Source organism: Alloalcanivorax balearicus MACL04, assembly GCF_025532145.1.
In the GTDB taxonomy this organism is placed as follows: domain Bacteria; phylum Pseudomonadota; class Gammaproteobacteria; order Pseudomonadales; family Alcanivoracaceae; genus Alloalcanivorax; species Alloalcanivorax balearicus.
Window position 1 is genome coordinate 1 of the sequence record NZ_ARXS01000030.1, and the last position, 56285, is coordinate 56285.

At 62.1% G+C, this 56285-nt stretch carries 51 protein-coding genes; 21 read left to right on the forward strand and 30 right to left on the reverse strand.

From position 1 onward, the window contains the following. Nucleotides 1–219: 219 nt before the first annotated feature. On the reverse strand, nucleotides 220–1653 hold the full coding sequence (hldE, locus tag MA04_RS18575; RefSeq protein WP_163123124.1) for a bifunctional D-glycero-beta-D-manno-heptose-7-phosphate kinase/D-glycero-beta-D-manno-heptose 1-phosphate adenylyltransferase HldE: 1434 nt from the start codon (nucleotides 1651–1653) through the stop codon (nucleotides 220–222). 245 nt (nucleotides 1654–1898) lie between these two features. Between hldE and MA04_RS18580 the strand changes: the two genes are divergently transcribed. From MA04_RS18580 to MA04_RS18600, 5 genes are all read left to right on the forward strand, one after another. After that, complete coding sequence (locus tag MA04_RS18580; RefSeq protein WP_262462104.1) at nucleotides 1899–3086, forward strand: hypothetical protein; 1188 nt, start codon at nucleotides 1899–1901, stop codon at nucleotides 3084–3086. A 7-nt stretch (nucleotides 3087–3093) separates the two neighbouring features. After that, nucleotides 3094–4008, forward strand: a complete 915-nt coding sequence (gene lpxL, locus MA04_RS18585) for an LpxL/LpxP family Kdo(2)-lipid IV(A) lauroyl/palmitoleoyl acyltransferase (RefSeq protein WP_262462106.1) — start codon at nucleotides 3094–3096, stop codon at nucleotides 4006–4008. A 16-nt stretch (nucleotides 4009–4024) separates the two neighbouring features. Beyond that, a complete protein-coding gene (locus MA04_RS18590) occupies nucleotides 4025–4771 on the forward strand; it encodes a glycosyltransferase family 32 protein (protein WP_262462108.1) in 747 nt (248 codons plus the stop codon). Beyond that, nucleotides 4768–5670 (forward strand): glycosyltransferase, encoded by a 903-nt coding sequence (locus MA04_RS18595; RefSeq protein ID WP_262462110.1) that lies wholly within the window; start codon nucleotides 4768–4770, stop codon nucleotides 5668–5670. Before MA04_RS18590 ends, MA04_RS18595 begins: the two co-directional genes overlap by 4 nt. 74 nt (nucleotides 5671–5744) lie before the next feature. After that, on the forward strand, nucleotides 5745–6938 hold the full coding sequence (locus MA04_RS18600) for an O-antigen ligase family protein (RefSeq protein WP_262462112.1): 1194 nt from the start codon (nucleotides 5745–5747) through the stop codon (nucleotides 6936–6938). Between the two features lie 1232 nt (nucleotides 6939–8170). Here the strand turns inward: MA04_RS18600 and MA04_RS18605 are convergent. The 9 genes from MA04_RS18605 to MA04_RS18645 all read right to left on the reverse strand — a co-directional run bounded on the left by MA04_RS18605 (nucleotide 8171) and on the right by MA04_RS18645 (nucleotide 19695). Next, nucleotides 8171–9082 carry a glycosyltransferase family 2 protein gene (locus MA04_RS18605; RefSeq protein ID WP_262462114.1) on the reverse strand — a complete coding sequence of 304 codons (912 nt, stop codon included), beginning with the start codon at nucleotides 9080–9082 and terminating at the stop codon, nucleotides 8171–8173. Between the two features lie 2 nt (nucleotides 9083–9084). After that, a complete protein-coding gene (gene rfaP / locus MA04_RS18610) occupies nucleotides 9085–9930 on the reverse strand; it encodes a lipopolysaccharide core heptose(I) kinase RfaP (RefSeq protein WP_262462116.1) in 846 nt (281 codons plus the stop codon). Beyond that, complete coding sequence (locus MA04_RS18615; RefSeq protein ID WP_262462118.1) at nucleotides 9927–11006, reverse strand: glycosyltransferase family 4 protein; 1080 nt, start codon at nucleotides 11004–11006, stop codon at nucleotides 9927–9929. Before MA04_RS18615 ends, rfaP begins: the two co-directional genes overlap by 4 nt. Then, nucleotides 11003–12034 (reverse strand): lipopolysaccharide heptosyltransferase I, encoded by a 1032-nt coding sequence (waaC, locus tag MA04_RS18620; protein WP_262462120.1) that lies wholly within the window; start codon nucleotides 12032–12034, stop codon nucleotides 11003–11005. Before waaC ends, MA04_RS18615 begins: the two co-directional genes overlap by 4 nt. Nucleotides 12035–12125: 91 nt before the next feature. Continuing rightward, the gene (locus MA04_RS18625) at nucleotides 12126–12899 is read right to left on the reverse strand and encodes a lipopolysaccharide kinase InaA family protein (protein ID WP_262462123.1); all 774 of its coding nucleotides are present in this window, start codon (nucleotides 12897–12899) and stop codon (nucleotides 12126–12128) included. 2 nt (nucleotides 12900–12901) lie between these two features. Further along, entirely contained in the window at nucleotides 12902–13945 is a 1044-nt protein-coding gene (waaF, locus tag MA04_RS18630) for a lipopolysaccharide heptosyltransferase II (RefSeq protein ID WP_262462125.1), read from the reverse strand. A 27-nt stretch (nucleotides 13946–13972) separates the two neighbouring features. After that, nucleotides 13973–14896, reverse strand: coding sequence for a branched-chain amino acid transaminase (locus MA04_RS18635; RefSeq protein ID WP_022997182.1), 924 nt, complete (start codon nucleotides 14894–14896; stop codon nucleotides 13973–13975). 54 nt (nucleotides 14897–14950) lie between these two features. After that, nucleotides 14951–17818, reverse strand: coding sequence for a bifunctional [glutamate--ammonia ligase]-adenylyl-L-tyrosine phosphorylase/[glutamate--ammonia-ligase] adenylyltransferase (glnE, locus tag MA04_RS18640; protein WP_163123102.1), 2868 nt, complete (start codon nucleotides 17816–17818; stop codon nucleotides 14951–14953). 140 nt (nucleotides 17819–17958) lie between these two features. Then, nucleotides 17959–19695 carry a GspE/PulE family protein gene (locus MA04_RS18645; RefSeq protein ID WP_394356165.1) on the reverse strand — a complete coding sequence of 579 codons (1737 nt, stop codon included), beginning with the start codon at nucleotides 19693–19695 and terminating at the stop codon, nucleotides 17959–17961. A gap of 209 nt (nucleotides 19696–19904) precedes the next feature. Here MA04_RS18645 and MA04_RS18650 point away from each other — a divergent pair, with 209 nt between their 5' ends. The 11 genes from MA04_RS18650 (at nucleotide 19905) to tatC (ending at nucleotide 28902) form a co-directional block, all read left to right on the forward strand. Continuing rightward, nucleotides 19905–20585, forward strand: a complete 681-nt coding sequence (locus MA04_RS18650; RefSeq protein ID WP_014993006.1) for a TIGR00153 family protein — start codon at nucleotides 19905–19907, stop codon at nucleotides 20583–20585. A gap of 27 nt (nucleotides 20586–20612) precedes the next feature. Further along, nucleotides 20613–21881 (forward strand): inorganic phosphate transporter, encoded by a 1269-nt coding sequence (locus MA04_RS18655; RefSeq protein ID WP_262462130.1) that lies wholly within the window; start codon nucleotides 20613–20615, stop codon nucleotides 21879–21881. 168 nt (nucleotides 21882–22049) lie between these two features. Then, the gene (gene argA, locus MA04_RS18660; protein ID WP_163123091.1) at nucleotides 22050–23360 is read left to right on the forward strand and encodes an amino-acid N-acetyltransferase; all 1311 of its coding nucleotides are present in this window, start codon (nucleotides 22050–22052) and stop codon (nucleotides 23358–23360) included. Nucleotides 23361–23362: 2 nt separating this feature from the next. Then, nucleotides 23363–24103, forward strand: a complete 741-nt coding sequence (locus MA04_RS18665) for an FFLEELY motif protein (protein WP_163123088.1) — start codon at nucleotides 23363–23365, stop codon at nucleotides 24101–24103. Beyond that, on the forward strand, nucleotides 24100–24858 hold the full coding sequence (gene ubiE, locus MA04_RS18670; RefSeq protein WP_262462132.1) for a bifunctional demethylmenaquinone methyltransferase/2-methoxy-6-polyprenyl-1,4-benzoquinol methylase UbiE: 759 nt from the start codon (nucleotides 24100–24102) through the stop codon (nucleotides 24856–24858). The genes MA04_RS18665 and ubiE overlap by 4 nt, the downstream gene beginning before the upstream one ends. After that, nucleotides 24858–25487 carry a ubiquinone biosynthesis accessory factor UbiJ gene (locus MA04_RS18675; protein ID WP_262462134.1) on the forward strand — a complete coding sequence of 210 codons (630 nt, stop codon included), beginning with the start codon at nucleotides 24858–24860 and terminating at the stop codon, nucleotides 25485–25487. Before ubiE ends, MA04_RS18675 begins: the two co-directional genes overlap by 1 nt. Then, complete coding sequence (locus tag MA04_RS18680; protein ID WP_262462136.1) at nucleotides 25487–27103, forward strand: AarF/UbiB family protein; 1617 nt, start codon at nucleotides 25487–25489, stop codon at nucleotides 27101–27103. Before MA04_RS18675 ends, MA04_RS18680 begins: the two co-directional genes overlap by 1 nt. Nucleotides 27104–27153: 50 nt before the next feature. After that, nucleotides 27154–27483, forward strand: coding sequence for a phosphoribosyl-ATP diphosphatase (locus MA04_RS18685; protein WP_022997172.1), 330 nt, complete (start codon nucleotides 27154–27156; stop codon nucleotides 27481–27483). A 2-nt stretch (nucleotides 27484–27485) separates the two neighbouring features. Then, a complete protein-coding gene (gene tatA / locus MA04_RS18690) occupies nucleotides 27486–27713 on the forward strand; it encodes a Sec-independent protein translocase subunit TatA (RefSeq protein WP_163123076.1) in 228 nt (75 codons plus the stop codon). A gap of 21 nt (nucleotides 27714–27734) precedes the next feature. Beyond that, nucleotides 27735–28130, forward strand: coding sequence for a Sec-independent protein translocase protein TatB (tatB, locus tag MA04_RS18695; protein ID WP_262462139.1), 396 nt, complete (start codon nucleotides 27735–27737; stop codon nucleotides 28128–28130). After that, on the forward strand, nucleotides 28123–28902 hold the full coding sequence (tatC, locus tag MA04_RS18700; protein ID WP_262462141.1) for a twin-arginine translocase subunit TatC: 780 nt from the start codon (nucleotides 28123–28125) through the stop codon (nucleotides 28900–28902). Before tatB ends, tatC begins: the two co-directional genes overlap by 8 nt. On the opposite strand, the gene MA04_RS18705 is transcribed toward tatC, so the two are convergent. From MA04_RS18705 to MA04_RS18775, 15 genes are all read right to left on the reverse strand, one after another. After that, the gene (locus MA04_RS18705) at nucleotides 28903–29739 is read right to left on the reverse strand and encodes an alpha/beta hydrolase (RefSeq protein WP_262462142.1); all 837 of its coding nucleotides are present in this window, start codon (nucleotides 29737–29739) and stop codon (nucleotides 28903–28905) included. Then, the gene (locus MA04_RS18710) at nucleotides 29724–31568 is read right to left on the reverse strand and encodes an Lnb N-terminal periplasmic domain-containing protein (RefSeq protein ID WP_262462144.1); all 1845 of its coding nucleotides are present in this window, start codon (nucleotides 31566–31568) and stop codon (nucleotides 29724–29726) included. Before MA04_RS18710 ends, MA04_RS18705 begins: the two co-directional genes overlap by 16 nt. Nucleotides 31569–31639: 71 nt before the next feature. Continuing rightward, entirely contained in the window at nucleotides 31640–32119 is a 480-nt protein-coding gene (locus MA04_RS18715) for a DUF3015 domain-containing protein (RefSeq protein ID WP_163123059.1), read from the reverse strand. Between the two features lie 162 nt (nucleotides 32120–32281). Further along, nucleotides 32282–32719: a D-aminoacyl-tRNA deacylase gene (dtd, locus tag MA04_RS18720; RefSeq protein WP_041716778.1), complete on the reverse strand. Its 438-nt coding sequence runs from the start codon at nucleotides 32717–32719 to the stop codon at nucleotides 32282–32284. Further along, nucleotides 32716–33660, reverse strand: coding sequence for a prolyl aminopeptidase (gene pip, locus MA04_RS18725; RefSeq protein ID WP_262462146.1), 945 nt, complete (start codon nucleotides 33658–33660; stop codon nucleotides 32716–32718). Before pip ends, dtd begins: the two co-directional genes overlap by 4 nt. A gap of 144 nt (nucleotides 33661–33804) precedes the next feature. Beyond that, nucleotides 33805–35229 (reverse strand): nitrogen regulation protein NR(I), encoded by a 1425-nt coding sequence (gene glnG / locus MA04_RS18730; RefSeq protein WP_262462147.1) that lies wholly within the window; start codon nucleotides 35227–35229, stop codon nucleotides 33805–33807. A gap of 41 nt (nucleotides 35230–35270) precedes the next feature. Beyond that, the gene (gene glnL, locus MA04_RS18735) at nucleotides 35271–36356 is read right to left on the reverse strand and encodes a nitrogen regulation protein NR(II) (RefSeq protein ID WP_394356163.1); all 1086 of its coding nucleotides are present in this window, start codon (nucleotides 36354–36356) and stop codon (nucleotides 35271–35273) included. A 185-nt stretch (nucleotides 36357–36541) separates the two neighbouring features. Then, the gene (locus tag MA04_RS18740; RefSeq protein ID WP_262462149.1) at nucleotides 36542–37252 is read right to left on the reverse strand and encodes a DUF4124 domain-containing protein; all 711 of its coding nucleotides are present in this window, start codon (nucleotides 37250–37252) and stop codon (nucleotides 36542–36544) included. 522 nt (nucleotides 37253–37774) lie between these two features. Beyond that, nucleotides 37775–39181, reverse strand: coding sequence for a glutamate--ammonia ligase (gene glnA, locus MA04_RS18745; RefSeq protein WP_262462150.1), 1407 nt, complete (start codon nucleotides 39179–39181; stop codon nucleotides 37775–37777). Nucleotides 39182–39404: 223 nt separating this feature from the next. Continuing rightward, nucleotides 39405–39647, reverse strand: coding sequence for a sulfurtransferase TusA family protein (locus MA04_RS18750; RefSeq protein ID WP_262462151.1), 243 nt, complete (start codon nucleotides 39645–39647; stop codon nucleotides 39405–39407). A gap of 2 nt (nucleotides 39648–39649) precedes the next feature. Then, entirely contained in the window at nucleotides 39650–40735 is a 1086-nt protein-coding gene (locus MA04_RS18755; RefSeq protein ID WP_262462152.1) for a tRNA (5-methylaminomethyl-2-thiouridylate)-methyltransferase, read from the reverse strand. A gap of 81 nt (nucleotides 40736–40816) precedes the next feature. Continuing rightward, entirely contained in the window at nucleotides 40817–42667 is a 1851-nt protein-coding gene (locus tag MA04_RS18760) for a sulfatase-like hydrolase/transferase (protein ID WP_262462153.1), read from the reverse strand. A gap of 130 nt (nucleotides 42668–42797) precedes the next feature. Next, entirely contained in the window at nucleotides 42798–43796 is a 999-nt protein-coding gene (locus MA04_RS18765) for an alpha-L-glutamate ligase-like protein (protein ID WP_262462154.1), read from the reverse strand. Continuing rightward, nucleotides 43797–45338, reverse strand: coding sequence for an inactive transglutaminase family protein (locus MA04_RS18770; protein ID WP_262462156.1), 1542 nt, complete (start codon nucleotides 45336–45338; stop codon nucleotides 43797–43799). A 9-nt stretch (nucleotides 45339–45347) separates the two neighbouring features. Next, the gene (locus MA04_RS18775; protein WP_262462157.1) at nucleotides 45348–45893 is read right to left on the reverse strand and encodes an ATP-dependent zinc protease family protein; all 546 of its coding nucleotides are present in this window, start codon (nucleotides 45891–45893) and stop codon (nucleotides 45348–45350) included. Nucleotides 45894–46356: 463 nt separating this feature from the next. Here MA04_RS18775 and typA point away from each other — a divergent pair, with 463 nt between their 5' ends. The 3 genes from typA (at nucleotide 46357) to trmL (ending at nucleotide 49858) form a co-directional block, all read left to right on the forward strand. Continuing rightward, on the forward strand, nucleotides 46357–48165 hold the full coding sequence (typA, locus tag MA04_RS18780) for a translational GTPase TypA (protein ID WP_163123038.1): 1809 nt from the start codon (nucleotides 46357–46359) through the stop codon (nucleotides 48163–48165). A 200-nt stretch (nucleotides 48166–48365) separates the two neighbouring features. Next, entirely contained in the window at nucleotides 48366–49280 is a 915-nt protein-coding gene (locus MA04_RS18785; RefSeq protein ID WP_262462159.1) for a peptidoglycan-binding domain-containing protein, read from the forward strand. Between the two features lie 113 nt (nucleotides 49281–49393). Further along, nucleotides 49394–49858 carry a tRNA (uridine(34)/cytosine(34)/5-carboxymethylaminomethyluridine(34)-2'-O)-methyltransferase TrmL gene (gene trmL / locus MA04_RS18790; RefSeq protein ID WP_262462161.1) on the forward strand — a complete coding sequence of 155 codons (465 nt, stop codon included), beginning with the start codon at nucleotides 49394–49396 and terminating at the stop codon, nucleotides 49856–49858. A 121-nt stretch (nucleotides 49859–49979) separates the two neighbouring features. On the opposite strand, the gene secB is transcribed toward trmL, so the two are convergent. The 3 genes from secB to MA04_RS18805 form a co-directional block, all read right to left on the reverse strand. Beyond that, nucleotides 49980–50447, reverse strand: coding sequence for a protein-export chaperone SecB (secB, locus tag MA04_RS18795; RefSeq protein WP_262462170.1), 468 nt, complete (start codon nucleotides 50445–50447; stop codon nucleotides 49980–49982). Between the two features lie 91 nt (nucleotides 50448–50538). Further along, nucleotides 50539–50793 carry a glutaredoxin 3 gene (gene grxC, locus MA04_RS18800; protein ID WP_262462163.1) on the reverse strand — a complete coding sequence of 85 codons (255 nt, stop codon included), beginning with the start codon at nucleotides 50791–50793 and terminating at the stop codon, nucleotides 50539–50541. A 16-nt stretch (nucleotides 50794–50809) separates the two neighbouring features. Continuing rightward, complete coding sequence (locus MA04_RS18805) at nucleotides 50810–51226, reverse strand: rhodanese-like domain-containing protein (protein ID WP_014992976.1); 417 nt, start codon at nucleotides 51224–51226, stop codon at nucleotides 50810–50812. A 74-nt stretch (nucleotides 51227–51300) separates the two neighbouring features. Here MA04_RS18805 and MA04_RS18810 point away from each other — a divergent pair, with 74 nt between their 5' ends. Continuing rightward, complete coding sequence (locus MA04_RS18810) at nucleotides 51301–52485, forward strand: murein hydrolase activator EnvC family protein (protein ID WP_262462165.1); 1185 nt, start codon at nucleotides 51301–51303, stop codon at nucleotides 52483–52485. Between the two features lie 51 nt (nucleotides 52486–52536). Beyond that, nucleotides 52537–53829, forward strand: coding sequence for a S41 family peptidase (locus MA04_RS18815; RefSeq protein ID WP_262462166.1), 1293 nt, complete (start codon nucleotides 52537–52539; stop codon nucleotides 53827–53829). A gap of 12 nt (nucleotides 53830–53841) precedes the next feature. On the opposite strand, the gene MA04_RS18820 is transcribed toward MA04_RS18815, so the two are convergent. Together MA04_RS18820 and moaCB are read right to left on the reverse strand one after the other, a co-directional pair. Next, nucleotides 53842–55077, reverse strand: a complete 1236-nt coding sequence (locus MA04_RS18820) for a molybdopterin molybdotransferase MoeA (RefSeq protein ID WP_262462168.1) — start codon at nucleotides 55075–55077, stop codon at nucleotides 53842–53844. A gap of 157 nt (nucleotides 55078–55234) precedes the next feature. Then, entirely contained in the window at nucleotides 55235–56164 is a 930-nt protein-coding gene (moaCB, locus tag MA04_RS18825) for a bifunctional molybdenum cofactor biosynthesis protein MoaC/MoaB (RefSeq protein ID WP_163123026.1), read from the reverse strand. Nucleotides 56165–56285: the final 121 nt, after the last annotated feature.

Consider the following 56285-nt stretch of genomic DNA (forward strand, 5'->3'; position numbering starts at 1 on the left):
AGGTGTCTACTTTTTTGGGGCCGGTCCATCAAAGGCATTGCGATACCGCAAAGGCCATTTGCGTATTCGCACCCCCTGTTTTCTGGAGGATTGTTTGTCTATAAAAACCACAAAGCCACACTCACACGCCGGGCGCGGCCAAGGCCCTTTCAGCACAAGCCTACCCGGCCCCGCGCGCTTTTAACTATTCACTTTTAACTATTCACTTTTAACTGTTCCCTATTCACTGTTCTTCCGGATTTTTTGCACGATGTGCGTGGTGGAAATGTCCTCGACGAAGTCCAGCACTTCCACTTTGCCGCCGTAGGCTTTGACGATGTCAGCGCCGACCACCTGATCGACGGCGTAGTCGCCCCCCTTGACCAGCACATCGGGCTTCACCTTTTCCAATAGCGGTTCAGGGGTGTCGGTATCGAAGGCCACCACATAGTCCACCGCTTCCAGCGCCGCCAGTACCGCCATGCGCCGCTCCAGTGGATTGATGGGGCGGCCGGGGCCTTTGAGGCGGGTGATCGAGGCGTCGCTGTTGACCGCCAGCACCAGACGGTCGCCCAGACGGCGGGCGGAATCCAGGTAACCCACGTGACCGGCATGGATGATGTCGAAGCAGCCGTTGGTGAAGACGATTTTTTCTCCCTGGGCACGGGCGTCCTCGATCGCCACCAGCAATTGCTCCTCGGTCATCACGCCCCGGCCAAGACCGCCGGTCTGGTGCACCGCCCGGCGCAATTCCGGTGCCGACACCACCGCGGTGCCCAGTTTGCCCACCACGATACCGGCGGCAATGTTGGCCAGCGCCACCGCCTCTTCCATGGGACTGCCGGCGGCCAGCGCCACCGCCAGGGTGGAAATCACCGTGTCACCGGCACCGGTAACGTCGAACACTTCCCGGGCACGGGCCGGCAGGTGCAATTCCGGCTTGCCGGCGCGGATCAGCGTCATGCCTTTTTCGCTGCGTGTCACCAACAGCGCTTCCAGGTCCAGACTGGACAGCAGTTCCTGCCCTTTGGCGACCAGGGTTTTCTCGTCCGGCACAGGCCCGACCACCGCTTCCAGCTCCGCCAGATTGGGCGTCAGCAGAGTGGCCCCTCGATAGCGTTCAAAGTCCGTGCCTTTAGGGTCCACCAGTACCGGCACGCCGGCTTGGCGCGCCAGCGCGATCAGTCCCTGACAATCCCGCAGCGCGCCCTTGGCGTAATCGGAGAGCACCAGAGCGCCGCAGTCACGCAGGCCCTGCTCCACCTCGGCGGCGAACGGAGCCGGATCCTCGCCCTGAAACGATTCCTCGAAATCCAGTCTCAGCAATTGCTGTTGACGGCTCACTACCCGCAGCTTGGTGATGGTGGGCAGTCCCGGGATCTTCTGGAAGCGGCTGGTGACCTCGGCCGCGCCGAGCCTCTCCTCAAGCAGACGGGCGGCTTCATCATCACCGGTGACCCCCACCAGAGAGGCCTTGGCGCCCAGCGCGGCCATGTTCAGGGCCACGTTGGCGGCACCACCGGGACGATCCTCGATGTCCGTGACCCGCACCACCGGCACCGGCGCTTCCGGCGAGATGCGCCCGGTGGGCCCATGCCAGTAGCGATCCAGCATGACATCACCGGCCACCAGCACCCGGGCCTGGCCGAAAGGGGGAATTTGCGGGTTGTGCATCACCGTCTCCTCGACGCCACCCTGCGGATGGCGACACAAGCCAATATTTGCCGCGCAGTGTAGCATAGGACACTGTCGGCACTGTCGCCTCCGGCGTCGCCGCCGGTCGCCTACCGGGCTGTGGTTTTTCCCCGGCGCGCTCAGTACACTTCCGACTCGCCAGTGAAGGCGGACAACATGCACGCACGGGCTTTACAGGTTCTTCCTCGACGGGGGACCGGGAGCGATCAACGGGATAAGCATCTATGACGGCATTGCGCCCTAACGTACTGGAAGGCCGGGGACTGCGGCTTTGGTTGACGGTTTCCTTCGCGGTGATGTTCACCGGACCCTTTCTGTTTCATTCCCGGGTCGCCCTTCTCAACGTGGTGGACGTACTGTTCTTTCTGCCGTCACTGACCCTGTTGACCCGAGCCGTGGTCAGCGGCGATCGCCGCTTGCTGCTGTCCCCCTGGCTGGTACCGCTGTACGCCCTGCTCGGCTGGTTGCTGCTGACCATGGCCTGGGCGGATAACGCCAATACCTCCCGCACCGTGCGCGGCGTGGTGGAGATCATCACCCTGGTGGGGATCCTGCGCTGGCTGCATCTGTACTATCGCCACACACTCAAACAGGCGCTGACCAACGCCGCCCTCACCTCCACCGTGCTGCTGGTGGTGATCATGATCAGCTACTACACTACCCAACCCCTGGGCAGTCCCCTGTTTGGTGAGTCAGTACGTTTGATATTCGATCTGCCGCAACCCGGCCCGCTGCTGACCACCATGGCCCTGGTCACGCCCTGTTTCATTCTGCTGGCTCAAGCGGTGGAAGAAGGCATCAACGCCAAAGGCGGACGGCGCGCCGCCGGCGCCCTGGTGGGATTCGGCTTCCTGGTGCTGGTGCAATGGCATACCGGCGTCATGTTGCTGGTGGCGGCGCTGAGCTGGGTACTGCTGCGCGCGGAACAACGGATACTCGGCATGCTTGCCGCGGCGGTGGCGCTGTACCTGTCCCTGGACTTCGAGGTGCTCGGCAACATGAGCCAGTACTTTACTCATCCCTTGTTTGGCAACGGCCTCAGCCAGGAAACCGGTGAATCACTGCTGGTGGGCGTGGACGAGGCGCTGCGGATCATTCCACACCCGGACAATGTCCTGCTGGCGGTAATCCACTCCTCCGGGCTGGTGGGTCTGATTCTATTCATCGCCGCCTGGGCGGTGCCCGCCTGGCGCCTGCCGGACGGTGAACAGAACCTGCGCGAAGGGGCCATCTTCCTGATCGCCGCGGTACCGGGCCTGCTCGCCATGCTGGCGGTGGGCGCCTATCTGCTGGTGCCGTTCCACCCCAGTTGGATGAGCCTGTGGATGCCACTGGCTCTGATGCTGGCCAGCCTCAGTACCCGTGACACCATCCGCCCGCCAGTGCGGCACCCGCAACCCCAGCCGCAGTAACCGCACCATGGCTAAACGTCGACAACGCCCCACGGATCCCCGCGACCCGCGCCTTTGGCCCACACGTGTGGGTCTGGCTCTGTTCTGGCTGATCGGCCAGTTGCCCTGGGACCTGCTGCTGGCGCTGGGGCGCGGCATCGGGCATTTGGGTTGGTGGCTGGCCAGGAAGCGGCGGCATATCGCCCTGACCAATCTGCGTCTGTGCTTTCCCGAACTCTCCGACACCGAGCGGGAAGTGCTGGCCCGGAAAGTGATGGTCAGCACCGGCGAGGCCTTGATGGAGATGGCAGGCAGCTTCCACAACCGCCGCATCGACCTGGGCCAGCGGCTCTCGGTCACCGGCCTGGAGCACCTGGAAGCCGCTCGAGAGCGCGGCCAGGGAGTCCTGCTGCTGGGCATGCACTTCAATTCCATCGACGTCGGCAGCCGCCTGCTCGGCAAATTCTTTACCTTCAGTGTGGTGTATCGCCCCAACGACAACCCCTTGCTGGATCACCTGATCACCGAAGGCCGCGGCACCTGGCTCAAACACTCAGTGGACCGCCGTGACTTGCGGCAAACAGTACGGCTGCTGCGCCAGGGCGAAGTGGTGTGGTATGCCCCGGACCAGGACTACGGCACCGAACACGCCGTGTACGTGCCGTTTTTCGGTGTGCCCGCGGCCACCATCACCTCCACCAGCCGTATCGCCCGTATGGGCAAAGCGGCGGTGATTCCCTGCGCCCATTACCGCCTGCCCGGCGGGCGCTATAAGATCGAATTCGGTGAACCGCTAACCGACTTCCCCAGCGGCAATGACGAAGCCGACACCGCTCTGATCAACCGCACCATCGAGCACTACGTGCGCAAGCATCCCGAGCAGTATTTGTGGGTGCATAAGCGCTTCAAGCATCAGCCCGAGGGGCGGCGTTCGCCGTACTGAGTGGGGGAATCGGACCATGAGCCATCCAGATCAAGATATCATTCCCCGGGTCTTGCACTTCGTTTGGGTCGGTGACGAAAACAAACGCCCGGACAACTGCATCGAGACTTGGCGTGAACTGCACCCGGACTTTGAAATTCGAGTCTGGGGTAACGCAGAGCGGGACAATCTGGATTGGCGATTGAAACGGCACATGGTGGAAATGGCTGAGACCGGGCAGCTCTATGGCGTCGCGGATCTGATGCGCTGGGAGATCCTTGAGCGGCATGGCGGTTTCGCTCTGGATTGCGATTCCATTTGTCTACGGCGCCTTCCGAACTGGCTGTTCCAGTGTGAGGCGTTCACTTGCTGGGAAAACGAACTGGAAAGTCCCGGCCTCGCCGCCAACGGCTATGTGGCCTGCGCGCCCGGCAATCCGCTCCTTCAATATTTGGTGGCACGGCTGGAAAACAGTCCTCATCTGGCCTGGCGCCCACGCAAATGGTACCAACGCAAACGCAAACGCTTTTCCGCCTGGAAAACCACAGGCCCGCTGGCATGGACCAATGCCATCCGTGATTTGGAATACACCAACCTGACCATTTTGCCGAGTCACTTTTTCTGCCCTCGACACCCTTCCGGGCGCATTTATCGAGGCCCCGGCCCAGTGTATTGCGACCAGCTCTTCGGCAGTACCGGCGAATCCATTTACGAGACTCTCCACCAAAGCACGCCGGAGGCATTGCGTCAGTGGGTTCGCCAACAACGGGATAAGAACCAATGACCTCCTCTCGTTCCGATCTGCTGGTTCTCACCCATGACTATCGCAGCATTCCGATTCCGGAGGCCCTGGAAGCGCTGCGCGATCATGCCGGCGCAACGATCGTGGCGCTGAATCGGCGACAGGTTGGATGGTTACCCTGGAGCCTGCGCCGCCTGCGTGCCCACCGATACCGCAAGGTTCTGCTGGATCTGCCGTTCAAACATGTTCATGGCGCCGGTTCTTGCCTGAGCAAGCTCAACAACCTCCATATCTACGAAGAAGACGCTTGCCAGGATGGTCTGCCACGCTCCAAATGGTACGGACGATTTGCCGACTTCTACCGCCAGGTGGCACCGCGCCAGGTCATCGTGACCGGCCATATCACCGCCCAACGCTTGCAACAAAAGGACGTGCCGGCGGTCTTCGTCCCCAAGGGATACGCCGCGCGCAACACGGGTTTGCTCGATCTGGAACGGGACGTTGAAGTGGGCTTTATCGGGCGTGTGCGCTCCGAGGTGTACCGCGAACGAGCAGAGCTTCTGGAGGCCGCCGAAACTAGTCTGGGTTGCCGCTTGCTAAGAACGGAAAACGACGATGAGTATCGGCGCACTTTGAACCGCATTCGTTTCTTTTTCAGCGCCGACAAAGGACTGGGCGAGTACATGGCGAAGAACTTCGAAGCCATGGCCTGCGGCTGCATTCTGGTCGCCTACCGGCAAGGCGAAGGCGAGGAGCACGCACTAGGACTGCATGATGGGGGAAATTGTCTTCTCTATGAATCTTTGGACGAAGCCGCGGACAAACTTGAACGGATCCGCCAGGATCCCGCTGCCCTGAGCACTCTGCAGGCCCGCTCGCTCGCACTCATTAAGCAATTCTCCCATTACGAAATGGGTAAACGGATCGCCGCACACTTATGACCACTCAGCCTTCCTTTCGTCTTAGCGGCTCCGCCGCCCATCTCATGGTAGCCTGGCTGACCCTGTCTTTTTTCATGTTTTCCGGCGCCGTGCTTTTGACACCTTCGCTGGGCACTCTGGGCCATGCACTGAAACCGGTGTTTTTTCTACCCGCATTGATTCTTTTGGTTCGCTATTATCGGCGTACACCAAGCGACCTCTTCGATGGCCTCAACCTGGCATTACTGGCGTTTTTCTTTCTCGGACTGATATCACTATTCTGGGTCTCGGAACCCAGATGGACGCGAATGACGCACGCCATGCTGCAAATTGCCTTACTCTTCCTCTCCTGCAGGGTTCTTGGTCAACATTACCGACCGCTATTGGCTCAGGCGCTGGTTCTGTCCGCCATGCTGACAGCTGTTGTCGCCGGCGTGGTCATGGTGCTGTTTTACCGGGCCAATCCGCTGATGCTGCCACTTTATGAGGTCCGCACAGGGCTGGAAGGCCTGATTCCCAACACCAATCAGCTCATCGCCACCATGACGATGATGGCCCCGACCTTTATTCTCGCTGGCGCTCTGGTGGCGGAACAACGATCAGGAAGGCGGATACTGCTTACCCTGGGTTTGGCGATCTGTGCGCTGTTCCTGGTTGCTCTGCAAAGGCGAACCGGTTTGGTGGCCTTGATCGGCGGTGGCGTGGCCTTGATTCTACTCACCCGTAGCAAACGCATCATGCTGGCCCTGGTAGCAGTAATTATCGCCACCAGCTATTTCATCATCACCGATGCCAATCACTATATCAGTCGCGGGGACTCGGAAAGAATCGCGGTATGGTTGTCCTATCTGGAGCTCGCCGGCCATCACCCCTGGTTCGGACATGGCCTGAGTGACAACATCCCCACCATCACTCCGGAGCAGTCCCCTATTCTGCCCTATGCGGTCTTTCACCCGCACAACATCTTGTTATCTCTGTTCTATTATCTTGGAGCAGCGGGTCTGGTGGTGTTCGCGGTTTTTTTCATCATACTCTTGCGTCGGCTGCTGATTAGTCGGGCGGTATTCGAACACAAGAATCTGGTTTTTCTCGCCCCTCTGGCGCCGGGGCTGATCACGCTGATGTTCGATGGAGAAAAAGTGATTACGCCTTTTTGGCCGAACTGGAACTGCTTTTGGATTCCCCTGGCTCTGGCGGCGGCGACATTGGCGCGAACTGCTTCCAGTTCGCCCGAAAGCGACGCATCTCACGCTGCCCCTTGCGGCGAGAACGGCGCTGCCAACGACTGAATCCGGCACCGTCCAGGTCGATCCAGTGAATATGCTCCGAGGCATCCACCAAAACGTTCTGCGCTTTGGTATCACCATGCCAGAACCCAGCGGCATGAAGTCTTTCCAGCCAGCACTCGGCTTGCGGCGCGATACGATGCGCCCGGGGCGGATCCCGCTCCATCAGGTGACTCAACGCCACGCCTTCCACACGAGGAAAGGCAATCACCGCCTGGGCATCGCGACGCCTTAGCAGCATGACGGGACGCGGCGTCGGTATGCCCAACAACGCCCAAGTCCAGCCCATCAGCCAGGACACATCGGCTCTGCCACGAAACCAACGCTGTTTCAGACGTGCCTTCCAACTGGTATCGCGGTAGTGCTTGATCACCCAATGTTCATCGCCATGAACACTGATACGGCTGCCCTTTTTTATTAATGGCAGAGAATCCGGCGCCACCAACGCTCTGGCCAGCGCCGTTTTTTCTTCCTCTGGCAAAGCACGTTGCACAAGCCAGTCACCATGCTCGTCGCTATGGCTGGCAATAGCCGACGATGCCCGGCGCCATTTCCTCAGAGCACTGGCGATCCGCCGCCCGGAATGGCGATGTACCCGGGCTTTCAAGCCGGCTGACGGCAGCCCTCGTTCACTCAAAGCACCCGCCACCCGATTCAGCAAAGTGTCACGCAAATCCAAGGGGGCCTGGGCACAAAACAGCGCCAGGTTATCGAGGATAGCTCCCGGCCGGCGCCAACCTTCAGGCAGGGTGTCAATATCACCCGCATCAAGAATCAGCGCTTGCCGGCCGTCAAACAGAAAGTTATCCAAATGCAAATCGCGCTGGCGCCAACCGGCTTGATACAACCCAAATACGCTGTCCAGCAGAGCCGGCATCACCTGGTCTTCCTGGTGACGAAGGGCGGCACCCGCAGGCTCACCTTCACACCATCGGGTCAACGCCACCGTGCCATCGTTCAACTGGTACAGCCCCAGAGGCTGAGGGGAGGGCAGACCAGCGGCGAGGAGCGCCTTTTGCCGCTCCTGCTCCGACTCCGCCTTATCAGCGTCCAGCAGGAAAAACAGTTTGGCGAACACCGTATCTCCACGCCAGCGGGCCCTCACTGCTAGACGTCGCCCCGGCAAATGACGAAGGACCTGGTCCACTCGCAGAGCCTCGTCACCAATCATCAAGGTGAACTTCATCAGTTCACCCCACTGATATCCGGATAGCTCAGCCAGCGTCAATATGGATTCAGGATGCATTGCGCATCCTCTTGAACAAACAGGAGACAAAACGCCGGACATAACGAGGTGTCAGCGCCTGACGTGGATCGGCACACAGCGCGATCAAGAAAAAGCGCCTTACCAAATCCGGATATCCACCCTTCTCCGCCAGCTTCAGTAACGACAACGCCCGCCTTGCCCGATACGCCCGGCGGTATTCGCCAGCCCAGAGAGGCAAACCGTTCCCTTCGAAAATATAGCGCTCCAAAGACATCCCGACTTTCATCGCGGCATCCACATCATTGCGCATACTGCCTGCGTGCTTATGAATCACCACCAGCGGTTCCGGCGTCACTGCCACATCGTAATTGGCCAAAATATGTGCAAACACCGGGATGTCCTCAGTATGACGAAGGGTCGATTCATAGGTGACAGTGGTGAAGAGATCGCGATGCATGGCACAGGCGCCATTGGAAATCCCTATCTTCTTACTCAGATAATCCCGAAAATTCGCCTCCCTTGTCGTACTCACCCGAGGTGCGGAAACCCGCTCCCGAACTCCTGTGGTATCTGTCTCGTGGGCGCCGATGATCAGACGGGCCGAAGGGTGGGTTTCGATCGCGTTCTGCAATGCTTGCAGGGCGCCTGGGCACATTTCGTCATCAGCATCCAGAAAGATCAGCCAATCGGTGCCAGCCTCATCGACGCCCCGATTACGCACTGCTGCCAGCCCCTTGTTTTGCTGATGAAAGCATCGCAAGCCCGCTCCAGACGCCTCTTGCAGCCCTGCCATTACCTTGGCTGTATTGTCGGTGGACCCATCGTCAATCACCAGCACTTCAAAATGCGCATAGTCCTGGGCCATCACCGACTTCACCGCCCTTTCCAGGCAATGGCCGTAGTTGTAGGCCGGAATGACCACCGAAAACGCCGCGCTCATGGTCAGATGTCCTTTCCCGGATGCTCGGCGAACGGCAACGGAAACGCTGGTGTTTTTTCGAAGTAGCGCTGATAGATGCGCTCGCCCTCGCGGCGACTGGCATCCAGTAGCGGCGTCTTGTCGCTGAGCGCTTCCCGTAACGGCATGTCGGTGTAGATCCGTACGAAGCGCAGCACATCGCGCCGGGTCAGAAAAAAGCGGGCGGTGGAGAAATACAAGCCGCCCAGATCCTTGACCCGCCAGCGACGCGGCACCCGCCCGCGCACCTGGGAGCGGTGCAGGTCAATCAGATACAGCGGCGCGGTGGCATCGTGCGCGGCGGCGGCATCCCTGGGCATCAGGAAATGCCCCAGGTAGAAATCACGATGGTTCACACCGGCATCGTGCATGCGTTTGGCAATCTCCGCCACACGCCGGATCAGCGCCCATTTAAAAGCCGCCGGCGGCGGGTTGTCGCGCCAGGTTTCGCCGAGCTCTTCCAGGCTCACGGTGTCCAGCAATTCCTCGGTGACCAGGAAACTTTGCCGTGATGCCGGGTTAAGGCCGCGCTCGCCATAGCCGACGACGGTGAGCGTATCCAGCCCGGCTTCCGCCACCCGGCGAATGGCGCGCACTTCCGACATAGCGCCAAGGATCGGCAGTTTGGCCTGGGTCAGATTCTTGAGGATTTCACCCCAGCCGATGCCCCCATGGTACTTGAGAAAATAATGCCCGCGCCCGGTCTGGAAACGCAGTGTGCGGCGCCCCTCCCGTTCCCGGAACACCTCCCCCTGTTGGCGGGCGGCCTGCTCGAACGGGTCTTCGCCGCGCCAGGCCTCGGCCAGATCGTCACGCAGATACAGCGTCATGAAGACTTCCTTGGATGGCGTTCGATGGCGTCCACCGCGTGACGCACCAGATGGTAGATATCCGCGCTCTCGGCGAACGCCCTGCCACGCTGACGCCATTGGTCCCGTGACGTGGCCATCAGTGCCTTAACATCGGTGGCCGAGGGTTCGGCGCTGACCTTGCCCATGTTCGCCCGCTCGATATAGGGCGCGTAGCCGCAAACCGGGGTGGTCAGCACCGGCAAGCCGGCCACCGCCGCTTCCAGCAATACCGTGCCGGTATTCTCCGCATAGGCGGGATGGACCAGCAGGTCCGCGCTCCACAGCCACTCCGCCACGTTATCCTGACCGCCCATGAAGTGCACACGGTCCCGCACCCCCAGACGGCGGGCACGGCGCAGGTAAGGCGCCGGGTTATCATCTCCCACCACATACAAAGGGATCCGCTCCGGCAAATCCGGCAGCAACGCGATGGCGCGATCCAATCCCTTGGTGCGAAAACCGGAACCGACGAACAGCAACATCGGCGTGTCCCCGGCCAGCCCCAGCCCGGCTCGCAGGCGTTGGCGGCAAGAGGCATAGTCTTCCGGCAGAATGCGGTCACGGCGGATGCCCGGCGGCAAATCCACGAAGCGCTCGCCGGCGGTGCCGTAGTGGCGTTGGTACAAGGCTCGCTGAGGCGGAGAAATAGAAAGGATCCGTGTGCCGACGTCCGCCCCGAACACCGCGGCTTCCTTGGCCAGTTTGTCGCGGTAGCGGGAAAGCCAGCGCCGCGCGCCCCGATAACGGGCCGCCAGGCAGCCATCGGCGGCGTAATACCAATCCAGTCCCGGCATTTTGTTGAAACCCACCACGCTGTCGAAGCCTTCCAGTCGGTCCCGCACCTGCCGGGCGAAGCGATCGTCGCGAACATGGTTCATGCCGTCGTGCACCGGCAAGGTTTCCACCGCCAGCCCCGGTTCCGGCTCACCGTGCCAAGCGCGGGTGAACACTGTGACCTCCTGGCCCCGGGACTGTGCCTCCCGGGCGATGGCGAGCATGTCCCGCTGCAGGCCCCCATAGGGGAAATATTCAAACAACAGGAAGGCCAGCTTCATGGATCCGTGACCTCCAGCAGCCGCTGCCACACCCACTGCGGTTTGAGACTGCTGAAGCAGGGTGGCTCCACCCCTTTGCCGAGGCTGCCCCGATAGGTGCATTTCTCTTGCACACAGGGCGCGCAGGGGAATTCCGCGCCCAGGGACTGGGCGCGGCTGCCCCAGACACCGGTCAGCCGCGGGTCGGTGGGGCCGTACAGCGCTACTCCGGGCATGCCGGTGGCGGCGGCCAGGTGAGCCAGTCCAGTGTCGACGGCAATGAAAGCATCCCAGCCGAGGAATCGTTCGGTGAGCGCCTCCAATGACAGACGCGGCAGCACTCGCGCGCCGGGCACGCCGCGAACCAGCCGTTCCGCCCGGCGTTTCTCGGCTTCATCGCCCCAGGGCAGGTGCACACGGTGTCCGGCCTCATCGGCCCATTCGACCAGTTCGCGCCAGAACGCTTCGGGGTAGTGCTTGGTGGGCCAGGTGGTGCCGTGGCAAAACACCAGATTCGCTCCCGGAGTCAGTAGAGAGCGCGGCTCCTGTTGCCTGTGCAAACCGTAATCCGGGGCGCTGTCCGGTGTGGTGTAGCCGAACACGCGGGCGAACAATTCCCGCACCCGGCTGACCGCGTGTCCGCCACGGGGAATGGGTAAAGGATGATCCAATACACGCGCCGACAAGGCCTCCCGGGCGGAGGTGCGATCAAGGCCGTACTTGGGCCCTCGCGCCAGCCGTGTCAGGAAAGCGCTCTTGATCAGTCCCTGGGCATCGATTACCGCATCGTATTCGGTAGCCTGAAGGCGTGCTCTGAAACCGCCCCATTCACCGCTGCGGCGAGCCCTCAAAGGGTGGCGGCGCCAGCGGCGCAAGGCACAGGGCAACACCTGCTCCACCGCCGGGTGCCGACCCGCCAGATCCGCAAAGGCTTCTTCCACCACCCAGTCCACACGCAATCCGGGCACCACCGCCTGGGCGTCGGTCAACGCCGGCAGGGTGTGGATAACGTCCCCCATGGACGAGGTTTTGATCAGCAGAACACGCATGTGCTTCCTGGTATTAACAGTCGCCCGCCATCATAACGGCTGCTTGGGGCCGGTTCATGCTCTTTACCGAAAAGATCGTGAACTTAGACCTTTAGCGATAGTGCAGTTTACGAGCCAGCCAGCGGGCGAGAATTTTGCCATCCTCGCTGAGATGGCCGGTGTCCAGGTAATACTTGAGAAACCGGAGTTGATCGCGGCGGCTGACATTTTTGCTGCGGCGCGCCAGGCTTTCCAAATCGCGGAACAGGTGCCGGAATCCGGTGAACAGGTGGGTCTTTTCCAAATCGATGAAACGGACGTCGAACCGCTCCAGTGCCGGCCGCCAAGCCACGAAGACATGCTTGGGGTAGAGATTGCGATGGGCAAAGCCCCGCAGATGCATGAAACGCAGCGTCATTCCCACGTCTTCCAGCAAACGCCGACGTCGCGCCGCCGGCAGCGCCAGGATATCGATTTGATCGAGACTCTGGAAGCCGTCCAGTCCCAGGCTCACCAGGACATAATGCTCATCACCGTTGTCATCGACGAAGTGATCGAAAAACACCGGCCGCGCCACCGGCACACCCTTTTTCAAGCAGGCGGACAGCGCTCTGAATTCCGTTTCCAGGGTGGCCCGCCCCCGCAGAGGATGGCGCGGAGACCGCCGGCGCTGATTGCACTGGCATTTGATATAGAGGTTGTGACGCAACGCCGTGCCATCGTCCATTTGCAGACGATAGACGTGCATGCTGCCGCCATAGCGCAGGTTGGGTTCATCCATCAGTTCCTTGTCCGGCAACGCCAGCCAGGCAGCGGCGTGATCCAGGCGCCGGCTGATCAGCGCCGGACGCCAGTCCGGATCAATGTATTTCTGGGGTATACGCACCCTCAATCCTCCTTGACGGCCAGGTCCTGCAAAGCGGAGATCACCCGCGCCGGTTCCAGCTGGCGCAAGCAATTGAGGTGACCCAGGGGGCATTCACGCTGGAAACAGGGACTGCAATCCAGTCCCAGACGCACCACCCGCACCGCCGATCCCAGTGGTGGAGTGAAGTCCGGAGAGGTGGAGCCGTAAACCGCCACCAGCGGACGGCCAAGGGCGGCGGCGATGTGCATCAGTCCCGAATCGTTGCTGACCACGGCATCAGTGGCGGACAGCAAATCCACCGCTTGTTCCAGGCTGGTGTTACCGGCCAGCAACTGTACCGACGACCGCTGCGCCCCGGGCAGCGCATCGCGAATGGCTTCCGCCACGGGCAGGTCCTTGCCGGAGCCGAAAATCCAGACCTGGCCGCCGCGAGTACTGATCCAGTCCCGCGCCACCTCGGCGTAGTGGTATTCCGGCCAGCGCTTGGCCGGGCCGAACTCCGCACCGGGGCAAAGCCCGAGCACCGGCACATCCCGATTCAAACCGTGGGCCCGCAGTGCCTGCTCCAGGCTGTCCTCACTGACCACCAGATGCGGCGGAGTGATCGTCTCAAGCGGCGGCGGAGAGGCTTTGGGGGGCGATGCCAGGGCGACAAAGCGCTGCACCATCAAAGGATAGCGCTGCTTATCCAATACCCGGACGTCGTTGAGCAGGCCATGGCGCATCTCGCCACGCCACCCCGTGCGTACCGGCACCCGGGCCCAAAAGGGCACCAACGCGGACTTCAGAGAGTTGGGTAAAACGAAGCATTGATCGTAGCGACCACGCAAGGAGCGACCCAGCTTCCGGCGGGCAGCCAGTTTCAGATCGCCATGGTCGAACGGCAAATCGAGGGGGGCACGTACTTCCGGCATGCGCGATAACAAGGGCCGGCACCAGGCTGGCGCCAGAACATCGATGGCGCAGTCCTGCTGCCGTTGCAATTCGGCGAACAGGGTCTGCGCCATCACCATATCACCCACCCACGAGGGGCCGACGACAAGGATGCGCTGGGATTCGGACATCAGGCGTCAGGCGTCCGTCTTCGCGTCTCAGACCGCGAAGGTGAGCCAGTTCTGGTACTCGTCCAGCTTGCCGCGCACCAGATCGAAGTACACCGCCTGCAACTGCTCGGTGATCGGACCCCGCTTGCCTTCGCCGATGATACGGCCGTCCAGCTCACGGATCGGCGTCACCTCCGCCGCGGTGCCGGTGAAGAAGGCTTCGTCGGCGATGTAGAACTCGTCCCGGGTGAGACGCTTCTCACGGACCTTGTAGCCCCGTTCCTCGGCCAGTTGGATGATGGTCTTGCGGGTGATGCCGTCCAGACAGGAAGTCAGTTCCGGGGTGTACAGCACCTTGTCACGGATCAGGAACACGTTCTCACCGGAACCTTCGGCCACATAGCCTTCGTTATCCAGCAGCAGGGCTTCATCGGCACCACCGGAGAGGGCCTCGTTCAACGCCAGCATGGAGTTCATGTAGCTGCCGGAAGACTTCGCCTTGCACATGGTGATGTTCACATGGTGGCGGGTGTAGCTGGAGGTACGCACCTTGATACCCAGCTCCAGCGCTTCCGGAGACATGTAGGACGGCCATTCCCAGGCGGCCACGGCAACATGCACATTAAGGCCGGCGGCGCGCAGGCCCATGCCTTCGCTTCCGTAGAACACCAGCGGACGCAAATAAGCGTGGGGAAGCTTGTTTTCCCGGACCACGTCGATTTGCGCCTGGTTGATCACATCCTTGGCGTACGGCACCTTCATGTTGAGAATATGCGCGCTGTTGAAGAGCCGGTCCGTGTGCTCCCGCAGGCGGAAGATAGCCGGGCCCTTGTCGGTCTCGTAGGCCCGCACGCCTTCGAACACGCCCATGCCGTAATGCAGGGAGTGCGTCAGCACGTGCACCTTGGCATCACGCCAGGGCACCAGTTTACCATCCAGCCAGATAACACCATCTCTATCAGCCATGGACATGGCGGTCATTCTCCCAGAACTATGACCCGTGGAAGCGTGCCTTGCCGGGCACGTCTATTCTTCGAGGTCGAACCATTGCTTCCAAATCGCACGAACCCCCTCCCGCAAATCACGGAATTCGGCATCGTCGACGATGGATTTCTCTTTGCGCAGCGAGGCGCGATGAGCCGCTGACCGGTAGGCCAGGTAGGCTTCCCTTAACAATCCGGCGTCCTGCGCCGGCATCAGTTCCAGAGCGGCAAGTGTTTCCAGCAACCGCACATTATCGGTGAAGCGGGTCAGTTCACCGTGGGAGGAGGCCCATCTGAGTACGCCATATTGCACCATAAATTCGATATCAACGATACCTCCAGGATCCTGCTTGAGGTGGAAATGGCCTTCCTTCCCCGATCCCAGGTGCGTCACCATGCGTTCGCGCATGGCCAGAACATCATCACGCAGGCCCTGTGAATCACGCGGCTGGCACAGCACCTGATGACGAATCGCGTCGAACGCCTGGCGCGCCCGATTGCAACCGGCCACCACCCGGGCCCGCACCAGAGCCTGATGTTCCCAGGTCCAGGCATCCTGAGTCTGATACTTTTCGAACGCGGTCATGGCTGACACCAGCAAGCCGGACTTACCGCTGGGACGCAGCCGCATATCCACTTCGTAAAGCTGACCGCTCATGGTACGGGTGGACAGGATGTGAACGATGCGCTGCCCCAGGCGGGCGTAGAACTGCTCGTTGGAGACCGGTTTGTCACCGTCGGTATTACCGCCGGGGGCGGCATCGTGCAAGAACACCAGGTCCAGATCCGAGTTATGGCCCAGTTCGATGCCGCCGAGCTTGCCGTAGCCCACCACCACGAAATCCGGATCGCAGGGTTGGCCACTGTCCCGGGACGGCTTGCCGTGGCGTTCCACCAACGGCTCCCAGGCCAGCATCACCACCTGATTGAGAATGCTCTCCGCCAGCCAGGTGAGATAATCGCTCACCTTCATCAGCGGCAGCACCTGGGTCACTTCGGACGCCGCCACCCTCAGCAAGTGAGCCTGCTTGAAGTTCCTCAGCACCTCCATCTGCTGCTCGAGGTCGTCCTCCGCCACTCTCAGCAATTGCTGGCGCAACTCATCGTCCAGCTCAGTCCGGGCGGGCGGCGAATACAACGTGCCCACGTCCAGCAACTCATCCAGCAACACCGGGTGGCGCGCCAGCCTTTCGGCGATCCAGGGGCTGGCGCCGGACAGTTTCACCAACTGGGTCAGGGCACCGGGATTTTCCACCAGCAGCGCGATGTAGGCACTGCGCCGCAGTACCGCTTCGATAAAGGCCACCAGCCGTGCCGCGGTGACCGCGCCGTGGCCCTGATAGCCCAGGCCCTCCAGCAGCAACGGCATCAACCGGTCGAGACGGTCGCGGCCGATACGCTGCATGTTCTCCACCGCCCGGCTCTCACGCAGCTCATGAATCAGATCGTGGACCTGCTCCGCCTCCTGAATGCCCATGTTCGCCAGGGTGGCGATGGCCGCTTCGGGCTCCAGCCTCCCCTGCCAGACATCCACCAGATCCTGATCGCTCTGGCGCTCGTCGGATTCCTGTTCGGGATCGGCGATCACCTGGCTGAAGTGGAAGCGCACCCGTTCCCGGTGGCGGCGCAAGCTGCGTTCGAATACGCGCCGTGAGGAAAACCCCATGGCAAAGGTCAGCCGCTCCCAGCCGGCTTCGTCGTCGGGCAGACGCTGGGTTTGCCGGTCCGCCACCGCCTGCAGCCGGTGCTCCACATCACGCAGGAACACATAGGCGTCCCGCAATTCCTCCACCACATCCTCGGGCAACAGACCCTGCTCGAGCAGCAGCGGCAGCACCTGGATCAGGTTGGGCTGGCGCAGCGCCGGTAACTGACCGCCACGGATCAACTGGAATGCCTGAACGATGAATTCCACTTCACGAATACCGCCGGCGCCGAGCTTGACGTCCGCCTGCATCCCCTTGCGGTTCACTTCCCGCTCGATCAGGGATTTCATTTCGCGCAGAGACTGGAATGCGCCGTAATCGATGTAACGGCGATAGACAAAGGGGTTGAGGCGCTCCACCAGGCGGGCGCCGGCCTGCGGATCGCCCGCTACCGGGCGCATCTTGATCAGCGCGTAGCGTTCCCATTCCCGGCCCTGGGTTTCGTAGTAGCTTTCCATGGCGTCAAAGCCCACCGCCAGGGCACCGCTCTTGCCCCAGGGACGCAACCGCATGTCCACACGGAACACGAAACCGTCGGCGGTGGTCTGATCCAGCGCCTTGATCAGTTGCTGGCCGAGGCGCTGGAAAAACTGGTGGTAGCTGAGCGCACGCCGCTCGCCTTCCAGCTCGCCTTCATGTTCATAGGCGAAGATCAGATCGATGTCGGAGGACAGATTCAGTTCCCGCGCGCCCAGCTTGCCCATGGCGAACACCACCAGCTTCACCGGCTGCCCGTCCGGCCCCGTCGGTGTGCCCTCACGGGCCCGGGCCCAGTCGTAAAGCTGCTCCAGGGCGCAGGAAATCAGGGTATCGGCCAACAGGGACAGATCCGCCACGGTGCTGTGGTAGTCGCCCTGTCCGGCCAGATCCCGCCAGATGATGCGAGCCATATGGCGCTGCCGCAGCCGCCGCAGCACCTGTTTCAACTCATCCTCGCCGGCACAGGCGGCCACCGCCCGTTGCACCTGAGCAACCAGGGACATCGCGTCCAGACGCTGATTCAGGGAGTGTTCAAGCAACCAGGGCCCCAGCTCACCGTCACGAATGAAGTGTTCCGCCACGAAGTCGGAACCCGCCCAGACTTTGGGCAGATCGGCGAGCAGAGCGTCAGGCAGGGTATGGCCCGCCTCCTGAAACCGTTGCCAATGCTGGCCAACCAGCTGGGCAAGGTCATCGGGCAGGCCGGAATAGTCCGGTTCTGTCATGGGTGGTATTGTCCACGGCCTCGAAACATAACGAAAGACCAGGGACGACATACCGATGGTCGGTCACGGTGCTCCCCCGGGATGCACCGGCCTCGTCCCCGCCCTCCTCCTCGGCCTGAATGCCATGCATCCCGACCAGGTCAGGCCAACAGCATATCCGGGGACGGCGTTACCCGCATCACTTCTTCCACCGTGGTGAACCCGGCGGCCACTTTCTGGGCGCCACTGATACGCAGAGGCTTCATGCCGCCCCGCACCGCCTCACGGGTAAGCGACTCGAGATCGCCGCCACGATTGACCAGGCTTTTTACCGGCGCCGCCAGCGGCATGGCCTCATACACCCCCATGCGCCCCAGATAGCCGGTGCCCCGGCACTCCAGACAGCCCACCGGCCGATACCAGCTTTCCGGCTGAGCCATCTTGAACGGCCGCACCAGTTCCCGCCAGGACGCCGCGTCCACCGCTTGCGGCGCCTTGCAATGCGGGCACAGGGTCCGCACCAACCGCTGGGCCATGACGCCGGTGACGGCGGCGGTGATCAGGTAAGGCGGCACACCGAGATCGGTGAGCCGCACAATCGACGAAGGCGCGTCATTGGTGTGCAGGGTGGACAGCACCAGGTGGCCGGTCAGCGCCGCCTGGATTGCCATTTCCGCCGTGGCCAGATCGCGAATCTCGCCGATCATGATGATGTCCGGGTCCTGCCGCAGCATCGCCCGCACCCCCTCGGCGAATCCGACGTCGATATTGGCCTGCACCTGCATCTGATTGAAGCTGGGTTCCACCATTTCGATGGGATCCTCGATGGTGCAGACATTGACCTCGCTGGTCGCCAGCTGCTTGAGCGTGGAATACAGGGTGGTGGTTTTACCGGAGCCGGTGGGCCCGGTGACGAAGACGATGCCGTGAGTGTGGCCGGTCATGGCCCGCCAGGCCTGGTGGTCCTCCTGGCTGAAGCCCATCTGCGCGAAGCTGCGCACCAGTACCTCCGGATCGAAGATCCGCATCACCATCTTCTCGCCAAAGGCGGTGGGCAACGTGGACAGCCGCAGCTCCACCTCATTGCCATCCGGTGTTTTGGTCTTGAGGCGCCCATCCTGAGGTTTGCGCTTCTCCGCCACGTTCAGCCGGGACAGGATCTTGAGGCGGCTGGTCACCGCCGCCATCACCGGCGCCGGCAATTCATACACGTCGTGCAGGACGCCGTCGATACGAAAACGCATGCGCCCGGTATCCCGGCGCGGCTCCAGATGAATGTCGCTGGCGCGCTGGGAAAAGGCGTACTGAAGGATCCAGTCGACGATGTTGACGATGTGCTGGTCATCAGCGTCCGGGCGACCGCGACCGACTTCCAGCAACTGCTCGAAATTGGTGATATCCGTGCCGCCTTGTCCACCGGAGCGGCGAGCCCCGGCGATGGAGCGGCTGAGATTGTAGAACTCGATGCGATAGCGGCGCAGTGCCTCCGGGTTCGCCAGTACCACCCGCACCGCCCGGTCCCCCAGCACCTGCTGCAGGTCCTCACGCCAGTCCAGCCGATAGGGCTGATCGCAGCCCACCACCACCGTATCCGCCGACACCTCCAGGGCCAGGATGCCGTGGCGTTCGGCGAAGGCGTAGCTCATCACTTCGGTGACCCGGTCCACTTCCACCTTGAGCGGGTCGATGTGATACAGGCTCAGACCGCTTTTTTTTGCCAGCCAGGCGGTGAGTACATCGATATCGAGAAGGGTGTGCTCATTCTGGCGGTCGGCCAGCCGATATTTCGCCACCACCTGCAGCGGATGCCAGCTCTGTTCACTGCTTTCCCGCGGCGTGGTGGAGATCACATTGTAGTCTTCCCGGGTCACGCGCTGCTCTTCGAGCAGTTCACGCATGATCCAGCGAACATCCAGCTCGAACGCCCGGACTGGACGAGCCGTGGTGGTGACACCGATCACTACTACCCCCAAAAGCCCATTTTTTAATTAAGAAGATACTATCACCCTTCAGAGGAATAGGCAGCGGCACTTCATGGAATAGGCAGCAGCGACGGTATCTACTATACTCGCGCCCACTTCAGTGACGATTCCGTGACAGGGTCCCTATGTCCTTTGGCAGCTCCATTGCCGGCCTTTTTGGCCGATCGCCGATACGCCCCCTGCAAAAGCATTACGACACCGTGCACGATTGCGCTTTGGGCCTGGGCGATTTCTTCTCCGCGGTCCGCGACGGCGATTGGGAGCGCGCCCGCGAAGCCCGCCAGCGCATCGCCCAATTGGAAAACCAGGCCGACGAGCTGAAGAAAGAGTTCCGCCTCAATCTGCCAAAAAGCCTGTTTCTGCCGGTGCCCCGCTCCGATCTGCTGGAACTGGTCAGCGTGCAGGACAAGGTGGCCAACAAGGCCAAGGACATCGCCGGCCTCATGCTCGGCCGGCAAATGACGCTCCCCCCCAGCCTCGCCGATAGCATGACCGACTATCTGCAAGGCGCCATCGATACTTCCGCCCAAGCCAAGAAGGCCATCAATGAACTGGACGAACTGGTGGAAACCGGCTTCAGCGGCCGGGAAATCCGTCTGGTGGAAGAGCTCATCGAGGAACTGGATCGCCTGGAACGGGCCAACGACGACCAGCAGGTGCAGATCCGCGCCCAGCTGTTCAAATTGGAATCCGGCTTGCCTCCGGTGGATGTGATGTTCCTATACAAGATCATCGACTGGATCGGTGACCTGGCCGACCGCGCCCAAAAGGTCGGCGGCCATCTTCAATTGTTGCTTGCCCGCTAGGGTCCGGCAGACCAGCAGAGGTTCCCTATGGAGTGGATGCTCGAACACAGCACCCTGATGCTGCTCATTGCCGGCGGCGCCGGTTTCTTCATGGCCCTGGGCGTGGGCGCCAATGACGTTGCCAATGCCATGGGCACGTCGGTGGGCGCGCGGGCCCTCACCGTCAAACAGGCGGTTCTGATCGCCATTGTTTTCGAGTTCGCCGGGGCCTACTTGGCTGGCGGTGAAGTCACCGCCACCATCCGCAAAGGCATCATTGATGCCGAGGTCTTCAACCAGACACCTCATTATCTGATCTACGGCATGCTCTCCGCCCTGCTCGCCGCCGGTATCTGGCTGGTGGTGGCCTCCTGGGCCGGCTGGCCGGTATCGACCACCCACTCCATCGTCGGCGCCATCGTTGGCTTCGCCGCGGTCGGCGTCGGCATGGATGCGGTCCATTGGGGGCAGGTGGGCTCCATTGTCGCCAGTTGGGTGACCTCGCCGTTGCTGGCGGGCTTCCTGTCCTTCGCCCTGATAAAGAGCGTGCAGAAACTGGTTCTCAACCATGACGACCCGTTCCAGCGGGCCAAGAAAGTGGTGCCGTTCTACATGTTCCTGGTGGGCTTCGTGATCACCAAGGTCACCCTGGTCAAAGGCCTCAAGCACGTCGGTCTGGAAATGAGTTTTGGTTCCAGCAGCCTGTGGGCCGTCGCCGGCGGGCTGGTGGTGGCGGGCCTGGGAGTCCTGTTTCTGAACCGGATTCATCCGGACCCGGAGGCCGACAAGGATTTTCGCTTCAGTTCCGTGGAGCGGGTCTTCGCGGTACTGATGATTTTTACTGCCTGCGCCATGGCGTTCGCCCACGGTTCCAACGATGTGGCCAACGCGGTGGGCCCGCTGGCGGCGATCAGCAGCGTGCTGGCCAACGGCGGTGTGATTGGCAAGGAGTCGATCATCCCCGGCTGGATTCTGCTGGTGGGCGCCATGGGCATCGTCTTCGGCCTGGCGGTACTCGGTGCGCGGGTGATGGCCACCGTGGGCACCAAAATCACCGAGCTGACCCCGAGCCGCGGCTTCGCCGCCGAACTGGGCGCCGCCACCACCGTGGTGCTGGCCTCCGGCACCGGCCTGCCCATCTCCACCACCCACACCCTGGTGGGCGCGGTGCTCGGTGTCGGCATGGCACGCGGCATCGGCTCGCTCAATCTGCGCGTAATCAGCACCATCTTCACCTCCTGGATCGTCACCCTGCCCGCCGGGGCATTGTTGTCGATCCTGTTCTTCTATTTCTTCAAGGGCCTCTTCGGGGCGTGAATTCGCTTACACGCCAGCACGCAAACACGCTAATTCGCCTCGAGGTCGGCGATCAGGTTTTAGGGGTTAGCGTGCAAGCGTGTTGCGTGTAAGCGTGCTTCGCCCCCTGGCGCCGCCCCGGCGGCGCTGGCTATACTGGCCCATCCCCTTGATTGGCCGAGAAAAACCGTGAGTACTACCGACCAGGTGAACTGGTTCCGCAACTCCTCTCCCTACATCAACGCGCATCGCGGCCGCACTTTCGTGGTGATGATGACCGGCGAGGTCCTGGACAGTCCGTTACTGCCTTCCCTGGTGCATGACCTGGCGCTGCTCAACACCCTTGGTGTTCGTCTGGTCCTGGTCCACGGGGCCCGGCCGCAGATCAGCCGGCGCCTTCATGCCGCCGGCCTGGAAACCCATTTCGAGCACCACACCCGGATCACCGACAGCGCCGCGCTGGAGGCGGTGATCGCCGCGGTGGGCGCACTGCGGCTGAAGCTGGAAGGCCTGTTCTCCATGGGGCTGGCGAACACCCCCATGCACAATGCCTCGATCCAGCTGATCAGCGGCAACTTTGTCATCGCCAAACCCAAGGGGGTGCGCGATGGATTTGACTACCAGCACACCGGCGAGGTGCGCCGCATCGAGGTGGGACCGATCCGTCGGCAAGTGGACGCCGGCAACGTGGTGCTGCTGTCACCTCTGGGCAGTTCCCCCACCGGCGAGCTGTTCAACCTGAATGCGGAGGAAGTGGCCTCCACCGCCGCCATCGCCCTGGCCGCCGACAAGCTGATCGTACTGGGCGATGGCGTTCGCATCGACGATGAGCAACAACGCATACTGCGCGAACTGACCCCGCAGGAAGCCGGGCGCCTGCTCGCCGACCAGCGCCTGCAGGACAGCGCCCTGGAACGGCATCTTACCGCTGCCTGTCACGCCGCCAGCAACGGTGTGGCACGTGCTCACCTGCTGGACGCCGGCGACGACGGCGTGCTGCTGAAAGAGCTGTTCACCCGTGACGGCTGCGGCACCATGGTCACGCGGGAGACTTACGAAACCCTGCGCGGCGCCCGCATCGAGGATGTCGGCGGCGTACTGGAACTGATCTCCCCGCTGGAGGCGGACGGCACCCTGGTGCGCCGCTCCCGGGAGCTGCTGGAAAGCGAGATACAACGCTTCCTGATCATCGAGCGGGACGGCATGGTGATCGCCTGCGCGGCGCTCTATCCCTTCCCCGATGAAAAAGTGGGCGAGCTGGCCTGCGTCGCCGTGCATCCGCAGTACCGCAGTGGCGAGCGCGGCATTCAGTTGTTGCGGCAATTGGAGCGGCGGGCGCGGGAGCAGGGCCTGGAACGGCTGTTCGTGCTCACCACCCATACCGCCCATTGGTTCCAGGAGCAGGGGTTCCAGCCGGCGGATGTGCACAGCCTGCCGGCGCAACGGCAGCAGCTGTACAACTGGCAGCGCAATTCCAAGGTGTTCGTCAAGACGCTCTGACCATGCCCAGTCCCCGGACCTCCGCCACCGGCACCGCGCCCGACAGCGCCGGCCTTCGCCTGCGCCATTTTCTGGAGCGTTTTTTCCAGCTGCACCAGCATGGCGATGACGCGGTGTTCCTGGCCCGCCTGCAACGGCTGCGGGCCACTCAGCGGCAGCGACTTGCCGATACCCACGCTGACCTGCTCGCCAATCAACAGCTGCAACCGGCTCTGACTTTCCTGCTGGATGACGTCTACGGCGGTAAGGATCTGCTGCCGGTGGCCACCGAGATTCGCCGCGCCCTGCCCAAGGCGCTGAAATTGCTGCCCGACCGGGTCATGGCCACCTCCGCCCTGGCCCTGGAAGCGGCGATTCTCACCCAGGAACTGGATGAGGCCCTGGTCCAGACACTGGGGGCGCGATTGGATCAGCCACTGGATCAGGCCGACTATGCCGACGGCTACCGCGATCTCGGCGACGACGGAGCGCGCCGGCAACAGATCACGCTGGTGGCGGAACTGGGGCCCCGGCTGGACCGCTACATCCGCTCACGCACCCTGCGGACCACCTTCCGGCTGGTGCGCAAACCCGCTCATGCGGCGGGCTTCTCGAACCTGTATGATTTCATCGACCGCAGTTTCCGGGTAATGAAACCGGTGCCCAGCGTGACCGCCCTGCTCGAGCGCGTGGCGGCCCGCGAGGACGCGATCATGACGCGCCTGTTCGCCCGGCACCCTTTTCCGTTCAAGGACATCCCATGACCGACGCCAACGACGACAAAGTAACCCACTTCGGCTACCAGCAGGTTCCCTGGCAGGAAAAACAGCAGCGGGTGGCGGGCGTGTTCCGTTCGGTGGCGGCCAAGTACGACGTCATGAACGATCTGATTTCATTGGGGAGCCACCGTATCCTCAAACGCATGACCATCGAACTGGCCGGGGTGCGCCCGGGCCAGCGGGTCCTTGATCTGGCCGGCGGCACCGGCGATCTGGCGATCAAATTCTCCCGTCTGGCTGGCGAAACCGGCCAGGTGGTACTGGCCGACATCAATGACGCCATGTTGGCGGTGGGCCGGGACCGGCTCTACGACGCGGGTTGCGGGCACAACACACAAGTGGCCCAGGTCAATGGTGAGCGCCTTCCTTTCGCCGACAATAGCTTCCACTGCGTGACCATCGCCTTTGGCCTGCGCAACATCACCGACAAGGACGCGGCCCTGCGCTCCATGCTTCGCGTGCTCAAACCCGGTGGCCGTCTGCTGGTACTGGAGTTCTCGCAGCCGGTGAACAAGCCCTTCGCCAAGCTGTATGACCTGTACTCCTTCGCGGTCTGGCCGCGGCTGGGCAAACTGGTGGTCAATGACGCCGACAGTTATCAGTACCTGGCCGAGTCGATCCGCATGCATCCGGACCAGGACACTTTACAGGGCATGATGGACGAGGCCGGCTTCGTGCGTACCGAATACTTCAACATGATCGGCGGCGTGGTGGCCCTGCACCGGGGGTTCAAAGCCTGATGTCGGATCCCGGACTGCTCTCCACCACCGCCGTAGCCGCCCTGGAGCGGGCCATCAACACGGCATTGCGCGGCGATCCGGTAACCGCCGCCGCGCTCCGCCAGCATGCCGGCCGGTTGCTGGCGGTACACAGCACTTTGCCGCGCACCTCGGTGTTTCTGCTGATCGTGGAGGACGGCGTCGAGCTGTACCTGCGCAGCGAAGCGGCGGCGGACGTCAGCGTCACCGGCAATCCGGTGGATCTGGCCGCGCTGCTGCTGGACTGGAAACGCCAGCCCAGCGCCATCGGCGGCCCGGTTCGCATCGAGGGCAATCGCGAGTTGCTGCAGTCCCTGCGCGAGCTGGCCCGCGACCTGCAACTGGACTGGGGCGCCATGCTGGAACCGGCGCTTGGCGGTGAATTGGCGCAGACTCTGCACCAGGGCGCCATGCGCCTGGGCGGCTGGGCCCGTGAGGCGTTTCGCCGCATCGGCGACCAGGTGGGCGACTACCTGGGCAACGAATCCGGCCTGCTGGCGCTGCGCCGGGAAGTGTACGAGTTCTACCAGGACGTGGATGAGCTGCGCGGTGATGTGGACCGCCTGGAAGCCCGCGTTCAGCGTTTGTTATCAAGGAGTTCCACGCCCTGATGCCACCGTTTGCCCGTTTGTTCTCGGTCGCCCTGGTGGTGTGCCGCTATCGTCTGCTGTCCCTGCTTCCGGCGCATCCCATTCGCCCGTTGCTGGTCTTTCTGCAGTATCTGGTGCCAACCAGCTGGCGCGGTACCGGCGACCTCAGTGAAGGCGAACGTCTGCGTCTGGCGCTGGAGGAGTTGGGGCCGATCTTCATCAAGTTCGGCCAGTTGATGGCCACGCGCCGGGACCTTCTGCCACCGGACTGGACCGACTCCCTGGCCCGTCTGCAGGATCAGGTAGCGCCCTTCGATGGCGGTGAAGCCCGGCAAAAGGTCCAGGCCAACCTGCCCAAACCCTTTGATCAGGTGTTCGCCACCTTCGACGAGCGGCCGTTGGCCGCCGCCTCGGTGGCCCAGGTGCATCCGGCCACCTTGCTGGATGGCCGTGAGGTGGTGGTCAAGGTGCTGCGCCCCGGTGTCGAAATGAGGGTGGAGCGGGACCTGCGGGTGATGGGCTTCGGCGCCCGGATACTGGAGAAACTCTGGGCCGATTCCCGCTATTTCCACCCGGTGCGGGTGGTGCGCGATTACCAGTCCGTGATCCGTGGCGAACTGGACCTGGAGCAGGAAGCCAGTAACAGCGAGACCATGCGCCGGCATTTCCTGTTCAGTTCCCTGCTGCACATCCCGGAAGTGCACCTGGATGTGTCCTCCCGTCAGGTGATGATCTCCGATCGCATTTACGGTATCCCAGTCAACGATATCGAGCGCATCAAGGCCGCCGGTATCGACCCTCGGGCCCTGGCCGAACGCGGTGTGGAAATCTTCTTCGCCCAGGTGTTCCGGCACAATTTCTTCCATGCCGACATGCACCCGGGCAATATTTTCGTCAATCCGGCCAACCCGGATCTGCCCCAATATATGGCGGTGGACTGCGCCATTGCCGGACGTCTGTCCCGCCATGACCTCAACGTGCTGGGGCGCATGGTACTGGCGGTGATGCGCGAGGATTACCCGATGCTGGTGGATCTGGTGATCCGGGCGGGATGGAGCAACGCCCCGATCGATCGCCACCGTTTCGAGCAGGAGGCCACCCAACTGCTGGCGCCGGTACGCTCCGCCTCCCTGGAACAGCTGGAATTCGCCCCGTTGATCCTGCGCCTGTTTGATCTGGCCCGGGAATATCATATCGAGGCGCCGGTACAATATGTGCTGTTGATGAAGACCCTGGTGCATATCGAGGGGCTGGGCCGCAGCATTTACCCGCAACTGGATATCTGGACCGTGGGACGGCCGTTGCTGGAAGCGTGGATGATGGAGGAATACGGCCCGGCCGCCACCCTCAACAAACTGCGCAATCGGCTGCCGGAATGGACCGCTCAATTGCCGGAAATGCCCGATCTGCTGCGTGACGCCCTGGAGAATCTGCGCGATCACCCGCAACGGCAACGGGACATGGAATTCCGCCTGGCACTAAACTTGCGACGCAATCGGCGCCGCGCCCTGGCAGGTATCGGCGGGGTGGCGCTGGGTCTGCTGGCCGGCATTGACGCGCTGCTGGTTGGCAGTGGCTGGGCCTGGCCCCTGGGCGGTGCCGGCGCCGTGTTGCTGGCGTGGTCGTTGCGCGCGTAGGTGAACCGGCCCGTACTTTGCTACACTGACGGGCCTGCACGGGAGACACCATGTCGGATATTCTTAACCAATTGCACCAAGTCCTGGAGGCCCGCAAAGGCGCGGACCCTGACAGCTCCTATGTGGCGAGTCTGTACCATAAGGGCCTGAACAAGATCCTGGAGAAAGTCGGCGAGGAAGCCGTGGAAACCCTGCTCGCGGCCCGGGACCTGGAAGCCGGCGGCGAGGCCCAGGCCTTGATCAGTGAAACCGCTGATCTGTGGTTTCATTCCATGGTCATGTTGGCCCACTTAGGATTGCACCCCGACCAAGTGCTGGCGGAACTGGAGCGTCGCTTCGGCCTGTCCGGGCACGAAGAAAAAGCCTCTCGAGGAGATTAATCATGTTTTCCGGTATCAGTATTTGGCAATTGCTCATCGTCCTGGCCATCGTGGTTCTGCTGTTCGGAACCAAAAAGCTGCGCAACATCGGCAACGATCTCGGCGGCGCGGTCAAGGGCTTCAAGGACTCCATGCGTGACGGAGAAAATGAGCAGGACCAGCAACGTCTGGCTGACGAGCAAAGCGAGACCACCCAGGAACAGAAAGAAAAGGACAAGGATCAGGTCTGACCTGAGCGGAGCCGCTAACCCATGTTCGATGTCGGCTTTTCCGAGCTGCTGCTGATTTTTGTCATCGCCCTGGTGGTGCTGGGCCCCGAGCGCCTGCCGAAAGCGGCCCGCACTCTGGGCTACTGGGTCGGCCGTGCCCGTTCCACCTTCAATAACCTGCGCAACGAGCTGGAACGTGAAGCGTTGAACATGGACATGCGTGAGCGCATGGAAAAACAGATGCGGGAAATGGGGCTGGACGAAGACAGCATCCGCAAGGCCAAGGACAGCCTGCTGTCCCCGCACGAAGTGGCCGAAGCCCGGCGCAAGCCGGAACCGGCAGCCCAGAGCGAGACCGATCTGAACGCCACGGAGGACACTCCCGCGCCTTCCGAGCCATCCTCTTCCCGCCCGGCGGAGAACAAGCCCGATGAATGACGAGCACCACGGCGATACCGCGCAACCGCTGGTAGCTCACCTTCTGGAACTGCGTAACCGTCTGCTACGGGCAGTGGTGGCGGTTCTGGTGGTGTTCCTGTGCCTGTTTTACTTTTCCCGGGAACTGTACACGCTGGTCGCCGCCCCCCTCATGCAGGCGATGCCCGAGGGCACCCACATGATCGCCACCGGTGTGGCCGCGCCCTTCCTGGCACCGTTCAAGCTGACGCTGTATCTGAGCATCTTCGTGGCGGTCCCGGTCATCCTGCACCAGGCCTGGGCCTTCGTGGCCCCGGGGCTCTACCGTCACGAAAAACGGCTGGCGATCCCATTGCTGATGAGCAGCGTTCTGCTGTTCTACGCCGGCGCCGCCTTCGCCTACTTCGTGGTCTTCCCGCTGATGTTCCAGTTCTTCACCTCGGTGGCCCCGGAAGGCGTGTCCGTATCCACCGACATCAGCAGTTATCTGGACTTCGTGCTGGCGCTGTTTCTGGCTTTCGGTGTCGCCTTCGAGTTGCCCATCGCCATCGTCCTGCTGATCGCCTCCGGCGCCACCACCGCCGCCAAGCTGTCCTCCTCACGAGCTTATGTGGTGGTGGCTTGTTTTGTGCTTGGCATGCTGCTGACACCACCGGACATTATCAGTCAGACCTTGCTCGCCCTGCCCATGTGGCTGCTGTTTGAAGTGGGGCTGATCTTCGGCCGGTTCGTCGAGAAGGAAAAAGTGCAACGGGAAGAGGAAGACGAGAGCGTTTCCGCCAAGGACGAGTGATCAGCGCCCCAGGCACGCCTTGTCGCGCAGGAAATCGACGATCCGGGCGCGAACCGCCGGATCCCTCGTTCCCTGCCCATGACCGCCACGCAGCGGCTGAAACAGCTTCGGCGCCTCGGCGGCATGGTACAGGCGCTCGCCCTGTGCATAGGGAATCACCGGATCTTCCCGGCTATGCAGAATCAGTAACGGGCGCGGTGCCAAAGCGGCAATGTTGTTTTCCGGATCCCAGTCGCGCGGTGGCAACGTCGGCACCACCAACCATTGCAACGGCCACAGCAACCAGCTGCGCCCCATTACATCCTTGGCAATGTCCCGATAGCTGGCGAAGGTGCCCTCGAACACCACGCACTGGACCTTGTCCTCATTGGCCGGCTGCGCCAGCACCCGGGTTCCCATGGCCGCCCCAAGACTCTGACCAAACAAAATAATCGGCTGGCCCTCGGCACGCCCGGAAGCCACCAACCAGTCAAGTCCCAGCTGGATGTCATCGAACACCTCCGGCAGCTCGGCGGAACCTTCCGACAAACCGTAGCCCCGGTAGTCCAGTAGCAGCACATTGAAACCCTGCTCCGGCATCCATTGCACGTTGGCCAGATGAGTGCTGATGTTCTCGCCATTACCGTGCAGGTAATAGACGGTGGCGATGCTGTCTCCACGGGCCGGCAGCCACCAGGCGTGCAGACGCAACCCGTCCGGCTGGATCAGAATCACGTCCTCATAATCCAGTCCCTGACGGGCCGGATTCTGCGCCCAGGGTTTCATCGGATAGAAAAATACGCCACTGCATCCGCTTACCAGCAACGGCACCAACAGCAGCATCAGTCGTAATACCATCGCCACTCCAGATTGAAACCGGTGTCGCTGTCACCACGCCAGCCTTCGCGTTCCAGGGAGGCGCGCAGACCATGCTGACGCCCCAGCGCGTAGTGAGCGCTGAGCCGGGAACGATGCCGGTATTCGTCGTTGGTAAAGTAATGCCCGGCACTGCTGAGTTGCCACTGCCAAGCGCCGGTGTTGTAAAGCAACCCGGCCTCGGCGCCCCCGCCCGGAGTAATCCAGGTGCTGAAAGCGCTGTTGTTTTCCGCCCGGGCGCTGAGCAGCATATAGGGTTGCCAGCCCTGCCAGCGCCAGCTGAGGCCGGCACCGCCCTGAACATACCGGGTCAGCCTGCGCCCTTGCGCCCAGGCCCGTTCCAGCCCGCCTTCCACATACCAGCTCAACGGCTTGGAGAAAGTGTCGCGGGGGCTCAGCGAGCGAATACTGACCAGGTCCAGACGTTCCAGTTTCACCGCCTGACTTTCAGTACTGCGCAAGGTAACACCCAGCCCCTCGATCTGCGCGCCGTCAAGAAAGCCTCGGCGGTTATCCAGCAGGTCATGGTAGGTCATCCGCCAGGTGAGCTGACCGTAATCGTCCGCGCCCCATTGGCCGCCGGAGACGCCCAGCATTTTGGTGCCATGCCCCTCTTCCGGGGGTCGCTGCGGCTGCACCCGAGGCGGTGTCGCCGTCGGCAGGCGGCTCATCAGGCCCAGCAAGGCGAAGGAGCGCTTGGCCACGTCCTCGGTACGTTCCTCCTTGCGATGGATAAACCGTACATGGCGGTAAGCGGTTTGCGCCATCAGCGCCTGCCGCGGCGGCGGGTAGGCCTGAAATTCCGCGCTTTGCGCCAAATCCGGATCATCGGCGAGACGGCGGGAGAGGCGCCGTTCCGCCACCGTCATCTCCGCCACCAGGGCTTCCAGCTCCTGCGCCTTGGACGGTCGATAATGGCGCTGTTCGATCAGGTCCTTATCGTCCAGAGCCCGCACCGTATTGACCGGCAGTTCGGCGAACCGCCATTTGTCCAGCAAGCCAGTGCCGGGCCGGGCCACTTCCACCAGTTCCAGCAGCCGGAACGAGCAATTCTCGTCGAAAAAGTAATAGTCGAAATTGATGTCCTTGAGTTCCCACAAATGCTCAATGACCCAATCAATCTCTTCCTGATTCAGGGTCAGGTCGTACTCCCAGATGTCCCGGTTTTCCATGTGGGAGTATTCCTGGATTTTCTGCACATAGGGCACCAGGGTGAAGCGCCCCGGATAGCCACCGGCCAGGCCACGGTATATGTAGAACAGGGAGTTGTCCTGCTCCGAGGTCATGGCGCCGAAATTGACCGCCCAGGACAGCCAGACCGTCCCGTCGCCGGTCTGATCCAGCCGTAACAAGGTGTGGCCGAACATGGAAGAAGGGCTGTTCAGATAGGCGGCGGGAAAGACCAGCACGGCCCGGTTCGCCTGAACCGATTGTCGCCATTCCATATACTCGTCGCAATGAGCGAAAGGCGCGCTCTCCTGCCCCCCACTCTCTTCCCAACCCAAGTGCTCGGCAAAAAAGCGATAGCGGGCCGGGAAACGGCAACGCTCCGGCGCCTGTGCCGGCCGCAACGCCTCAATGGAGGCATTCAGTTCCGCCAGCGGATCATCCTTGCCAGTGTCGGAGAGGAAAAAATTATCGTCGTCCACATAGCTGCGGTGGCGATCACGAAGGGTGGCGCCCGGATTAATATGCAGCAAGGCCTGCCAGCGTGGCTCCCGGGCAAGGTGCTCCCGGCTTTGCGCGGCGGCAACGGTATCGGACAGGATCAGGAACAGGCCCGCGAGGGCGCACAGAACTCCGGTGCGCATGGCACATCCTGGCAGGGAAAAAGAAAAGCGTGAAACGAGGGCCCCGCCGAAGCAGCGGGGCCGTCAAGCACTTATACGTACTTGGCCAGTTGTTGGTCCTGGCTCATTACCATATTGATTTGCTGCATCACTTCCGCGGCAGTAACGTCCTGGCTCGGGAAGATGGAGGCAAAGTTCTGATGCATAATGCTGTTGAAGTGAGCGCGATCTGACGCGTCCACACCGATGGAAACAGACAGCGCGGTCAGAGCTTCACCTTCACCCACCGCCATGTCCTGGGCCACTTCTTCCATCACGCCGTTCATACCCAGCAGACTTTCACCGCTGTAGGTCAGAGCGCCGTTGGTGTCACAACCGTTGGTGCCGGAAGTCATACCGAAAGTCGCGTTACCGGAGGTACCGTTGAAAGTGGTGGCCAGAATGTGCATCGGCAGGCCGGATTTGCCTTCGAACAACAGGTTACCCCAACCACAGCCCGGGCCACCCGGAGCCACGGCGTGAGCGGAGAAGGAAGCACCCATCAGTGCAGCAGCAAGAAGCGTTTTTTTCATCTTTGATCTCCTGATATTTTTTACCATCGTCCCTAAGGAACTTGCTTTGGCCCCCATCGACGATCCCCGGGAGCATGCAAATCATCATAAACCAGGGGTTTCCCATTGCAATACGGGTGTCACGTAAAAAAGGTCCATTTACAAAACGCAACCTGACCGGGATCACAGCTCCAGAAGAAAAGTCACCGGCCCATCGTTGACTAAATGCACCTGCATGTCGGCGCCGAAGCGGCCGGTGGCCACCGGTACCTGGTGAGCCCGCAAGGCTTCGACGAACGCCTGGTACAGGCGCAATCCCAGCTCCGGTTCCGCGGCACCGGAAAAGCCGGGCCGACGCCCTTTGCGGGTATCCGCCGCCAGGGTGAACTGGGAGACCGCCAGTACCTCTCCGGCCACATCGCGGACATCCCGATTCATCTTGCCCTCCGCATCGGCGAACACCCGGTAACCAACCAGCCGTTCCGCCAGCCGCCGGGCCGTGTCAGGCTCATCCCCCCGCTCCACACCGACGAACACCAGCAGACCCTGTCCAATACAGCCGATATTTTCCCCCGCCACTTCCACACGGGCTTCGCGCACTCGTTGCAACAACACTTTCACGCCAGCCCCCCGTGCTGCTCCAGACGATGGACCGCGGCAATCAGCGCCTCCCCGATCCCCGCCTCACTGGTAGCATGGCCGGCACCGGGCACCCAGCGCAGGCGACTGTCCGGCAATGTCTGATGCAACAGCCACGCCTGCTCCGGCGGACACACCAGATCATAGCTGCCGTGCACGATTTCCACCGGGCAGCGTAATTGAGCGCAGCGTGGCAGCAACGGTTCCGGCAAGAAGCCATCGTGCATGAAGTAATGGGTTTCGAGTCTGGCCATGGGCCAGGCATGATCGTCCACGTCCACACCGGTCAGCGGTATCAGGGCGGACAGATGGGTTTCCCAACGTGTCCACTCCCGGGCCAGCCGCATGCCCTCACCGTTCTGGTCTCCACAAGCCGCGAGCGCGGCATGATAACGGGCCAGCACCGTGCCTTCCCCGGCCGGCAAGGCCTCCACCAACCGCTGCCATTGCTCGGGACGATAGCGGGCGGCACCGTGCTCGGTATAAAGCCAGTCCATGTCCTGCCGCCGGCACAGGAAGACACCCCGCAACACCAGTGACGCCACCCGCCCACCATGTTCCAGAGCATAGCTGAGAGCCAGAGTGCTGCCCCAGGATCCCCCCATCACCACCTGCCAGCGGGACACGCCCAGATGCCGGCGAATGCGTTCGATGTCGTCGACCAGGTGTGCCAGGGTATTGTGGTCGGTGCCGGCGCGAGGGCGGCTCTTGCCGGCGCCGCGCTGGTCATGGATCACGATGCGGTAATGGCGCGGGTCAAACAATCGGCGCAGCAACGGCGAACTGCCGCCACCGGGGCCACCGTGGAGCACCACCACCGGTGCGCCGTCCGGATTGCCACATTGTTCCAGATAGAGCTCATGGCCGTCGCCGACGGCCAGATATTCGTGATGAAAGGGTTCGAGGGGAGGATACAGCGCCATGGTGATCTTCTTGCCGAGGTGCGCTCCAGCATAAGGGTTGCGGAAACGAGCGCAAGACGCAGGAGAAAGCTTCACCGCCCAGGCCGCTTCCCACCGAAGGTTTTACGAAGCCGCTGTGGGCTTAGAGTGTGCAGCCCCTCCTGATCAATCCTCGCCGCTGAACTCCGCTTCCATGTCCAGCTCCTTGATCTTGCGGGTCAGGGTATTGCGGCCCCATCCCAACAACGCCGCCGCGTCACGTTTACGGCCGCCGGTATGCTGCAGCGCCACTTCGATCATGGTGCGTTCGAACACCGGCACTGCCTGATCGAGAATCGCCCGATCGCCCTGGGCAAGCGCCCGGTCCGCCCACTGACGCAGGGATTTCTGCCAGTCGCCGCCGCCTTCGGCGGGCCGGCCCACGGACTGACGCAGCTCTGGCGGCAGATCGTCCACCAGCACTTCCCGGCCGGACGCCATCACCGTCAGCCACCGGCAAGTGTTTTCCAACTGCCGCACGTTGCCCTGCCAGGGCAGCGCCGCCAGATACTTCTCGGTGTCCTTGTGCAGCACCTTGGGTTCCACGCCCAGCTCGCTGGCGGCCCGTTGCAGGAAGTACCCGGCCAGTTGCGGGATGTCTTCCCGGCGCTCAGCCAGCTTCGGAATATGGATGCGAATGACATTGAGACGATGGAACAGATCCTCGCGGAAATCGCCTTCGCGTACCAATCGTTCCAGATCCTGGTGGGTGGCGGCGATGATACGCACATCCACATGAATCGGCGTGGTACCACCGACCCGGTAAAATTCGTTCTCCTGCAGCACCCGCAACAGCCGCGTCTGGGCCTCCAGCGGCATGTCACCGATCTCATCCAGAAACAGAGTGCCGCCGTTGGACTGCTCGAAGCGCCCCACCCGCTGGGCATTGGCGCCGGTGAACGCGCCCTTTTCATGGCCGAACAATTCGGATTCGATCAAATCCTTGGGAATCGCCGCCATGTTCAACGCCACGAACGGCTTTTCCCGGCGCATGGAATGACGGTGCAGCGCCCGTGCCACCAGTTCCTTACCGGTACCCGACTGGCCGTTGATCAACACGGTGACATTGGAGTGGCTGAGCCGGCCGATGGCGCGAAACACTTCCTGCATGGCCGGCGCTTCACCGATGATCTCGGTGGGGGTTTCCTCGTTGGCCACCACCGCTTCACCCCGGGCCTCCTGGCGGTGTTTGATGGCCCGCTTCACCAACGCCACCGCCTCGTCCACGTCGAACGGCTTGGGCAAATACTCAAACGCACCGCCCTGATAAGACGCCACCGCCGAGTCCAGATCCGAGTGCGCGGTCATGATGATGACCGGCAGATCCGGGTGCTTGCGCTGCAGGATCTTGAGCATGCGCAACCCGTCGGTACCGGGCATGCGCACGTCGGAAATCAGCACATCCGGTTCCTGGGTGCCTTCTTCCAGGGTATTGAGGGCCTCATCCGCATCCTCGAAACAGGCCAGTTGAAACCCCTCCTGGCTGAGCGCCTTCTCCAGCACCCAGCGGATGGAACGGTCATCGTCGATCACCCATATGGTCGAGGTCATGCCTGTGCTCTCCCTACATCATCGGGCCACCGGCCGGCCTGTCAGGCCGAATCCGAGGTGGCGCTGTTCGCTTCCGGTAATTCCATGGGCAGCAGCAAACTGAACAGGGTCCGGCCCGGTTCGCTGTCGCATTCAATCAGCCCCTGGTGCTGGCTGATAATGGACTGGGCGATGGACAACCCCAGGCCGGAGCCATTGGCTCGGCCACTGACCATGGGATAAAAGAGGGTTTCCCGTAACTCTTCGGGGATCCCCGGGCCGTTATCTTCAATATCCACCCGCAGTACCAGACGGTGGCGGATGGAGCCGATGGTGAATTGCCGCAATACCCGGGTGCGCAGGAGAACCTGCGCGTCCTCGGTGCCGGATTCCAGCAACGCCTGGATGGCGTTGCGCATCAGATTCAGCAGCACCTGGATCAGTTGATCGCGATCGGCGGGAATGTCCGGCAGACTGACATCGTAGTCGCGCAGGATTCGCACCCCCTGGGGGTACTCCGCCAGCAACAGCTGCCGCACATGCTCCAGGCATTCGTGCACGTTCACGTCGGCGAACGCCGGCGGTTTACGCGGTCCGAGCATGCGGTCGGCCACCGAGCGCAGGCGATCCGCCTCGTCGATGATCACCCGCGTGTACTCGGCCAGATCCGCACTGGGCAAAGCACGCTCCAGCAGTTGCGCGGCGCCGCGGATCCCACCCAGCGGATTCTTGATTTCGTGTGCCACGCCCCGCACCAGCGCGCGAGTGGCCTGATGCGCGTGCACCAGAGCTTCCTCGCGACTGATTTTGAGCATACGGTCGAGCCCCTGCATTTCCACCAGCAACGCCATCGGATAGCCGGGCTCCTGCAGCGGCGTAATGCTGTAATCCACCGTCACCTGCACCCCGGGGGCCACATCCAGCTTCGCCTCCCGGCGGGTAAAGGGGTTACCGTCCTCGATGCACTGCTTTAGTGCATCATGGGCATTGCCGTCATCACGGAAATAGTCCGGCAGCACCTGTCCGATGATCCGGCTGGCGCTGATGGACAACAGAATCTCCGCCGCCGGGTTGAGATAGCAAACCCGCAACTCATCATCCAGCAGCATCACCGCGGTGCGCAGGTGATCCAGCAAGCGTTTGTGCATTACCTTCTCGGTCTTCATGATTCGGCCCATAACGGGGCATAAGCAATTATCAGGCCACCCAGCAGAACCATCGGAATGAAGCAAAAGGGCACTGCTGGAGGGCGTCGAACGGCCAGGCGGCCAGAATCAGTGTAGCCAGTACACAGGAAGGGAGCACCACTTTGGTGCAAATAGAAAAAAAGGGGTCAGGAATCGGGCTTAACGGTTTGGGCACGGGTGGCGGGCTGCCCCACGGAGGCCGGAGAACCGGCCTTCGCGCCGCTTCCGCGGGCGCTGCCAGCCCCCGGACTGGCGGCGCCCCCTCGCTGGGCAGCCTGCCCGATCCCGGCCCTCCCGCTGGGCGCGGGCGCCTGACCACTTTGCAACCGGCTGGTGCGATGCACATGCACGGTGACCGCGGCGGAGCGTTTAAGCTCCTGGCCTTCCTGGTCCAGCACGCGCGCCACCAGCACATGACTGCCCCGTTCCGGATCCCGCAGCGCGGTTCCGGACAGGGGCTTGCCATTATCCAGAATCTCCAGCCGGTGCCCGGCCTGCAGAGCCGGTTCCAACGCCACCTCCACACTGATCGCCCCCTCCGGATTGCGCACGGTGGCATTCGGCTGCGGGGAAACGATCGCCAGACGCTGGTAGCCCCCGAAGACCGGCTGCGACGACTCAGGCGGTTCGGCCAGCGGCCGGGCCCGTTGCGGCCCCGGCACGGTATTGGTGGGGCCGATGCGTACAGCCTCGGCGTCGCGGCCCTCCGGCGGTGCGTCGGTGAACGTTACGTTGCCGTGTTCATCGACACTACGGAAGATCGTCTCGCCTCGGGTTTCCGGCACAGCATCGGCCCGCGCCGAGACAGCGGCGCAGACACCCATAAAAGTGATCAATAGAACGGTGGTGGTTTTCATACGGTCCTTCTCCCCCCAAGAGACACGACTTTGATTCTGACCGCACCGGAACGGGGAGAAAAGGGTCTGGGGCACACTAGAGGAACAACGGTGGTGGAGGCTCCATCGGGGAGGCGGGTCTGCACGGAGACCTTTCGGAACAGGAACCCACACTCCCCATCCCACCGTGGTTCCTCGGGCGGCTAGAAGGACACCCTGCTTTTCGGCTCCGCTTCGAGGTACTCGGCAAGTGCAGGAGTTCTTCTGGCCTTGGGGACATAAATTCGGAGGTTGCTACAACGCCGCTGTGGGAGCTTGCCTGCAAGCGAATTTTTTGGCCCCGAGAGCCAGTTCGCTTGCGGGCAAGCTCCCACAGCGGCTTCGTAGCCCCTTCTGTGCCAGCGATCGACGTTGCTAGAGCCCGGAAGGCCTCCGTACAGACCCGTGCCCCCGATGGAGACACCCATTCCCGCTATTCCGTGATGAACCACAAAAAAGGCCCCGCCGGAGCGGGGCCTCGCAACTGCCGGGAACTTGGGATTCTTAGCAGCTGTAGTACATGTCAAACTCGACCGGGTGCGGGGTCATGTTCAGGCGTTCAATCTCCCCACGCTTGAGCTCGATGTAGGCATCCAGCATATCCTTGGTGAACACGTCACCCGCCATCAGGAACTCGTAGTCCGCTTCCAGGCAATCCAGAGCCATGGTCAGGGTATGAGCCACGGTCGGGATACCCTTGGCTTCCTCGGCCGGCAGATCGTACAGATCCTTGTCCATGGCATCGCCCGGGTGCATCTTGTTCTTGATGCCGTCCAGGCCGGCCATCAGCAGCGCCGCGAAACACAGGTACGGGTTGGCGGACGGATCCGGGAAGCGCGCCTCGATACGACGGGCTTTCGGGCTGTTCACCCACGGAATCCGGATGGAAGCGGAACGGTTACGGGCGGAGTACGCCAGCATTACCGGCGCTTCGAAACCGGGCACCAGACGCTTGTAGGAGTTGGTGGAACCGTTGGTGAAGGCGTTGATGGCGCGAGCGTGCTTGATGATACCGCCGATGAAGTACAGCGCTTCCTCGGACAGTCCCGCGTAGCTGTCGCCGGCAAACAGGTTCTTGCCGTCTTTGGCCAGGGACACGTGCACGTGCATACCGGAACCGTTGTCACCGATCAGCGGCTTGGGCATGAAGGTGGCGGTTTTACCGTAGGCGTGCGCCACGTTGTGGACGCAATACTTCAGGATCTGCACTTCGTCTGCCTTGGCGGTCAGGGTGTTGGCGCCAACACCGATCTCGCACTGGCCAGCGGTGCCCACTTCGTGGTGGTGCACTTCTATTTCCAGGCCCATCTGCTCCATGGCGGCGCACATGGCGGCGCGCAGGTCGTGCAGGGAATCCACCGGCGGCACCGGGAAGTAGCCGCCTTTCACGCCCGGACGGTGACCGATGTTGTTCTTCTCGAACTCATCGGCGGACACCCAGGCTGCTTCTTCGGAATAGATGTTGTACATGGCGCCGGACATGTCGGACTTCCATTGTACGGAATCGAATACGAAGAATTCCGGCTCCGGACCGAACAGGGCGCTGTCGGCGATGCCGGTGGACTTCAGGTATTCCTCGGCGCGCTGAGCCACGGAACGGGGATCGCGCTCGTAGCCCTGCATGGTGGAGGGCTCGACGATGGTGCAACGCAGGTTCAGGGTGGTAACGTCGGTGAACGGATCGATCACCGCGGAACTGTCGTCCGGCATCATGATCATGTCGGACTCGTTGATACCTTTCCAGCCAGCGATGGAAGAACCATCGAACATCTTGCCGTCCTGGAAGAAGTCTTCGTCCACTTCCGAACTCGGGATGGTGACGTGCTGCTCCTTACCCCGGCTATCGGTAAAACGCAGATCGACCCACTTCACGTCGTTATCTTTGATCAGCTTCAGCGTCTTTTCAGACATTGTAGAACGTCCTCCTGGAACGGGTATGTGTCTGGCATTCAGTGGTATCGGCGGGCCGACCACTCGAAGCCGCTATTCTCGGGCACTCGGCCCCGCATGCCAATAGGAGAGCAAATTACGTGCCAGCCCTTTTTTAGCGCATCCGGGCCATAACGCCCCGAAATCGGCCGGAATATCCGGGCAGAAAGCACCAATACTGTGCAGTCTCAATAAAAATGCACCATTAAAGTGCAATCGAGGGTTCGCCAATCTCAAGCGTCACCCTCACCTCATGCCCCTCTTCCCGGGTTTCCAGCACCGTATGTCCATTGATCCGGCACCAGGCGGGAATGTCGTTGAGCGCCCCCGGGTCGGTACAGATCACCGTCAGGGTATCGCCTTGCCGGAGTGCGTTCACTTGATTCTGGGTTTTGATCACCGGCATCGGACACAGCAGCCGGCGGGCGTCCAGTTCGTGATGGCTCATGGTTACACCATCCATTCCGGCGACACCTGATCCGGCGTCGCCGGCCGGACCGGCAACTGACGGACCACGCCGCCGGGATCGCGCACTTCCACCACCACCTCGTCATCGGTTCGCCCCTTGGAATAACGAGCGACGATGGCGGCCGCCTGGCGCAGTTCGTCGTCGGACGCCAGCTTGCCGTCGATCAGAGCCAGCGGTCCCGGGCAGCTTGACGTGGTGATGCTGGTGAACTGATATCGATAGCCTTCCAGGAAGCGATTCTCCCCCTCCTCGCGGCTGATGATCAGCTTGTAGTGCGGCGCCGGGCGGATATGCCGCCCGACCTTCAGCAGCATGATGTCATCCAGTTCGTAACGCCGTTCGTTACGAGCCTGCCACAGATCCGCCAGCTTGCGCGAATAGGACTCATCGGTAAGGAAGCAGCAGCCGCCGGCGGGCTGGGCGAAGTCATCCAGGCCAAAGCGCTTGGCCAGCGCCATTTGCGGCTTGCGGTTACGGCCGGAAAAGTCGTGCAATTGGCCGCGATCCACCCAGCCTTCCCGTTCCGGCAGGGTCTCCGGCAGGTTCTTGGCGCTGAGCGGACGCAACAGGCGGTCATCGGCACCGGATTCGCGGCTGATGATCGGCATGGTTTCCTTGCGCTGGCTCTTGGGACGCTGCCCCACCACCTCACCGGTGATGATGAAGTCGAACCCCTTCTCGCCAGCCAGTTCCCGAGCCTTGTTCAGCATCAGGGTGGCCTTGTTGACCATGAAAATCTTGCAGTCCAGGCAGGGATTCAGATTGGCGCCATAGCCGTGTTTCGGATTGAGCACCACATCCTTGTACTCTTCCGAAATATCCACGATATGCAGTTTTATACCCAACTGTTCAGCGACCCAAAGCGCATTGTTACGCTTGTTTTTGTCCTTGTCCTTTTTGCGGATGGCGTGAGTATGGCCTTCCACACAGAAGCCGGTGAAGAAATTCACCCCTTCGACGTGGATGCCTTGTTCCTGCATGACTTTCACCGCCAGCATGGAGTCCAGGCCGCCGGAAACCAGGGCGATGGCGCGTCGTTGCAGCGTTTGAGGGGCTGACTCGGTCATAGGGCGGCTCGCGTGCCGGTCAAAAAGTGGGCGACGGAGTATAGCAAACCCGACCCGGGTAACACTATCCGTGCCGACGCCTCAACGGCCGCCCGAAAAGAATCGGGACATATCCCCCAGCACGTCCACCAGCCGGCTCTGGAGCCGGGCCATCACCTCGTCCTCGTCTTTCACCGGAGTGTCGTCGGCATGGCTGACCGCCATCTCGAACAAACCGCCGGCGCGCACTGGCATCGCCACCTTGTATTCCGGCCCAAGGTACGCCACCGCATCCCAGCTCGCCGCCAGACGATAGCGGTCGGCGCGCACCTGATCCAGCGGCACGCCCACGGCGTAGTCCTTCGGCTCGTTCTCCACTCCCAGACGGCTTAGCAAAGTTGGAGCCAGGTCCAGATGGCTGGTGGGCTTGTCCACCACCGCCGGCACGATGCCCGGGCCGGCCAGCACCAGAGGCACGTGGATCTGCTGATTATGAAACTCGGAATTGTGTCCCCAGCGGCCGTTTTCCATGAACTCCTCACCATGATCACCGGTGATCACCAGGATTGTATTGTCCAGCAGGTTGCGCTCGGTCATGCCGTCCAGCAGCTTGCCCAGTTGCTGGTCCAGATGATGAGAGGCGTTCACATAGCGGTTAAAAATGCCGTTGATGTCCTGTTCCAGATCCATGGTGGCGTAGTTGAAATTCTTCAGATAATCCGGCCGGATCACGCTTTCCTCAGGGAAGTAATAGCGTGCGTGAGGGGACTCGAAAAACAGAAAACCGAAGAACGGTTCCGCCGCGTCCCGTTGATCCAGAAACGCCAGCATGCGATCCACGTTGCGGCGATCCCGCTGCCAGCCGGGCCCCTCCTCGTCGCTGTGCAACAGGGACTCGGGGACACCGGCGAAGACCGTTTTGTCGAATTCCGGGTAGCTGAATCGCGCACTGGTATAAAGGCCCATCCGGTACCCCCGGCGCTGCATCTCACTCATCAGCAACGGCGGCTGGCGCGCATCCAGAAAGGCGAACCAGTAATTACCCGGCAGCCCATAAAACAGGGAAAAGATGCCCATGCGGGTGCCGTTGCCCCCGCTGTAGTGATCGGTGAAGCGGATCCCCCTCTGTTCGGCGAAGCGCCACAGATTGGGCATGATTTCCGGCGTCAGCATATCCCAGCGCAGGGATTCCGCCACCAGCACCATGATATTGGGGGAAGGCGCGTCCGCGGCCACCCGGAGGGCTTCCCGCGGGTAATGCAGGCGACCCTGATCGGCCACGTCCAGCTTATTGCTGGTCCGCACCGGTTCGACCCCCAAGGCGATGGCGGCACTACGAAAAGTGGTGGGCTGGTAAAACGGCACCGCATGGGAGGCGTTGAGCACCGGCCGGTAAGCCAGCAAATGCGCGGTGCCGTAGGCTGCCCGTTCCCCCAACATACAAAGCAGCAATGCCGTGGCCATCCACCCCCACCGCAAACGCGGAACCGGTTTACGCAGGCTCCAAAACAGCAAGGCGACTTCGACCACCACCACCGCCAGTGCGAACACTACGAAGGAGAGTACCGCGTCCGGACCACCGCCCATGGAGGTGAAGCCCCCCGGCGTGGTCAACAGATTCCAGACGAAGCCGTTGAGATGGAAGCCATAGAGATCATGGATCTGGCCGTCCACCAGTAACAGCAGCAACATCAGAGCGCTGCCGATTACCGCCACGCCGTACCCCGGCCAACGTCCGAGAAGGCGCGCCAGCAGGGACAGGATCAGAGGCGGCAGCAGGAACACAAAAGCGTAACCCACCAACGCCACCAGCAGGAAGAGCAGGCTCCAGGCACTACCAGGCTGTATCAGTGCCTGCCTCGCCACATACAGGCAGGCAGCAAGAATAAGCAGGTAATTAACCAGGAAAAAACGCCGCCAGGGCGCGGGGGAAGGACGGGGTGTTTGTGTCATCGACCAGGCTCGCCAGGGGTGTAAATCCTGACAAGCCTAGACACAAAAACTTAATCAAAGCTTAATGTTGATGGCCACCGCCCACGTCAGCCCTCTTCGGACCGCCACGGGAGAGGCTTCGGAAAGGCGGCTATTCCGTGACCGTATCCGGCGGCTCCGGGGTCGCCACCGCAAAATGGTGTTTAGCGAACAGCACCCTCTGCTCCACCGACTCCTCGCCATCATCCTTGCCGCGCTGTTCCAAATGGCGTTCAACGATGCCACAGCGGCGTAGTAATCCATCGTCATTGGCAATCTGGATATTGAGGCCGGGACGGGCATTCAGTTCCAGCATCATCGGCCCCTTGTGCTTGTCCAGCACCAGGTCCACACCGAGATACCCCAACCCGGCAAGGTCATAGCAGCGCGCCGCCAGCGCCAGACACTCCTCCCAATCCGGAATGGTGACGCCCGCCACCGGATGCGCGGTATCGGGATGGCGGTCGATTTTCAGGTTGTGCCAGGTGCCTGCCAGGGTCACGCCGGTGGCGATGTCCACACCCACGCCGATGGCGCCCTGGTGCAGATTGGCCTTGCCATCGGACTGCCGGGTAGGCAGACGCAGCATGGCGAACACCGGATAGCCCTTGAGTACGATGATGCGTACATCCGGCACCCCGCCGATGCTGATGCGGTCAAACAGGTCGGTGGAACGGACCCGGTATTCAATCAGCGCGCGATCACGATGACCGCCCAGGGAATAGATGCCGGAGATGATCCCGGAAATGTGAAACTCCATCTCCTCGGGGCTGACCATGCGACCGGAGACCGTACGGTAATAGCCCTCGAAGCGATCGGAGATGACCATGATGCCGTCACCGCCTGCGCCCTGGGAGGGTTTGATGACGAAATCCCCATGGGTTTCCACGATCTCCGCCACTTTGCCGATGCCCTGCTCGGTCTCGATGATGCCGTACATATCCGGCGCCCGGATACCAGCGTCCAGCGCCAGCTTCTTGGTGCGGATTTTGTCGTCCACCAGCGGGTACAAACGGCGATCATTGTAACGCAGCACATAATCGCCGTTACGCTGGTTGATGCCCATCACGCCGCGCCGCCGCAGAGCACGCCAGGTTTTTACCCCGAACATTCAGCGCCCCTCTTCGGTCATGGCCCGGAAGCGGACCAGTTCAGCGAGCCGGTAGCCGCGATAGTGGCCCATGAACACCATGAACGCGGCCAGCACCAGGAGGATGCCCGGGAAGGTAAAGACCAGATAGACCAGCGGACTCCACACCATCAACAAGTGACTGAGAATCGCCACCACCAAGGTGCCGATGGCCACTTTCATGGACTGCGGCCCGCCCCGCTCTTCCCAGACAATGGACATCCGCTCGATCACCATGGTCAGAATCACCATCGGGAACAGCGCCACCGACAGCCCTACTTCCAGGCCCAGCTTGTAGCTGAACAAGCTGATCAGCCCGATCAGGATCACCACGAAGGTCAGCACCACCGACAACCGTGCCATCAACTGCAACTTGAGATGTTCCAGATACGATCGTAACGACAGGCCGATGGTGGTGATGAAGGTGAACAGAATGACTCCCCACACCACCTGGGTCTCACGGAATGCCAGGGCGATCAGCACCGGTGTGAAAGTACCGAGGGTCTCCACGCCAATCAGGCTGCGCATCAACAGCACCAGCAGCACCCCCACCGGAATCATGATCAGGATCCGGTGGAGCTGTTGTACCGGTAGCGGCAAATCATAGAGCGAGAAATCGATGAAGCTGGAAACATCCTGGGAACTCAGCGTCTGCGCCAGTTGCAGAGCGCTCATCTCATTCTGGTGAACGCTGAACTTCACCTCCGCGTTACGGCCACCATCCAGGTTGTACAGGGGGGCCTGCCCGCTCCACCAAACCAGACGGTCCTCCGGCAGCCCCTGCTGACCGGTATTGGGGTTGAAATACAACCAGGCGTTGCCGTTGTAGGAACGCAGCCATAGCTCCGGCTGCTGATTCTGCACCTCGGACAGACGCAGGGTGTACACCGGCTCCGCCGGGATGTGCGCCACCGCCAGCAGCAGATCCACCACCCGGGCCCGGTTCTCCGGCGCCATGTTCCCGCCCAGCAACAACCGCACATTATCGTTGTCGTCGCGGCTGTTGACCCGTTTGATGGTCTCGCTGATAAAGGTTTCGATGTCCGCGGAATGCTGACGAATCGGCGCCAGCAGAGCGTCGGCGGCCACTTTTTCCGGCCCGGACAGCGTCGGGCTGGGACGGAATTGCGGTCCTGGTTCCTTCGCCTGGCCGCCGGGCTCGGCGAAACGGGGAGTGATCAGCAACCGGTAATACAGGCTCTGCTGGCCCTCTACCCGGCGGCTGGACCAGGTCACTACCCGGTTGCCTCCCTCACGACTGACGTTGACGCCATAGTTATTGGAAATGAAGCTTTCATTCAGGGTGGTGAAACCACTGTCCAGTGGCGGCACGAACATTCGCACCTTCACCGGGTGGTTACCCCTGGCCTGGAACTGGACCTGAGCATCCACCACCCAGACCGGATCGGTCTCACTTTCGGTAAGCGGCACTTTCTGAATCAGAATCTGGTAGGCCATGCTGCCTATGCCCAGAACCAACAATGCCACGGCCAGCAGCCGCGCGTGCAGTTTCACAGAACCCATGTTCCAGCCTTATTCGGTTTCTTCGGCCGCCAAGCCGACGGTTTCTTCCCTGGAGCAGGATGGCGCACCCCCGCTCATGGACTGTGCCGGGTCTACCAGAGCCCCCAGCGAAACCAGCGCCTCGGATCCCACCAGCAGCGGGAACCGGAAGTCACTGCGATCAGTCAGATTGACGTCCACCTGCCGGGCCCGATCACGGACACACAGCGTCAATTCCACCACCGGACGGCGGCTGTAGCCCGGCGCCCCGTCAATCTGGTTTTCGGCACGGCGCTTGATACGCACATGTTTGGATAGTGGCAATTCAAGGGTGCGCCACTGATCCTGTTCCAGCCCGATTTTCGCGCGTTGCTCTGGCACCATCCACAGATCAAAGGATACCCAATCCTGCCCATCCCGCTTGAAAGTCCGGATTTGCCGGGCACTGAGCGAAGCGGACTGGGCCCCGGTGTCCAGTTTAGCGGGCAACGCTATACCCAGCTCTTCGATCATGACCTCTTCGTTGAGGCCCAGAATGATCTTTCCAGGGTCCTCGCCGTCGGCGACGGCCTTCATGGGCAGGGCCAGACAGAGCGCTATCGCCAGTCCATACCCTAAGCCGCACGCACACCCAAACCGCATATAACGAATACCTTCCTTGTTCAGAACCGCATTCTTGTCCAGAACCACACGTGTCCAGAACTGCATTGGAGAAATGCCGCCACGGGCAGACTGATATGCCAATCCGGGCAGCCTCGGGAGCCGGGAAAGCTCGAAACGGATAGTCATCGACGGGCAGTGTATGACCGGTACGACCCCGTTTGGTTGCGCCATTCTAGGCGAATGCACACTACCTTGAAGCAACAACCGCAAAATCGTGAACCGGGTCGCATTCTCTCATAGCCCGCGGGCGCCGCCCACTGTCACCGGTGGCTGGCCACACGCTCGAGAAGACGGTGGCTTCGGTAGCCTGGGGGACTGTACAATGCGCTCCCGCCGCGCCCTCCGCGGCCTTATCACCCGCTTCGGAGCCTGTTTCGTGATTGAACGCCTGCGCAACATCGCCATCATCGCCCACGTTGACCACGGTAAGACCACCCTGGTGGACAAGCTGTTGCAACAGTCCGGTACCCTGGGAGACCGCGCTGGCGACGTCGAACGGGTGATGGATTCCAACGACCTGGAGAAGGAACGGGGCATCACCATCCTCTCCAAGAACACCGCCCTTAAATACGGCGACTACCGCATCAATATCGTCGACACCCCCGGCCACGCCGACTTCGGTGGCGAGGTGGAGCGTGTCATGTCGATGGTGGACTCGGTGCTGCTGCTGGTGGACGCGGTGGACGGCCCCATGCCGCAGACCCGCTTCGTCACCCAGAAAGCGTTCGCCGCCGGCCTCAAGCCGATCGTGGTGATCAACAAGATCGACCGCCCCGGCGCCCGCCCGGACTGGGTCATGGATCAGGTGTTCGATCTGTTCGACAATCTCGGCGCCAGCGACGAACAATTGGATTTCCCGGTGGTGTACGCCTCCGCCCTGAACGGCATCGCCGGCCAGGAGCCGGATCAGATGGCGGAAGACATGACCCCGCTGTTCCAGACCATCATCGACCGGGTACCGGCGCCGGAAGTGGACGCCGACGGCCCGTTCCAGATGCAGATTTCCTCGCTGGACTACAACAGCTACCTGGGCGTGATCGGTATCGGCCGCATCAAGCGCGGCCAGGTAAAGGCCAACTCGCAGGTGAAGATCATCGACCGCGAGGGCAAGGTGCGTAACGGCCGGATACTGCAAATCATGGGGCACCATGGTCTGGAGCGAGTGGATGTCAGCGAGGCCGGCGCCGGCGATATTGTCTGTGTCACCGGCATGGACCCGCTGGATATTTCCGACACCCTGTGCGACCCGAACAATGTCGAGGCCCTGCCACCGCTGACCGTGGACGAGCCCACCGTGAGCATGGTGTTCCACGTTAACACCTCGCCGTTCGCCGGCCAGGACGGCAAGTTCGTCACCAGCCGCCAGATTCGTGAGCGCCTGGAGGCGGAGCTCAAGCACAACGTAGCCCTGCGCGTGGAAGAAACCGGCAGCGCCGACCAGTTCCGTGTCTCCGGCCGTGGCGAACTGCACCTGTCGGTACTGATCGAGAACATGCGCCGCGAAGGCTTTGAGCTGGCCGTGGGCCGCCCGCAAGTGATCGTGCGCGAAGTGGATGGCCAGAAGCAGGAGCCCTACGAGAACGTGATGGCCGACGTGGAAGAACAGCACCAGGGCGCGATCATGGAGCACCTGGGTCTGCGCCGCGCCGAGATGACCAACATGGAGCCCGATGGCAAAGGCCGCGTACGCCTGACCTTCGTCGTGCCCAGCCGCGGTCTGATCGGCTTCCGCAGTCTGTTCCTGACGCTCACCTCCGGCACCGGCATCCTCAACAGCACCTTCAGCCATTACGGCGAGTACAAACCCGGCGACATGGCCCAGCGCAACAATGGCGTGCTGGTCTCCATGGTCAAGGGCAAGGTGCTGGCGTTCGCCCTGTTCAATCTGCAGGAGCGCGGCCGCATGCTGATCGACCCCAACGTGGAAGTTTACGAAGGCCAGTTGATTGGTATCCACAGCCGGGGCAATGACCTGGTGGTGAACCCCACCAAGGGCAAGCAGCTCACCAACATGCGCGCCTCCGGCACCGACGAGAACGTGATTCTCACCCCGCCGGTGCGCTTCAGCCTGGAACAGGCCCTGGACTTCATCGAGGACGATGAGCTGGTGGAGGTCACGCCGCACCATCTGCGTCTGCGCAAGAAGTTGCTCACCGAAACCGAACGCAAACGCGCAAGCCGTTAAAATCCCGCCTTATAGCGCCGCCCCGTTTTTAGGGGTGGCGCCGGTTTAAGCAAATAGTTTCGCTCTAATATGCACCAAAACGGCCCGGTTTTTAGGCTTTTGGTGAACGTTCTGTAAAAAAGCCCCCGCATGGATATCGACGGCAAAAGAATCCCCCTAATGTCTTTAATTCCACATGGAGGAATTAAGGGAACGATACGATGAAATCCTCGCTTTTATTATTGCCGCTCGCCGCCGCCATTCTGGCCACCGGATGTGCCAGCCAACAAACCACTACCATGGACAGCAGCACCGACAATCAGCGCCTGCGACAACTGGAGCAGGAAAACCAACAACTACGCGCCCAATTGGGTAATGAGCAACCCGCGTCCGCGTCTCAGGCCCCCGATCTGCTGCCACCGAACGCCAAACCCGGACATTGTTACGCCCGGGTGGTGATCCCGGAAACCTATAAAACGGAAATGGAAAGGGTCATGGTGTCCGCGGAAGACACCAAACTCACCACCACACCCGCGCGTTATGAAACTGTCCATGAACGGGTTCTGGTGAGGGAAGCCACCACCAAGCTGATCACCAAACCGGCGGAATACCGCACCGTCTCCGAACAGGTTCTGGTTCGTCCCGCGTACACCACCTGGAAGAAAGGCCGCGGCCCGATCGAGAGAATCGACCAGGCCACCGGCGAGATCATGTGCCTGGTGGAAGTGCCGGCGGAATACAAAACCGTCCAGCGCAAGGAGCTGGTGCAGCCGGAACGGGTGGAGGAAGTGACCATCCCCGCCGAATACAAGACCATCGAAGTGGTCAAACAGGTGGAGCCGCCACAGACTCACAAACAGGTTATTCCCGCCCAATATCGGGACGTTCCGAAGCAGGTGAAGGTCACCGACGCCGACATGGAATGGCGTGAAATCCTGTGCGAAACCAACACCACTCCGGACGTGGTCCGTCGTCTGCAGCAGGCACTCAAGGACGAAGGCTACGATCCAACCTGGGTGGATGGCGTTTATGGCAGCCGCACCCGGGCCGCCGTCGTCGCCTATCAGAAGGACAATAATCTGCCTTCCGGTCAACTGACCATGCGCACCCTGAATGAACTGGGTGTACAACTCTGACCTCGTCGCCCACGGCGGGCCCCGCCCGCCGTGGCATCCCCCTGTCTTTTCGGCCACATGCCCGCCGAGGGCGTTATACTCTCTGACCCTTCCGGCTTCCTTGTGTCCCTCAAATGCTGCACGTTGCCCTATATCAACCGGAAATTCCGCCGAACACCGGCAACATCATCCGCCTCGCCGCCAATACCGGCGCCGGGCTGCACCTGATCGAGCCACTCGGCTTCAGTCTGGATGAGAAGCGCCTGCGGCGCGCGGGGCTGGACTATTCGGAATGGGCAAGGGTAACCGTACACCCGGATTTCGAGGCCTTCCAGACCGCTATGAGCGGGGCCCGCCTGTTCGCCCTGACCACCAAGGGCCGCACCACACCCAGTGATACCCGGTTCGAGGACGGTGATGTGCTGCTATTCGGCCCGGAGACCCGGGGATTGCCCGCGGAGATTCTGGAGCAGCTGGCGCCGGAGCAACGGCTGCGGTTGCCGATGGTGGCCGACAGCCGCAGTCTCAATTTGAGCAATGCCGTGGCGGTAACTCTTTACGAGGCCTGGCGCCAACTGGGATATCCGGGCGCGGTGTAGAGACGCCAGACGCTAAAAGATCAAAAACACCGATCTCTCCCCCTGCAAGCCTTTCCTAGGGAAAATCATATCCGCAACCCTATAAGATACGGTGTTCTAAAGCGTCCGGCGTCCGGCTCTTCTACTGAACCGTCACGCTCTCATTGCCTTCCGTCTGCTGTTGACGCTGTTGCTGATAGAGAGCGTCGAAGTTCAGCGGCTGCAACACCATCTGCGGGAAAGACGCCTTGGACACCAGATCCGACACCACTTCGCGCACGTAAGGGAACAGCAGATTGGGGCAATAAGCGCCGAGCAGCTGGTTGCGCTCCTCGTCTTCAATACCGACCAGAGTGAAGATGCCGGCCTGCTTTACTTCCACCAGATAAAAGGTTTTCTCTTCCCCTTCATCCTTGGCGGTCACGGTCACCGTCACTTCCACTTCGTACTCGTTGGAGTCCCCGAGCCGGCGGGCATTGTTGTTCAACTGAACATTGACCTTCGGCTTCCACTCCTGCAGGAAAATCTCGGGCGCGCCCGGGCACTCGAAGGAAGCGTCCTTCAGGTACACGCGCTGCAGTTGAAATACTTTTTCCTGTTGATCCGCCATCATTATCTCCATGGTTTGCAAGGCCGCCCCCGGCGACCCGTGTTATTCGGCATGCCCGGCATGGCTTGGAGCACACTCACCCGCCAAGCAACTATTCGTTAAGCAATGCATCCAGCTTGCCCGCCCGTTCCAGGGCGAAAAGTTCATCGCAGCCCCCCACATGGCGCGGCCCGATCCAGATTTGCGGCACGGTACGCCGGCCGCTGCGCTCCATCATCTCCTGGCGCGCTCCGGCAACACGATCCACATCGATTTCATGAAGCCGCGCCGCCTTCGACACCAACAAACTTTTGGCCCGCCGGCAGAAAGGACACCACGAGGTGGTGTACATTGTCACCTCGGTCATAGTGTCACCTCGGCCATCAGGCCTTCACCACCGGCAGGTTATCATTGCGCCAGGCGTTGATGCCGCCCTGAATGCGGTAAAGGTTGGGAATCCCCTTGCCGCGCAACTGGCGCCCCAGGTGTGACGACTGATTGCCCATTTTGCAGGCCAGAATCACTGGTCGGTCCTTATAGGCCTGTAGCTGCGAGAGCTGATCCATGACCTGCCCGGAGGGGATATTGACACTACCAGCGATGTGGCCGGCGCGGAACTCCTCGCCGTCACGCAAATCGATGATCACGCCGTTTTGCTGGTTGATCAGATTGGTGGCCAATTGCGGACTGATGGGCTTGCCCCCGCGTCGGGACTCAATGGTGAAGAAAACAGCCCACAACAGAAAGAAGGCGGAGACCAGAAGGTAATGGTTGCTGGCAAACTCGATCAAACGATCCATGGTTGCGTTCCTGCCGAGGTAAAATCGGCGCCAAGTATACACATCGGGGGCCGGTTACGGTAAAACCCGCTGCCATGAGACGTCTTTTTCCCCTGCTCCTGCTGTTGAGCCTGGTTGCCCGGGCGGACGACCCGTCCCCCAAGCAACTGGAAGCCCTGAAGGAGCGCATCCGCGAGCTGACCTCGGCTCAGAATCAGGACCTGGAGCGTCGCGACGACCTGCAGGCGAAGCTGCGCGATACCGAAAAACGCATCGGTACCCTGGGCCGTGAACAACGCCACCTGGACCGGGAGGTCCAGGACGCCGAGCAACGTCTGGCCGAGACCGAACAGCGTCAGGCCGAACTGGCGGCGGAGAAGAAGGTTCAATTGTCGTGGCTGGCCCGCACCGTGCGGGCCAGCTACCAGGCCGGCCGGGAGGAGCGCATCAAGCTGCTGCTCAACCAGGAAGAGCCGGAACGGGTAGCCCGGCTGCTACGCTACCAGGAATACTTCCAGCGCGCGCGGCGGGACCGTCTGGTCAACCTGGAGGGTGAGCTGGTCGATCTGCGCCAGGTGGCCCGGGAAGTGGCCGATGCCCGCGCCGACCTGCTGGACCGGCGCACCGCCCTGGCCCGGCATCGCCAGGAACTGGAGGCCGCCGGGCGTGAACGGGAGAAGGCGCTGGCCGCCCTTGGCCAGTCGTTGGAGAACCGCGGTGGCCAGTTGAGCAGCCTGCGCGCGGATCAACAGCGCCTGGAACGTCTGCTGGAGCAAATGCGCCAGGCCGCCGAACAAGCGGCGCGGGAGAGCCCGCCAAGCGGTCCGAGCCGGCCGGCCGCGGGCGGCGGCACCCCCTTCGGCAAGCTGGCGGGCGGTCTGCCCTGGCCGGTACACGGGCCAGTGCTGACCAGCTACAACAGCCGCCGGGAAGGTGAACTGCGTTGGACCGGGGTCATTCTGGGCGTGGACGAAGGCACGCCGGTGCAAGCCGTGCACCCCGGGCGGGTGGTGTTCGCCGACTGGTTGCGCGGCTTCGGTCTGCTCATCATTCTCGATCATGGCGACGGTTACCTGACGCTCTACGGCTACAATCAAAGCCTGCTGCGCCAGGTCGGCGACCAGGTCGCCACCGGCGATGTACTGTCCCTGGCGGGCCGTTCCGGCGGCAATAGCCGCAGCGCTCTGTACTTTGAAATCCGCCACCGTGGCAAGGCGGTGAACCCGGCGCGCTGGTGCGACCGCCGTGTTACACTGCCGCCCATTGCTCGTAACAACTGATCGCCGTAACAACTGATCACCCGCGCCAACTGACGCCAGGATTAGAGCCTCATGTTGAAACTGCCTCACGCTGTTCTGCGCTCCACTTTGCTCGCTCTTACTGTTTTCGTTCCCACTCTGCACGCCGCCACCACTCCCGAGGCCCTGGACGACCAGGCCCGTGAAGCCGGCGTTCCGGTGACCCAGTTGCGGGCCTTCGCCGAAGTGCTGGAACGGGTGCGCGGCGCCTACATCGAGGAAGTGGACGAGAAGGAACTGCTCAATGCCGCCATTCGCGGCATGCTCTACGAACTGGATCCACACTCGGCCTACCTGACGCCGGATCAGTTCGAGGATTTGCAGACCACCACCACCGGTGAGTTTGGCGGTCTGGGCCTGGAAGTGACCATGGAAGACGGCTTCGTCAAGGTCGTGACCCCCATCGACGATTCCCCCGCCGCCCGCGCCGGCATCCGCGCCGGCGATCTGATCCTGAAAATTGACGACACCTTCGTCAAGGGCCTGAGCCTGGAAGAAGCGGTGGAGAAAATGCGTGGTGAACGCGGCTCCAAGGTTTCCCTGTCGGTCCTCAGCGAAGGGGAGGAACAGCCGCGCACAGTGGTGCTGGAGCGGGACCGCATCAAAGTACAGAGCGTAAGACAGGACACCCTGGAGCCGGGTTACGGTTACATCCGTATCTCCCAGTTCCAGAACAACACCGGCATGGAAACCGGCAAGGCGCTGGAGAAATTGCAGGGGGAAGGCAAACTCAAAGGGCTGATCCTGGACCTGCGCAACAACCCCGGCGGTGTTCTGGACGGCGCCGTGCAAGTGGCCGATCTGTTCCTCAACAACGGTTTGATCGTCTACACCCAGGGCCGTGACGAAGCCAGCCGCAACGACTATCGCGCCCACGCCGGCGACCGGCTTCAAGGTCTGCCTCTGGTGGTACTGGTGAACGGCGGCTCCGCCTCCGCTTCGGAAATCGTTGCCGGCGCCCTGCAGGATCAGGGGCGCGCCGTGATCGTCGGCAATCGCACCTTCGGCAAAGGCTCGGTGCAAACGGTCTTGCCGATCAGCGGCGACAGCGCGCTGAAGCTGACCACGGCCCGTTATTACACCCCCGAAGGGCGCTCGATCCAGGCGGAAGGCATCGTCCCGGACATCAAGGTGGAAGTGGCCAGCGTCAAACTGCTCAAGGAGCACCTGCCACGGGAAGCGGACCTGCCCCATCATCTGATGAACCAGAATGGAGAGAACGGGCCGGATGCGGAGCCGGAAGAGGAGCCGCTGGCCAGCCGCGATTACCCGCTGTCCCAGGCACTGTCGATTCTCAAGGGGATTACGCTGGCGGGGAAACGCTAGAGCCGGCCGGCGTTACCTCAACGCCAGCCAGCGCACCACCGAACCGGCGCGCCAGGCGTCATCACCGGCCGGCACCCAGGCCAGCACGTCCGCCGCCATCAGGTTGGACAGCATATGCGACGCCTGGCGCGGTAACGGCGCCAGTGTCGTGGCACCGGTGAGCGGGTCGGTTTGCAACCGCATACGCAGCCACTGATCACGGCGATCGTCCGGACGCGCGTCTTCGAGCAGGCGGGCATAGCCCCAGGGCGGCCCCGCCGGATCGCCTTCCAGCACGCGCAGTACTTCCGCCACATGCACCGTCAGTCCCACCAGCACCGCCGCCGGATTGCCCGGCAACCCGATCAGTGCGGTGCCTTCCCGGGTCCCGAACCACAGCGGCTTGCCCGGCTTTTGCGCCAGCTTCCAGAAGTGTCGGGTCACACCCAGCCGTTCCGCCGCTTCCGGTAAATAATCCCGGTCGCCCACCGACACGCCGCCAGTGGTGATGACCACGTCCGATTCCGTCAGCGCCTGCTCCAACGCCAGGCAAACATCTTCGAAACGATCCGCCACCGCCTGGCAGCGCACCAGCGGCTGCCCGCGCTGCGTTAACCAGCCGCGCACCAGCGGCCCGTTGGCGTCGTAGATTTGCCCGGGCGTCAGCGGCTGCCCCACGGGTTTGACCTCGTCCCCGGTTACCAGCACCGTCACCCGGGCTTTCGGATGCGCGTTTACACCGGCCACGCCGGCCATGGCCAGCGCCGCCAGACGGCCGGCGTCCAACCGCGTGCCAGCGGCCGCCAACTCGGCGCCGCTTTGCAGTTCCTCGCCCTGACGACGCAGGTCCGTCTCCGGTGCCACCACGCGGTCTACCCGGATGGTGCCCTCCTCGCGGACCACCCACTCCTGTCGCACGATAGTGTCGGCCCCCGGCGGCACCGGGGCCCCGGTCAGAATGCGCATGGCGCAACCCGGCGCCAACGCCGCTTCCGCGCTTTGCCCGGCGGGAATATCCCCGCTCAAGATCAGGCGCACCGGCTGCTCTTGCGTCGCCACAGCCAGATCGATGCTGCGTGCCGCATAGCCGTCCACCGCGCTCTGATCGAACAGCGGCAGGGCCACCGCCGCCCGCGCCGGGGCCGCCAATACCTGGCCCAAGGCGGCTTCCACCGGGTAGTCGCTGGCCGGTAACGGCGTCAGCACACGCCGGTAGGTGGCCAGCGCCTCGGCCACAGGCAGCAGCCCGGGCGTGGTCCCGCATCCCATTAGAGATTCTCCTTCAAACTGGTCTTGGGAACGTGAATTCAGAAATGGCTACAAAGCCGCTGTGGGAGCTTGCTTGCAAGCGAATTCGCTTGCAAGCAAGCTCCCACAGCGGCTCCGTAGTCCTCCGGTCTGTGCAACGCTGCCGGGCGGCGCTGCGTTACTGATACCCGCCCGGATGCGGGCGGCCGGCCCGGCACACTTCCAACAGGTGTACCAGCCCCGGCAGCAGCGCCGCCAGCGTCTCCTCGGCGCCGCGTCGGCTGCCCGGGAACGTCACCACCACGCTTTCCCCGGCCAGCCCGGCAATGCCCCGTGACATCATGGCGTAGGGCGTACGGCGCTGACCGAAGTCCCGCGCCGCCTCCATCACCCCCGGCAGTTCGGTGGTCAACATGGGTTGCACGGTGTCCACGGTGCAATCACGGGGACCAACACCAGTACCGCCAACGGTAACGATCAACGCCGTACCCTCGGTCAGTTGTGCCTGCACCGCCTCGCGCAGTTGATCCGGCTCGTCCGGCAACACCTGATAACGCACCGGTTCAAAACCGGCGGCGGCCAGACCTTCTTCCACCGAACGCCCGGCGGTGTCCGGTTTGCGGCCGGCGGCCACGGTGTCCGACAGCACGATCACCGACGCGCTCATCGGCGCACGCAGATAGCGGCGGAACTGGGACTTGCCGCCGGTTTTTTCCAGCAGGCGGCCATCGGTGATTTCCAACTGATCCGGGCGGCAGTGTGGCTTGAGCATATCGTACAGGGTGAGCGCCGCCATCTGCGCGGCGGTAAGCGCTTCCATTTCCACCCCGGTGGGGCCGATGGTCTGCACTTCGGCCAGGATCGTTACCTGTTCCTCGCCCAGCTCGAATTCCAGTTCGGCGCGATGGATCGGCAGCGGGTGGCACAGCGGCAGCAGTTCGTCGGTGCGCTTGGCGGCGAGAATGCCGGCGATGCGCGCGGTCTTCAAGGCATCGCCTTTATCGGTGTCGCCCCGGCGCAGGCGCTCGATGCAGTCCTGCGGCGCCCGCAGACAGCACTGGGCACGGGCGCTGCGGAACGAGTCCGGTTTGTTACTGACGTCTTTCAAGGATGGTCTCCATCACAATGGGGAACCCGGTGATGGTCCGGGTGAGAGTCATGGTGATCGTGCAAATGAGTGCCCGACTGCGCGTCCGGGCGGATGCAGCAGCCCTGCACATAGGCACTGC

What these genes read in the sequence shown, in the direction of transcription:
- glnG (WP_262462147.1), bottom strand. Translation starts at nt 35,229, where the DNA reads ATGACCTCGACCATATGGGTGATCGACGATGACCGTTCCATCCGCTGG.
- MA04_RS18615 (WP_262462118.1), bottom strand. Translation starts at nt 11,006, where the DNA reads ATGAAGCTGGCCTTCCTGTTGTTTGAATATTTCCCCTATGGGGGCCTG.
- tatC (WP_262462141.1), top strand. Translation starts at nt 28,123, where the DNA reads ATGAATGACGAGCACCACGGCGATACCGCGCAACCGCTGGTAGCTCAC.
- lpxL (WP_262462106.1), top strand. Translation starts at nt 3,094, where the DNA reads ATGGCTAAACGTCGACAACGCCCCACGGATCCCCGCGACCCGCGCCTT.
- MA04_RS18645 (WP_394356165.1), bottom strand. Translation starts at nt 19,695, where the DNA reads ATGCGTGAACTGCTCGAAGAGCAGCGCGTGACCCGGGAAGACTACAAT.
- MA04_RS18605 (WP_262462114.1), bottom strand. Translation starts at nt 9,082, where the DNA reads ATGAGCGCGGCGTTTTCGGTGGTCATTCCGGCCTACAACTACGGCCAT.
- waaC (WP_262462120.1), bottom strand. Translation starts at nt 12,034, where the DNA reads ATGCGTGTTCTGCTGATCAAAACCTCGTCCATGGGGGACGTTATCCAC.
- MA04_RS18680 (WP_262462136.1), top strand. Translation starts at nt 25,487, where the DNA reads ATGCCACCGTTTGCCCGTTTGTTCTCGGTCGCCCTGGTGGTGTGCCGC.
- MA04_RS18815 (WP_262462166.1), top strand. Translation starts at nt 52,537, where the DNA reads ATGTTGAAACTGCCTCACGCTGTTCTGCGCTCCACTTTGCTCGCTCTT.
- MA04_RS18665 (WP_163123088.1), top strand. Translation starts at nt 23,363, where the DNA reads ATGCCCAGTCCCCGGACCTCCGCCACCGGCACCGCGCCCGACAGCGCC.
- ubiE (WP_262462132.1), top strand. Translation starts at nt 24,100, where the DNA reads ATGACCGACGCCAACGACGACAAAGTAACCCACTTCGGCTACCAGCAG.
- glnA (WP_262462150.1), bottom strand. Translation starts at nt 39,181, where the DNA reads ATGTCTGAAAAGACGCTGAAGCTGATCAAAGATAACGACGTGAAGTGG.
- MA04_RS18635 (WP_022997182.1), bottom strand. Translation starts at nt 14,896, where the DNA reads ATGTCCATGGCTGATAGAGATGGTGTTATCTGGCTGGATGGTAAACTG.
- glnE (WP_163123102.1), bottom strand. Translation starts at nt 17,818, where the DNA reads ATGACAGAACCGGACTATTCCGGCCTGCCCGATGACCTTGCCCAGCTG.
- MA04_RS18710 (WP_262462144.1), bottom strand. Translation starts at nt 31,568, where the DNA reads ATGCGCACCGGAGTTCTGTGCGCCCTCGCGGGCCTGTTCCTGATCCTG.
- MA04_RS18820 (WP_262462168.1), bottom strand. Translation starts at nt 55,077, where the DNA reads ATGGGATGCGGGACCACGCCCGGGCTGCTGCCTGTGGCCGAGGCGCTG.
- MA04_RS18770 (WP_262462156.1), bottom strand. Translation starts at nt 45,338, where the DNA reads ATGGGTTCTGTGAAACTGCACGCGCGGCTGCTGGCCGTGGCATTGTTG.
- MA04_RS18600 (WP_262462112.1), top strand. Translation starts at nt 5,745, where the DNA reads ATGTTTTCCGGCGCCGTGCTTTTGACACCTTCGCTGGGCACTCTGGGC.
- secB (WP_262462170.1), bottom strand. Translation starts at nt 50,447, where the DNA reads ATGGCGGATCAACAGGAAAAAGTATTTCAACTGCAGCGCGTGTACCTG.
- rfaP (WP_262462116.1), bottom strand. Translation starts at nt 9,930, where the DNA reads ATGACGCTGTATCTGCGTGACGATCTGGCCGAGGCCTGGCGCGGCGAA.
- MA04_RS18765 (WP_262462154.1), bottom strand. Translation starts at nt 43,796, where the DNA reads ATGTTCGGGGTAAAAACCTGGCGTGCTCTGCGGCGGCGCGGCGTGATG.
- MA04_RS18810 (WP_262462165.1), top strand. Translation starts at nt 51,301, where the DNA reads ATGAGACGTCTTTTTCCCCTGCTCCTGCTGTTGAGCCTGGTTGCCCGG.
- MA04_RS18590 (WP_262462108.1), top strand. Translation starts at nt 4,025, where the DNA reads ATGAGCCATCCAGATCAAGATATCATTCCCCGGGTCTTGCACTTCGTT.
- MA04_RS18755 (WP_262462152.1), bottom strand. Translation starts at nt 40,735, where the DNA reads ATGACCGAGTCAGCCCCTCAAACGCTGCAACGACGCGCCATCGCCCTG.
- MA04_RS18775 (WP_262462157.1), bottom strand. Translation starts at nt 45,893, where the DNA reads ATGAAGGCCGTCGCCGACGGCGAGGACCCTGGAAAGATCATTCTGGGC.
- MA04_RS18675 (WP_262462134.1), top strand. Translation starts at nt 24,858, where the DNA reads ATGTCGGATCCCGGACTGCTCTCCACCACCGCCGTAGCCGCCCTGGAG.
- MA04_RS18705 (WP_262462142.1), bottom strand. Translation starts at nt 29,739, where the DNA reads ATGGTATTACGACTGATGCTGCTGTTGGTGCCGTTGCTGGTAAGCGGA.
- glnL (WP_394356163.1), bottom strand. Translation starts at nt 36,356, where the DNA reads ATGCACAAACGCTTGCTGGATCACCTGCGCACCGCGGTGATGCTGCTG.
- MA04_RS18760 (WP_262462153.1), bottom strand. Translation starts at nt 42,667, where the DNA reads ATGACACAAACACCCCGTCCTTCCCCCGCGCCCTGGCGGCGTTTTTTC.
- MA04_RS18750 (WP_262462151.1), bottom strand. Translation starts at nt 39,647, where the DNA reads ATGAGCCATCACGAACTGGACGCCCGCCGGCTGCTGTGTCCGATGCCG.
- MA04_RS18580 (WP_262462104.1), top strand. Translation starts at nt 1,899, where the DNA reads ATGACGGCATTGCGCCCTAACGTACTGGAAGGCCGGGGACTGCGGCTT.
- tatA (WP_163123076.1), top strand. Translation starts at nt 27,486, where the DNA reads ATGTTTTCCGGTATCAGTATTTGGCAATTGCTCATCGTCCTGGCCATC.
- MA04_RS18655 (WP_262462130.1), top strand. Translation starts at nt 20,613, where the DNA reads ATGGAGTGGATGCTCGAACACAGCACCCTGATGCTGCTCATTGCCGGC.
- MA04_RS18595 (WP_262462110.1), top strand. Translation starts at nt 4,768, where the DNA reads ATGACCTCCTCTCGTTCCGATCTGCTGGTTCTCACCCATGACTATCGC.
- trmL (WP_262462161.1), top strand. Translation starts at nt 49,394, where the DNA reads ATGCTGCACGTTGCCCTATATCAACCGGAAATTCCGCCGAACACCGGC.
- grxC (WP_262462163.1), bottom strand. Translation starts at nt 50,793, where the DNA reads ATGACCGAGGTGACAATGTACACCACCTCGTGGTGTCCTTTCTGCCGG.
- MA04_RS18715 (WP_163123059.1), bottom strand. Translation starts at nt 32,119, where the DNA reads ATGAAAAAAACGCTTCTTGCTGCTGCACTGATGGGTGCTTCCTTCTCC.
- MA04_RS18785 (WP_262462159.1), top strand. Translation starts at nt 48,366, where the DNA reads ATGAAATCCTCGCTTTTATTATTGCCGCTCGCCGCCGCCATTCTGGCC.
- MA04_RS18685 (WP_022997172.1), top strand. Translation starts at nt 27,154, where the DNA reads ATGTCGGATATTCTTAACCAATTGCACCAAGTCCTGGAGGCCCGCAAA.
- pip (WP_262462146.1), bottom strand. Translation starts at nt 33,660, where the DNA reads ATGGCGCTGTATCCTCCCCTCGAACCCTTTCATCACGAATATCTGGCC.
- MA04_RS18805 (WP_014992976.1), bottom strand. Translation starts at nt 51,226, where the DNA reads ATGGATCGTTTGATCGAGTTTGCCAGCAACCATTACCTTCTGGTCTCC.
- hldE (WP_163123124.1), bottom strand. Translation starts at nt 1,653, where the DNA reads ATGCACAACCCGCAAATTCCCCCTTTCGGCCAGGCCCGGGTGCTGGTG.
- tatB (WP_262462139.1), top strand. Translation starts at nt 27,735, where the DNA reads ATGTTCGATGTCGGCTTTTCCGAGCTGCTGCTGATTTTTGTCATCGCC.
- MA04_RS18740 (WP_262462149.1), bottom strand. Translation starts at nt 37,252, where the DNA reads ATGAAAACCACCACCGTTCTATTGATCACTTTTATGGGTGTCTGCGCC.
- waaF (WP_262462125.1), bottom strand. Translation starts at nt 13,945, where the DNA reads ATGTCCGAATCCCAGCGCATCCTTGTCGTCGGCCCCTCGTGGGTGGGT.
- MA04_RS18650 (WP_014993006.1), top strand. Translation starts at nt 19,905, where the DNA reads ATGTCCTTTGGCAGCTCCATTGCCGGCCTTTTTGGCCGATCGCCGATA.